Annotated in this window: 49 protein-coding genes and 1 pseudogene (1 of these 50 running past the window's edge); 27 read left to right on the forward strand and 23 right to left on the reverse strand. The window is 67.8% G+C overall.

The window, feature by feature from the left end:
* Positions 1 to 161 precede the first annotated feature (161 nt).
* Both G3I17_RS33315 and G3I17_RS33320 read right to left on the reverse strand, forming a co-directional pair.
* Positions 162 to 1,820, reverse strand: coding sequence for a phospho-sugar mutase (locus G3I17_RS33315; RefSeq protein WP_343238502.1), 1,659 nt, complete (start codon positions 1,818 to 1,820; stop codon positions 162 to 164).
* A 78-nt stretch (positions 1,821 to 1,898) separates the two neighbouring features.
* Positions 1,899 to 2,360, reverse strand: a complete 462-nt coding sequence (locus G3I17_RS33320; RefSeq protein WP_164602143.1) for a gamma-glutamylcyclotransferase — start codon at positions 2,358 to 2,360, stop codon at positions 1,899 to 1,901.
* A 31-nt stretch (positions 2,361 to 2,391) separates the two neighbouring features.
* Here G3I17_RS33320 and G3I17_RS33325 point away from each other — a divergent pair, with 31 nt between their 5' ends.
* From G3I17_RS33325 to G3I17_RS33335, 3 genes are all read left to right on the forward strand, one after another.
* On the forward strand, positions 2,392 to 3,771 hold the full coding sequence (locus tag G3I17_RS33325) for an NAD(P)H-quinone dehydrogenase (RefSeq protein ID WP_164602145.1): 1,380 nt from the start codon (positions 2,392 to 2,394) through the stop codon (positions 3,769 to 3,771).
* Positions 3,768 to 4,028, forward strand: coding sequence for a muconolactone Delta-isomerase family protein (locus tag G3I17_RS33330; protein ID WP_164602147.1), 261 nt, complete (start codon positions 3,768 to 3,770; stop codon positions 4,026 to 4,028). Before G3I17_RS33325 ends, G3I17_RS33330 begins: the two co-directional genes overlap by 4 nt.
* Before the next feature lie 64 nt (positions 4,029 to 4,092).
* Positions 4,093 to 4,467: a helix-turn-helix transcriptional regulator gene (locus G3I17_RS33335; RefSeq protein ID WP_164602149.1), complete on the forward strand. Its 375-nt coding sequence runs from the start codon at positions 4,093 to 4,095 to the stop codon at positions 4,465 to 4,467.
* A gap of 10 nt (positions 4,468 to 4,477) precedes the next feature.
* Here the strand turns inward: G3I17_RS33335 and G3I17_RS33340 are convergent, their stop codons facing one another.
* The 9 genes from G3I17_RS33340 to G3I17_RS33380 form a co-directional block, all read right to left on the reverse strand.
* Positions 4,478 to 5,152 (reverse strand): DUF6390 family protein, encoded by a 675-nt coding sequence (locus G3I17_RS33340; RefSeq protein WP_203591114.1) that lies wholly within the window; start codon positions 5,150 to 5,152, stop codon positions 4,478 to 4,480.
* 3 nt (positions 5,153 to 5,155) lie between these two features.
* Positions 5,156 to 5,371 (reverse strand): HypC/HybG/HupF family hydrogenase formation chaperone, encoded by a 216-nt coding sequence (locus tag G3I17_RS33345; RefSeq protein WP_133978198.1) that lies wholly within the window; start codon positions 5,369 to 5,371, stop codon positions 5,156 to 5,158.
* A gap of 107 nt (positions 5,372 to 5,478) precedes the next feature.
* Positions 5,479 to 5,955, reverse strand: a complete 477-nt coding sequence (locus G3I17_RS33350) for a hydrogenase maturation protease (protein ID WP_164602154.1) — start codon at positions 5,953 to 5,955, stop codon at positions 5,479 to 5,481.
* Complete coding sequence (locus G3I17_RS33355; protein ID WP_164602157.1) at positions 5,952 to 7,262, reverse strand: hypothetical protein; 1,311 nt, start codon at positions 7,260 to 7,262, stop codon at positions 5,952 to 5,954. The genes G3I17_RS33350 and G3I17_RS33355 overlap by 4 nt, the downstream gene beginning before the upstream one ends.
* Positions 7,259 to 7,906: a DUF6084 family protein gene (locus G3I17_RS33360; RefSeq protein ID WP_164602159.1), complete on the reverse strand. Its 648-nt coding sequence runs from the start codon at positions 7,904 to 7,906 to the stop codon at positions 7,259 to 7,261. The genes G3I17_RS33355 and G3I17_RS33360 overlap by 4 nt, the downstream gene beginning before the upstream one ends.
* Positions 7,899 to 8,516, reverse strand: coding sequence for a DUF5947 family protein (locus tag G3I17_RS33365; protein ID WP_203591115.1), 618 nt, complete (start codon positions 8,514 to 8,516; stop codon positions 7,899 to 7,901). The genes G3I17_RS33360 and G3I17_RS33365 overlap by 8 nt, the downstream gene beginning before the upstream one ends.
* Positions 8,517 to 8,599: 83 nt before the next feature.
* Positions 8,600 to 9,448, reverse strand: coding sequence for a NifU family protein (locus G3I17_RS33370; protein WP_164602161.1), 849 nt, complete (start codon positions 9,446 to 9,448; stop codon positions 8,600 to 8,602).
* A 1-nt stretch (position 9,449) separates the two neighbouring features.
* Positions 9,450 to 11,189 (reverse strand): nickel-dependent hydrogenase large subunit, encoded by a 1,740-nt coding sequence (locus G3I17_RS33375; protein WP_239063175.1) that lies wholly within the window; start codon positions 11,187 to 11,189, stop codon positions 9,450 to 9,452.
* A 68-nt stretch (positions 11,190 to 11,257) separates the two neighbouring features.
* Positions 11,258 to 12,334: a hydrogenase expression protein HypE gene (locus G3I17_RS33380; RefSeq protein WP_203591116.1), complete on the reverse strand. Its 1,077-nt coding sequence runs from the start codon at positions 12,332 to 12,334 to the stop codon at positions 11,258 to 11,260.
* Positions 12,335 to 12,603: 269 nt separating this feature from the next.
* Between G3I17_RS33380 and G3I17_RS33385 the strand changes: the two genes are divergently transcribed.
* The 5 genes from G3I17_RS33385 (at position 12,604) to hypE (ending at position 18,043) form a co-directional block, all read left to right on the forward strand.
* Positions 12,604 to 13,110, forward strand: a complete 507-nt coding sequence (locus G3I17_RS33385) for a helix-turn-helix transcriptional regulator (RefSeq protein WP_164602165.1) — start codon at positions 12,604 to 12,606, stop codon at positions 13,108 to 13,110.
* A gap of 143 nt (positions 13,111 to 13,253) precedes the next feature.
* A complete protein-coding gene (hypF, locus tag G3I17_RS33390; RefSeq protein WP_343238511.1) occupies positions 13,254 to 15,518 on the forward strand; it encodes a carbamoyltransferase HypF in 2,265 nt (754 codons plus the stop codon).
* Between the two features lie 17 nt (positions 15,519 to 15,535).
* Positions 15,536 to 15,847: a HypC/HybG/HupF family hydrogenase formation chaperone gene (locus G3I17_RS33395; protein ID WP_164602167.1), complete on the forward strand. Its 312-nt coding sequence runs from the start codon at positions 15,536 to 15,538 to the stop codon at positions 15,845 to 15,847.
* Positions 15,844 to 16,968 (forward strand): hydrogenase formation protein HypD, encoded by a 1,125-nt coding sequence (gene hypD, locus G3I17_RS33400; RefSeq protein ID WP_164602169.1) that lies wholly within the window; start codon positions 15,844 to 15,846, stop codon positions 16,966 to 16,968. Before G3I17_RS33395 ends, hypD begins: the two co-directional genes overlap by 4 nt.
* A gap of 7 nt (positions 16,969 to 16,975) precedes the next feature.
* Entirely contained in the window at positions 16,976 to 18,043 is a 1,068-nt protein-coding gene (gene hypE, locus G3I17_RS33405) for a hydrogenase expression/formation protein HypE (RefSeq protein ID WP_203591138.1), read from the forward strand.
* Here the strand turns inward: hypE and G3I17_RS33410 are convergent.
* Positions 18,026 to 18,592: a hypothetical protein gene (locus G3I17_RS33410; RefSeq protein ID WP_164602174.1), complete on the reverse strand. Its 567-nt coding sequence runs from the start codon at positions 18,590 to 18,592 to the stop codon at positions 18,026 to 18,028. The genes hypE and G3I17_RS33410 overlap by 18 nt on opposite strands.
* 325 nt (positions 18,593 to 18,917) lie before the next feature.
* Between G3I17_RS33410 and G3I17_RS33415 the strand changes: the two genes are divergently transcribed.
* From G3I17_RS33415 to G3I17_RS33425, 3 genes are all read left to right on the forward strand, one after another.
* Positions 18,918 to 23,036, forward strand: coding sequence for a S8 family serine peptidase (locus G3I17_RS33415; protein WP_164602176.1), 4,119 nt, complete (start codon positions 18,918 to 18,920; stop codon positions 23,034 to 23,036).
* Between the two features lie 335 nt (positions 23,037 to 23,371).
* Positions 23,372 to 24,448 (forward strand): glycosyltransferase 87 family protein, encoded by a 1,077-nt coding sequence (locus G3I17_RS33420; protein ID WP_203591117.1) that lies wholly within the window; start codon positions 23,372 to 23,374, stop codon positions 24,446 to 24,448.
* 26 nt (positions 24,449 to 24,474) lie between these two features.
* Entirely contained in the window at positions 24,475 to 25,680 is a 1,206-nt protein-coding gene (locus G3I17_RS33425) for a glycosyltransferase 87 family protein (RefSeq protein ID WP_164602180.1), read from the forward strand.
* Between the two features lies 1 nt (position 25,681).
* Here G3I17_RS33425 and hypB read toward each other — a convergent pair whose 3' ends face one another.
* From hypB to G3I17_RS33445, 4 genes are all read right to left on the reverse strand, one after another.
* Entirely contained in the window at positions 25,682 to 26,497 is an 816-nt protein-coding gene (hypB, locus tag G3I17_RS33430) for a hydrogenase nickel incorporation protein HypB (protein WP_164602182.1), read from the reverse strand.
* Position 26,498: 1 nt separating this feature from the next.
* Positions 26,499 to 26,846 carry a hydrogenase maturation nickel metallochaperone HypA gene (locus G3I17_RS33435; RefSeq protein WP_343238512.1) on the reverse strand — a complete coding sequence of 116 codons (348 nt, stop codon included), beginning with the start codon at positions 26,844 to 26,846 and terminating at the stop codon, positions 26,499 to 26,501.
* Positions 26,847 to 27,026: 180 nt separating this feature from the next.
* Positions 27,027 to 27,869, reverse strand: coding sequence for a hypothetical protein (locus G3I17_RS33440; RefSeq protein ID WP_164602187.1), 843 nt, complete (start codon positions 27,867 to 27,869; stop codon positions 27,027 to 27,029).
* An 82-nt stretch (positions 27,870 to 27,951) separates the two neighbouring features.
* Positions 27,952 to 28,449, reverse strand: coding sequence for a helix-turn-helix domain-containing protein (locus tag G3I17_RS33445; RefSeq protein ID WP_343238503.1), 498 nt, complete (start codon positions 28,447 to 28,449; stop codon positions 27,952 to 27,954).
* Positions 28,450 to 28,600: 151 nt separating this feature from the next.
* Between G3I17_RS33445 and G3I17_RS33450 the strand changes: the two genes are divergently transcribed.
* From G3I17_RS33450 to G3I17_RS33460, 3 genes are all read left to right on the forward strand, one after another.
* Positions 28,601 to 30,211, forward strand: a complete 1,611-nt coding sequence (locus tag G3I17_RS33450) for an N-acetylmuramoyl-L-alanine amidase (RefSeq protein WP_164602191.1) — start codon at positions 28,601 to 28,603, stop codon at positions 30,209 to 30,211.
* Positions 30,208 to 31,422 carry a SpoIID/LytB domain-containing protein gene (locus G3I17_RS33455; protein WP_203591119.1) on the forward strand — a complete coding sequence of 405 codons (1,215 nt, stop codon included), beginning with the start codon at positions 30,208 to 30,210 and terminating at the stop codon, positions 31,420 to 31,422. Before G3I17_RS33450 ends, G3I17_RS33455 begins: the two co-directional genes overlap by 4 nt.
* 87 nt (positions 31,423 to 31,509) lie before the next feature.
* Positions 31,510 to 32,691: a glycoside hydrolase family 76 protein gene (locus tag G3I17_RS33460; protein WP_164602193.1), complete on the forward strand. Its 1,182-nt coding sequence runs from the start codon at positions 31,510 to 31,512 to the stop codon at positions 32,689 to 32,691.
* A 3-nt stretch (positions 32,692 to 32,694) separates the two neighbouring features.
* Here the strand turns inward: G3I17_RS33460 and G3I17_RS33465 are convergent, their stop codons facing one another.
* The 3 genes from G3I17_RS33465 to G3I17_RS33475 all read right to left on the reverse strand — a co-directional run bounded on the left by G3I17_RS33465 (position 32,695) and on the right by G3I17_RS33475 (position 36,720).
* Positions 32,695 to 33,573 carry a peptidylprolyl isomerase gene (locus tag G3I17_RS33465; protein ID WP_164602195.1) on the reverse strand — a complete coding sequence of 293 codons (879 nt, stop codon included), beginning with the start codon at positions 33,571 to 33,573 and terminating at the stop codon, positions 32,695 to 32,697.
* Positions 33,574 to 33,645: 72 nt separating this feature from the next.
* On the reverse strand, positions 33,646 to 35,397 hold the full coding sequence (locus G3I17_RS33470; protein WP_343238513.1) for a biotin carboxylase N-terminal domain-containing protein: 1,752 nt from the start codon (positions 35,395 to 35,397) through the stop codon (positions 33,646 to 33,648).
* Positions 35,398 to 35,562: 165 nt separating this feature from the next.
* Positions 35,563 to 36,720, reverse strand: a complete 1,158-nt coding sequence (locus G3I17_RS33475) for a serine hydrolase domain-containing protein (RefSeq protein ID WP_203591120.1) — start codon at positions 36,718 to 36,720, stop codon at positions 35,563 to 35,565.
* 108 nt (positions 36,721 to 36,828) lie between these two features.
* Here G3I17_RS33475 and G3I17_RS33480 point away from each other — a divergent pair, with 108 nt between their 5' ends.
* Complete coding sequence (locus G3I17_RS33480; protein ID WP_164602202.1) at positions 36,829 to 37,485, forward strand: response regulator transcription factor; 657 nt, start codon at positions 36,829 to 36,831, stop codon at positions 37,483 to 37,485.
* Complete coding sequence (locus tag G3I17_RS33485; protein WP_203591121.1) at positions 37,482 to 38,642, forward strand: ATP-binding protein; 1,161 nt, start codon at positions 37,482 to 37,484, stop codon at positions 38,640 to 38,642. Before G3I17_RS33480 ends, G3I17_RS33485 begins: the two co-directional genes overlap by 4 nt.
* Here the strand turns inward: G3I17_RS33485 and G3I17_RS33490 are convergent.
* Positions 38,639 to 39,088, reverse strand: coding sequence for an Lrp/AsnC family transcriptional regulator (locus G3I17_RS33490; RefSeq protein WP_343238514.1), 450 nt, complete (start codon positions 39,086 to 39,088; stop codon positions 38,639 to 38,641). The two genes, G3I17_RS33485 and G3I17_RS33490, sit on opposite strands and share 4 nt — an antisense overlap.
* Positions 39,089 to 39,147: 59 nt before the next feature.
* Here G3I17_RS33490 and G3I17_RS33495 point away from each other — a divergent pair, with 59 nt between their 5' ends.
* From G3I17_RS33495 to G3I17_RS33505, 3 genes are read left to right on the forward strand one after another with little or no spacing between them, the layout of a single operon-like run.
* The gene (locus G3I17_RS33495; RefSeq protein WP_164602206.1) at positions 39,148 to 40,110 is read left to right on the forward strand and encodes an SMP-30/gluconolactonase/LRE family protein; all 963 of its coding nucleotides are present in this window, start codon (positions 39,148 to 39,150) and stop codon (positions 40,108 to 40,110) included.
* 30 nt (positions 40,111 to 40,140) lie between these two features.
* On the forward strand, positions 40,141 to 41,067 hold the full coding sequence (locus tag G3I17_RS33500) for an SMP-30/gluconolactonase/LRE family protein (protein WP_164602208.1): 927 nt from the start codon (positions 40,141 to 40,143) through the stop codon (positions 41,065 to 41,067).
* Positions 41,060 to 43,420 carry an XRE family transcriptional regulator gene (locus tag G3I17_RS33505; RefSeq protein ID WP_164602210.1) on the forward strand — a complete coding sequence of 787 codons (2,361 nt, stop codon included), beginning with the start codon at positions 41,060 to 41,062 and terminating at the stop codon, positions 43,418 to 43,420. Before G3I17_RS33500 ends, G3I17_RS33505 begins: the two co-directional genes overlap by 8 nt.
* On the opposite strand, the gene G3I17_RS33510 is transcribed toward G3I17_RS33505, so the two are convergent.
* Together G3I17_RS33510 and G3I17_RS33515 are read right to left on the reverse strand one after the other, a co-directional pair.
* Entirely contained in the window at positions 43,404 to 44,843 is a 1,440-nt protein-coding gene (locus tag G3I17_RS33510; RefSeq protein WP_164602212.1) for an Nramp family divalent metal transporter, read from the reverse strand. The genes G3I17_RS33505 and G3I17_RS33510 overlap by 17 nt on opposite strands.
* Before the next feature lie 185 nt (positions 44,844 to 45,028).
* Positions 45,029 to 47,191, reverse strand: a complete 2,163-nt coding sequence (locus tag G3I17_RS33515; protein WP_343238504.1) for an efflux RND transporter permease subunit — start codon at positions 47,189 to 47,191, stop codon at positions 45,029 to 45,031.
* Positions 47,192 to 47,363: 172 nt separating this feature from the next.
* Here G3I17_RS33515 and G3I17_RS33520 point away from each other — a divergent pair, with 172 nt between their 5' ends.
* The 8 genes and pseudogenes from G3I17_RS33520 (at position 47,364) to G3I17_RS33550 (ending at position 57,485) form a co-directional block, all read left to right on the forward strand.
* Positions 47,364 to 48,746 carry an MFS transporter gene (locus G3I17_RS33520; protein ID WP_164602214.1) on the forward strand — a complete coding sequence of 461 codons (1,383 nt, stop codon included), beginning with the start codon at positions 47,364 to 47,366 and terminating at the stop codon, positions 48,744 to 48,746.
* Positions 48,743 to 50,851 (forward strand): molybdopterin oxidoreductase family protein, encoded by a 2,109-nt coding sequence (locus tag G3I17_RS33525; RefSeq protein ID WP_164602216.1) that lies wholly within the window; start codon positions 48,743 to 48,745, stop codon positions 50,849 to 50,851. Before G3I17_RS33520 ends, G3I17_RS33525 begins: the two co-directional genes overlap by 4 nt.
* Positions 50,848 to 52,116 (forward strand): annotated as a pseudogene (locus G3I17_RS41270) (FAD-dependent oxidoreductase); the annotation flags it as partial. The gene G3I17_RS33525 and the pseudogene G3I17_RS41270, both read left to right, overlap by 4 nt.
* 60 nt (positions 52,117 to 52,176) lie before the next feature.
* On the forward strand, positions 52,177 to 54,759 hold the full coding sequence (gene nirB / locus G3I17_RS33530) for a nitrite reductase large subunit NirB (protein ID WP_239063183.1): 2,583 nt from the start codon (positions 52,177 to 52,179) through the stop codon (positions 54,757 to 54,759).
* Positions 54,756 to 55,088, forward strand: a complete 333-nt coding sequence (nirD, locus tag G3I17_RS33535) for a nitrite reductase small subunit NirD (protein ID WP_164602220.1) — start codon at positions 54,756 to 54,758, stop codon at positions 55,086 to 55,088. Before nirB ends, nirD begins: the two co-directional genes overlap by 4 nt.
* Complete coding sequence (locus G3I17_RS33540) at positions 55,081 to 56,205, forward strand: uroporphyrinogen-III synthase (RefSeq protein ID WP_343238505.1); 1,125 nt, start codon at positions 55,081 to 55,083, stop codon at positions 56,203 to 56,205. Before nirD ends, G3I17_RS33540 begins: the two co-directional genes overlap by 8 nt.
* A complete protein-coding gene (locus G3I17_RS33545) occupies positions 56,202 to 57,020 on the forward strand; it encodes a sirohydrochlorin chelatase (RefSeq protein ID WP_164602222.1) in 819 nt (272 codons plus the stop codon). Before G3I17_RS33540 ends, G3I17_RS33545 begins: the two co-directional genes overlap by 4 nt.
* 42 nt (positions 57,021 to 57,062) lie before the next feature.
* Positions 57,063 to 57,485, forward strand: coding sequence for a hypothetical protein (locus G3I17_RS33550; RefSeq protein WP_164602224.1), 423 nt, complete (start codon positions 57,063 to 57,065; stop codon positions 57,483 to 57,485).
* Here the strand turns inward: G3I17_RS33550 and G3I17_RS33555 are convergent.
* On the reverse strand, positions 57,482 to 57,671 hold the 3' end of the coding sequence (locus G3I17_RS33555; RefSeq protein ID WP_164602226.1) for a dihydrofolate reductase family protein. It continues 371 nt past the right edge of the window; 190 of the gene's 561 nt are visible here — the last part of the coding sequence; its start codon lies off the right edge, out of view — the gene reads right to left on this strand; its stop codon occupies positions 57,482 to 57,484. The genes G3I17_RS33550 and G3I17_RS33555 overlap by 4 nt on opposite strands.

Raw genomic sequence — 57,671 nt, forward strand, 5'->3', positions numbered from 1 at the left:
ACGTCGCCCAAGAACTCAACGCCCGACCACGCAAAACACTCGACTGGGACACCCCAGCCGAGCGCTTGCGTGATCTACTCACCACCTAGAAACCAAGGCGGTGTTGCAACGACCCCTTGAAACCGCCTACTTCGAGGGCCCTCAGTCAGTTGTTCGCTTGATCAGATGCCTGCTGCGGTGGCCAGGTCTGCTTTGATCGCGGCGAGCTCGGTGGTTGCCTGGAGGCGGGCCGCGGGGACGTCGTCGCCGGTGACCGGGATGACGACCTCGAGGTAGCACTTGATTTTGGGTTCGGTGCCGGAGGGGCGGACTACTACCCGGGCGCCTGCCGAGAGGGTGTAGCGGAGGCCGTCGGTGGGGGGCAGGGACTCTGAGCCTTCGCTCAGGTCGTCCACCCGATCTACTGAGTGGCCGCCGAGGGTCGTGGGTGGGGTGGCGCGGAGGCGGTCCATGGCTGCGGTGATCAGGGTCAGGTCTTCTACCCGGACAGCCAATTGGTCGGTGGCGTGCAGGCCGTAGGTCTTGGCCAGGTCGTCGAGGAGGTCCAGCAGCGTGCGGCCCTCAGCCTTGGCGCCGGCGGCCAGCTGGAGGACGCGGACCAGCGTCGAGATGCCGTCCTTGTCCTTCACCGCGCCCGGATCCACGCAGTACCCGAGCGCCTCCTCGTACCCGAAGACCAGCTCCGGCACCCGCCCGATCCACTTGAACCCGGTCAGCGTGTCGACGTACCCGACCCCGTACGCCGCCGCGATCTTCCCCAGCAGCGACGACGACACGATCGAGCAGGCCGCCACCCCGGCCGGCCGCGACGACAGCAGGAACTCGCCGAGCAGCGACCCCAGCTCATCCCCGCGCAACATCCGCCAGCCACCATCCGCCGTAGGATCCGGTACTGCGACAGCGCACCGGTCCGCATCCGGATCGTTGGCGACAGCGAGATCCGCACCGACCGACCGCGCCAGCTCCAGCGCGGCGTCGATCGCGCCAGGCTCCTCCGGGTTCGGGAACGACACCGTCGGGAAGTCCGGATCCGGATCCGCCTGCGACGCCACCACAGCCGGTACTGCGAACCCCGCGCGCTCGACCGCAGCCTCGGCCAGCAGCCGCCCGACCCCGTGCAGCGGCGTGTAGGCGACGTTCAGCTCACGAGGAGCATCAGCCGGTACCAGCGTGGCGATCCGGTCGAGATAGGCGTCCAGCAGGTCGTCACCCGCGGTCTGCCAGTCATCCCCGCGCGGTACGGACGCCAGCGGCCCAACCGCATCGATGGCCGCGGCGATCTCGCTGTCGGCCGGCGGCACGATCTGCGACCCGTCCCCGAGATAGACCTTGTACCCGTTGTCCTGCGGCGGATTGTGCGAGGCGGTGACCACCACGCCGGCAACCGCTTTCAGGTGCCGGATCCCGAAGGCCACCACCGGCGTCGGCGTCGGCCGGTCCAGCAGCACCGCGTCCAGCCCGGCGCCCTGGATCACGGCGGCGGTGTCCTCGGCGAACACGTCCGACTTGTGCCGAGCGTCGTACCCGATCAGTACCGGCCCGTCGGTCAGCCCGTTGGCCTTCAGGTACGCCGCCAGCCCGGCCGCGGCGCGGATCACGACGACCCGGTTCATCCGGTTCGATCCGGCTCCGACGGCGCCACGCAGGCCCGCAGTACCGAATTCGAGGGTGCCGGCGAACCGGTCGGCCAGCTCGGCGTCGGCCGAGGCGCCCGCGGCCAGCAACTCCTGGAGCTCGGCGCGCGTGTCGGGATCAGGGTCCTCGGCGAGCCAGGCCTGGGCAGCGGTACGGATCAGAACGGCATCGTTGACGGTCACCACCGCACTTTAACTGCCCACGCTGCTGCTTACGTCCGAAGAAGTGGCGGTGACGTCCCTCGACATCTTCGGACGTAAGGGTCAGTGGCCGGAGGACTGGCAGGGGCGGGCGCGGAGGTCTGCGACGTAGTCGTCCGGCGCGCCGGCGGCCTCGGCTGCCTCGGCGAGGATGCCCAGGTAGCGCGCGGAGGGCAGGCCGCCCTCATAGGCGTTCAGGACGTACATCCAGGCCAGCTGCTCGCCGTCCAGGGTCTGTACCCGGACCTGGATCTTGCGGTAGACGCCCTGGTCGATGAACTCCCACTCGTCCAGCCGCTCGATATCCTGCGGGCTGACGTCGTACAGGGCGACGAAAACCTGGTTCGTCGGGTCGCTGGGGTCCTCGACGACGGTCGCCATCGAGCCTTCCCAGCCGAGTTCCTCACCCCCGAAGGTGAGGCGCCAGCCGACGATCCACCCGGTCCCGCGCAGGGGGGAGTACGGGCAGCGCTCGGACATCAAGTTCGGGTCCAGATTCGATGCAAACGCGGCGTACAGGGTCACGAGATCACAGGATACGGAACAATGGCGTCTCGTGGCGCGAGTTGTGATCATCGGTGGCGGTCCAGGCGGGTACGAAGCGGCTAGTGCAGCCGCCCAACTAGGGGCGGAGGTGACGGTCGTCGACTCCGACGGGATCGGTGGTTCCGCTGTGCTCACCGACTGTGTCCCGAGCAAGACCCTGATCGCCACGGCGGAGGTGATGACGGAGGTCGAGGAGGCGGGCCAGCTCGGGGTACGGCTCGAGGACGGCGACGACGATCCGGCGAACTCCGTGCGTGTCGACCTGTCCGTCGTCAACAAGCGCGTCAAGGCGCTGGCGACGGCCCAGTCGGAGGGGATCAGCCGCCGGCTGGCCGACGACAAGATCCGGGTGATCAGCGGCCGCGGCCGCATCGAGGGCCCGGAGACCGTGGTGGTCGGCGACGAGCGGCTGGACGCCGACGTCGTCCTGATCGCCACTGGCGCAAGGCCGCGCATCCTCAAGGGCTCCGAGCCCGACGGCGAGCGGATCCTGACCTGGGAGCAGGTCTACGAGCTCAATGAGCTGCCCGAGCGCCTGATCGTGGTCGGGTCCGGTGTCACCGGCGCCGAATTCGCCAGCGCGTACGACGCGCTTGGCAGCGACGTGGTGCTCGTCTCCTCCCGGGACCGGGTGCTGCCGGGCGAGGACAAGGACGCCGCCGAGGTCCTGGAAGAGGTCTTCCGGCGGCGCGGGATGACCGTTCTGGGCAAGTCCCGCGCCGAGTCGGTGAAGCGGCAGGGCGACGGTGTCGTGGTCACGCTGACCGACGGCCGGACCGTCGAGGGCTCGCACGCGCTGCTCGCGGTCGGATCGCTGCCGAACACCGAGGACATGGGCCTCGTCGAGTCGGGCGTGTCGCTGGGCGACGGCGGCTTCGTCACGGTCGACCGGGTGTCCCGGACGAGCGCGCGAGGCGTGTATGCCGCCGGCGACTGTACCGGCGTGCTGATGCTCGCCTCGGTGGCGGCCATGCAGGGCCGGATCGCGATGTCCCACGCGCTGGGCGACGCGGTGGCCCCGCTGAACCAGTCGACCGTCTCCTCGAACGTCTTCACCGCTCCCGAGATCGCCACCGTCGGCCTCACCCAGGCGGTACTGGACGCCGGCGGCAGTACTGCGATGGTCGTCAAGGTGCCGCTCGCGGACAACGCGCGGGCCAAGATGCAGGGTGTCCGCGACGGTTTCGTGAAGCTCTTCTGCCTGCCGAACACGGGCATCATCGTCGGCGGCGTGGTCGTGGCGCCGCGAGCGAGCGAGCTGATCCACCCGATCGCGCTGGCCGTCGCCGCGCGCCTGACGGTCGACCAGATGGCCCAGTCGTTCACCGTCTACCCCTCGGTCTCCGGCTCGATCGCCGAGGCCGCTCGCCGGTTGCACCTGCGCTCATGAAGTTTCTCGTGCTGTGGCAGATGGAGCTGAGCCTGCTCTCGCCCGAGATGGCGAGGGCGGTCGGCGCCATGCCGGAGTACGGCGAACGCCTGCAGCGCGAGGGCAAAGTGCTGGCGCGCTACCACGTGGTCGGCTCGCACGGCGGCGCGTGGATCTACGAGGTCGATTCGCACGAGGAGTTCGAGCGATTGCTCGGCCGGGCGCCGGTCTTCAACTTCGCCCGGTACACCGTGCACGCGCTCGCCGAGATGACCTGAATTCTTCCCCTGTCCGTGATTGACGGACTTCCGGACCGGGAGGATCGTGGCGAGGGGAGGCCCCATGTTCATCGACCAAGGCGATCTGGCCATCGATCGGCATTTGATCCTCACGCACCGGCTGCGTGCCCGCCGGGTCGAGCTCGGCCTCACCCAGAAACAGGTGGTCAGCCGCCTGGCCCGCCGGGGGATCCGGACGACGAACAAGACCCTCAGCAGCTTCGAGCACGGCGCCGGCGTGGACGTCGTCCGCCTCCCGGAGCTCGCCGTCGCCCTCGACTGCACAGTCACCTACCTCCTCGGCCTCACCGAGGACCCCACCCAATGGACCCCGGACCAGCCGACCCCACTCCTGCGCCCCAGCTCCGCCACCCCGGTGACGGGCAACTGGATCCTCGGCCCCGACGTACCAACGCGCGTGGCCACCCACCACAGTTGACCGCCCTTGGTTAAACGTGGGTGAGCCGGTTGTTGGTGAGGTTCAGGTGGTACGCCGAATAGTGGCGGAGGGCGGTGACTCGGCGGAGGTCGATGCGGTCGCAGATCCATTGCCAGTGCAGGGTGACCCAGTCGCCCGGGGAGAGCGGGCCGAGTAGGTCGAGGCCGTCGGTGCCGCGGATCACTGTTTCCTTGCGGAGTGTGCCGAGGGAGAGGGCGCGGCCGTCCCAGGTAAGGGGCCGGGACTCGACCAGGACGTGGGTGCCCACGTCGGCGATCACCCGGCCCCAGCGGATCCGGCATTGGTCCAGGACGTGCAGGGCTTGCTTGCCAGTGCGTTCGTCACCGAGCAGATCGGCCCAGGGGTAGCAGCAGAAGACCTGGTAGCTGTGGTGTGGCATGCCGTGCGCGTTCAGCCGCGGGCCGACATCGTCGAGCAGGGCGTTGCCGAGCCAGTATGCCTCCACGACGCGGTGGTCGAGTGGGTCTTTCAGACCGGCCGTCGCGGCGATCATCTCCAGATACGGCCAGGCGCCTTCGAACTGGCGGGCACGCTCGCGCAACCCGTCATCCACCTCGCCGCTGGATCCGTAGGCCAGCAAGGAGTCGCAGTCAGCCGGACCGCAGTACCCGAGCAGGTTGGGCGCCAGCGCATACCGGACGAAGAGGATCGGTCCGGAGATCATCAATCACTCACCGCCGAAGAAGGCGAGCGCGTCGGCGGCGCGTTCGGGTGACATCCGTTCGAGCGCGAAACCGCTGTGGATCAAGATGTACTCGCCCGGCACGAACGGTCCGTCGAGCAGTGCCAGGTTGATCTCGCGCACGACCCCGGCGACCTCGACCTGTCCGAGGTCGAGGCCTGGCGTCGTAGCGACGATGCGGCCCGGGATGCCGAGACACACAGGCGCCTACATGGCCCTGATGCGCAGATACCGGCGGAGGTCGGGCAGCCCGAAGTACACGAACCCGATCACGACCAGCAGCACGATTGCGATGATGACCCAGCGCATCACGATGTCCCTTCTCTGACTCTCTGTCCGACGACCAGGTCGGTCACCAGTCGAGCCGCGGTCTGCACCGCGTCCTGCACTGCCGGGGTGAGCCCGATGCCGGTGCCGATGTCGGCGGGCTCGCAGCCGACCACCACCACCTTCCCCAAGGTCCCACCAAGTCGCGGCACAAGCGAGAGCACGGCGTCCGGCCCGAGATCGTGGGCGTCCATGCTGACTTCTGGCCCGGGTTCGGGGTCGGGTTCGGCCTCCACCACATAGACGGTCCCCGGCGGACCGCCGCGCTGGACGGCGTCGACCAGTACTACGAGCTCGTACGGCTCGAGCAGCTGGTAGGCGAGGTGGATGCCACGGATGCCGAAATCCTGAACCTCGACGTGGTCCGGCCAGGACTGCTTGGCCAGCTCGGCGATCACCGAGACCCCGAAGGCGTCATCGCTGCAGAACATGTTGCCCAGCCCGGCGACGAGGATCATCCCGCACCCACCAGTGGTTCGATCTCGTCGGGACTGAAGTAGAGGTAGCGCCCGTGCGACCGCTGCACCTCACCCTCCTCGCCATCCAGCGCGACGGCGAGATGCGTCTCGCCATCCACATCGGACAACACGGCGACCACCGTCCCGATCCGGTCCGCGAGGAACATGTCCTGCGCATCGGCCCGCCGTACCCCGGGCCGCAACCGAACCCGTACTCCGTTGCCAACGGCAACCCCGCCGACCACCACGGTGTCCGACTCGGGGTCCACGGTCGCGTCGTTGCCCGGATCCCACCAGGGCGCATCGGACGGAGCCGGCTCGGGCGCGGTCACCTTGCGCAGATAGCGAACCGTGCCGTGCAGCCGATCCAGGATCTCCTGCGGCATCGAGTCGACCCGCTCGAGCATCGCGGCCGCGCGCGGATCGGTTCCGCGGACCTCGCGCTTCTCCGCCTCCGTCAAGGTCATCGTCCGGAGGCTGAGGATCTCGTCGATCTCCGTGGCATCGAACAGATCTCCCTGCGATTCCGCCGCGATCTCCGGGTGGTCGTAAAGAATGATCGGTGACGAGAGCAACAGATCGCCGGCCAACACCGGAAAGATCCCGACGTTCTCGCACGCGGCGACGTAGCCAGTCGCCCACTCGGGCGGCTCGAGCAAAGAGATGAACCGGGCACCGGCAACGGCAACCAGTAGGTGGTGGGCGATGAGAGCATGGCGCAGCGCGGAGGAGCGGACGGCCTCGGGCCGTCCGGCAGCCGTGCTCCCGGCATCCGCCGAACTGGTGTTCTGCAGGTGAAGACGGAGCCGAACCACGCCGTACGGTCCTGGCAGTGTCTCCGCACTCAAGCTCAGCCCGCCGCTCAACGTCTCCCGCGTCCGCCGCAGGAATCCGTTGCCCGCAGCCTCCAATTCGGTGCCGCCGGCAACTTCGAAAGTGCGCTCGCAGGGCAGTTCGTCGAGGTTCACGGTCAGGTCGACGTGTTGCTCGACCGCCTCGTCCCAGGGCACGTACGACGCGTCCTCCGTCTGCAGCGAGTCGACCTCGACCCCGGAAGCATTCAGAACGTCACGCCGCTGCGCCTGCAGGAAGCGGATCCGCACGGTCAGTTCGGCCGCGCCGCCGTCGAGCAGACACTCGGTCTGTGACCAGGTCCGCTCCGACGGATCGGCGTACCCGGGCGGCATCAGCACCCCGAACTGCCACCGTACCTGGTTCTTGCTGTTCGATGCCCGATAGGGATACAGCACATACCCCTCGAACAACAGCGCGTCCGCCACGCCCTGGATGCTGTCGAAGGAACTCATTCGACCTCCTCCTTCGACGACAGCTCCTTCAGTAGCCGCTCGATCGCGTCGTCCCAACCAGGTAAGGCCTCCCGCGCCCGGTAGTCATAGAGCTTGTCGAACGTCTCCCGCCGCAATTTCAACCACGCTGCGCCGGGGAAGTGCTGATCCATCGCCTCCCGCCACACCGGCACGGGCAGCGCGAACGAGGTCTCCTTCTGCCACGCAACCGGAGTCACCGACAGTGTCCCCGCGCGCCCCGTGAAGATCGTCCCGTTGAACAGCAGTAGCAACGGCACCCCGCCTTCGCGGACCGCATAGAGGTACTTGTTCGCGGCGACGTCGAAGTCGTAGCTGCACGGAAGCGCCAGGTCCACGTCCGTCGAGCCCGTGAACCCCGGCACCATCTGCGCGACGAAGGCCAGTTGCAACGGCTTCAGCGTCTCACCCCACCGGGCCCGATCACCGAAGAGATCGGCCAACGCGTCGCCCTCCTCATCGGAGTACCGCCGGCGGATCGGCTCGATCCTGATCTGGCACCGCAGGGCCAGCGCGTGCACCGGCGTACCGGTCGTCTCGGTGATGTGCAGGTGCAGCAAGACGGTCGGCGTCGCGGCGTACCGATCGGCATCTGCGCCCGTGCAGGTGAAGTCGAGGTCAGCCACGGCAGCGCTCCTTCACCCCGGCGAAGAACGAGTCGATCCGTCCCCAGACCTCCTCGCCGCCCGCAAAGCCTTCCCAGTACTGCCGAACGAGGCCGACGAGTTCATAGCAGGAGTCGATCGGCACCAGATAGCACTCGAAGCCGTCGTCGAGGCGCCGGAGCAGCACCGCCTCGACATCCGGAATCAGCTTGCCCAGCAGCGGATCGGCCGCCACCACCTCGTCCCAGCTGGCCAGATCGAGCAGCGACTCGGTCGGGCCGCCCGGGCTCGGGTAGAACGCGACGTTCTTGTCCTGGTCGGTCTGATGAAAGAGGAATGCCAGGTTCACCGGGATCCCGAGCGACTCCCACTGCGCCGCCGACATCGAGAAGCCCCGATTGAACCTGTACTCCTCCGGTACCGCGCGATAGTGCCCGCGCGACGCGGCCTCAGCGTTGAACAGCAGGTAACACGGACGGCAGGTGCAGAGCAGTCGATGATCCGGTACGTCCGCGATGTGCGGGTGTTGCGGCCCGATCGGTACGGCGCACATCTCGCACTGCTCGCCGGGCGCCAACTGCTGCCGCACCCCACCCGTGAAGCCGCGCAGGACTGCCACCGGATCGACCACCGCTCCTGAGCCAGCGCCGGGTCCGGGCGCCCGGCTCGGGAGCGGCTTGTCCCGGGCTAGCGCGCGCAAGTTCGAGGAGGTCCTCACGCGGGTTGCCTTCTCGGGACGGCGACCTTCCAGCCGGTGTCGTCGGGGAGCAGTGGCAAGGCCTCCAGCGCCGGAGCCCCGACGGGTGCGAGCGCACGGCCGGCCAGGCGTACGTCGTACACGGCAGTGCAGCGCGGGCAGGTGAGCTGGTCGCCCGTCAGTTCGCCATGCTGCAGCGCGGATGAGCAAGTCGGGCAGTTGTTGCGATAGGCAAAGAACGTGCCCGCGAGATTCGCCACCAACATCTCCAGATCGGCAACGACCAGCTTCTGCATCTGCCCCGGAGCCGTCACGAGGTCGAGCTTGTGCCAGCCCTCGCTGGTCTCCTTCGGGCGGAACGGCTCGATCGTCAGCAGGTTCTGCTTCTTGGCCGCGACCATGCCCTCCACATCGACGGCGACTGCCTCGGGAGCGGCGTCGAGAACGGCGTTCTCCACCGTCAGACGCACTGTCGCCGTCGACCCGGGACAGCCTTCGCAGCTTCCCTGCAGGCGGAGGTGCACGATGCCTTCGTCATCGATACCGAGGTAGTCGATGCCGCCGGCATGTGACCCGAGGTACGGGCGGACGCTGTCCAGCGCCGCCTGGATCCGGGTCGCCACGTCATCGGGATGCAGGTCGTGCAGCAACAGCATCCCGGCGACGAGGTCGTCTTCGAGGACGCCTCTGACCTGGTGCTCGTCGAGGCGGGCGAGCAGTTGTTCCAGACCCGCGCCGTGCAGAGACAACACGGCGCGGACCAGCTCTTCGACCTTGTCCGTCACTTCCGGTTCGGCCCGCCGCTGAACTTCGTCCAGCAACACATCGATCCGTTCGCTCAAGGCGGCGACGTCATGGCGGTCCATCTCAGTAGGGCTTGACCGCGAGGGTGGGTGAGTGCAGGTGGGTCTTCTCTTTCCCGTTGCCGACGAACATGTGGACCCCACAGGGCAGGCACGGGTCGAAGCTGCGGACCGCGCGCATGATGTCGATACCCTTGAACCGATCCGGTGGGTTCTCCTCGAAGATCGGCGTGTTCTGGACGGCGTCCTCGTACGGGCCGGGGGTGCCGTAGGTGTCCCGGACGCTCCCGTTCCACGGCGTCGGCGGGTACGGGTGGTAGTTCGCGATCTTGCCGTCGCGGATCACCATGTGGTGCGAGAGCACACCCCGGACGGCCTCGGTGAAGCCGCAGGAGATGGCGTTGTCCGGCACCTTGAACGGCGTCCACGTCTCGGTCCGGCCGGCCCTGACCTCGGCCATCGCCTTCTCGCAGAAGTGCAGCGCCAGCGCCGCGGCGTACGCCTGGAAGTAGGTCCGCGCGCGGTTGCGCTCGAGCGCGTTGCTCCACTGCGGGATCTTCCACTCGTACTCCGTGGCCGGCTTCAGTGCCGTCCGTGGGAGCTGGATCTTCACGCTGTGGCCGGTCGCCTGGACATAGTCGGTGTTGACCAGGCCGGACAGCGCCGTCGACCAGAGCCGCGCGATGGGGCCGCCGCCGGTGTCGAGCGCGAGGTGGTCCTTGCCGTCGAACCAGCGCGGCGACATCGTCCAGCTGTAGGCGTTCGCGAAGTCGCGCTTCTGCGGTTTCGGGATGGTGTGCTGGTTCCACGGGTGCCGGACGTCGATCGGGTTGCCCAGCGGGTCCTTGTCGACGAACTTCTCGTGGCTGCCGTCGGCCCAGTCGTCGTAGAACGAGCTGCCGAGCAGGATCCGCAGGCCGAGGTTGATGTCGACCAGGTTGTTGGTGACCAGCTTGCCGTCCACCACGACGCCGGGGGTGACGAACATCCGCTTGCCCCAGGCATCCATGGTCTTGTAGTTGAAGTCGCAGATCGCCGGGTCCTGCAGACTGCCCCAGCAGCCGAGCAGGATGCGCCGCTCGCCGACGTGCTCGTAGCCCGGCAGCGCCTCGTAGAAGAAGTCGAACAGGTCGTCGTGCAGCGGTACGACCTTCTTCATGAACTCGATGTAGCGCATCAGCCGGGTCAGGTAGTCGGTGAAGAGCTGGATCGTCGCGACCGTGCCGACCCCACCGGGATACAGCGTCGACGGGTGGACGTGCCGGCCCTCCATCAGGCAGAACATCTCCCGCGTGTACCGGCTGACGTGCAGCGCCTCGCGGTAGAAGTCGCCCTCGAGCGGGTTGAGCGAGCGCATGATGTCGCCGATGGTCTTGTACCCGTGGTCGCCCGCGTGCGGCGCCTCGGTCCGGTTCGCCAGCTCGAGCACACCCGGGTTGGTCTCCTTGACCATCCGCTCGCAGTAGTCCACCCCGACCAGGTTCTCCTGGAAGATGTTGTGGTCGAACATGTACTCCGCGGCTTCGCCGAGGTTCACGATCCACTCGCCGAGATGCGGCGGCGCGACGCCGTACGCCATGTTCTGCGCGTAGACCGAGCAGGTGGCGTGGTTGTCACCACAGATGCCGCAGATCCGGCTGGTGATGAAGTGCGCGTCGCGCGGGTCCTTGCCCTTCATGAAGATGCTGTAGCCGCGGAAGATCGACGAAGTGCTGTGGCACTCCTCGACGGTCTTGTTCTTGAAGTTGACCTTGGCGTAGATGCCGAGGCTGCCGACGATCCTGGTGATCGGGTCCCAGGCCATCTCGACGACGTCGGAGTCCTTGCCGGCGTCGGGTTCCAGGTGCTGGCCGAGCTTCGGTTCCGTTGTGGTCATGGCTGGATTACCTTCTCGTAGCCGGTGGTCAGGGTCGAGCCCTTATGCCGCCACTTGGGTTCTTTGTTCGCGGTGTTCTGGGTGATCTTGCGCAGCCGCCGGATGACGGTGCCGTAGACCGTGCTCGCTGCGACGGAGACCTTGCTGCCCGGCGGTTCGTCCATGAACGGCATGAACTTGTCCGGGAACCCCGGCATCGTGCAGGCGATACAGATACCGCCCACGTTCGGGCAGCCGCCGACGCCGTTGATCCAGCCGCGTTTAGGCACGTTGCAGTTGACCACCGGACCCCAGCAGCCGAGTTTCACCAGGCACTTGGGGGAGCCGTACTCCTTGGCGAAGTCGCCCTGTTCGTAGTACCCGGCGCGGTCGCAGCCCTCGTGCACGGTCGCGCCGAACAGCCATTGCGGTCGCAGTTCGGCGTCGAGCGGGATCATCGGGGCCTGGCCGGCCACCTGGTAGAGCAGGTAGACGAGCGTCTCGGACAGGTTGTCGGGGTGGATCGGGCAGCCCGGCACGCAGACGATCGGCAGTCCGGCCTTCGACTTCCAGCTCCAGCCGAGATAGTCCGGCACTCCCATCGCGCCGGTCGGATTCCCTGCCATCGCGTGGATCCCGCCGTAGGCCGCGCAGGTGCCGACGGCAACGACAGCGGTTGCCTTGGGCGCCAACCGGTCGAGCCACTCCGACGTCTTCATCGGTTGCCCGGTCGCCGGATTGTTGCCGAAGCCGGCCCAGTACCCCTCGGACTTGATCGCCTCGTTCGGGATAGATCCCTCCACCACCAGGACGAAGGGTTCGAGTTCACCGCGGTCGGCTTTGTGCCACCACTCGATGAAGTTGTCGGCGCCGGTCTCCGGGCCGCACTCGAAGTCGATCAGCGGCCAGTGCACCGCGATCTTCGGCAGTCCCGGCAACGCGCCCAGGACGATCTCCTCGATACTCGGCTGGGTCGCTGCCGTCAGGGCGACGGAGTCGCCGTCGCAGCTCAGTCCGCCGTTCATCCAGAGGATGTGGACCACGCCCTCGTCGGCGGTTTCCTGCGCCTGTTCCGGTTCCAGAGTCATCGACATCGTCCGAGCGCCTCCTTCGGAAGGCTGGGGATCCTTCTTCGGACGGTACGTCCGGAATCCGCACTCGAACAGACACTTGTGTCGGGTATTAATGGGGCTTTCTGGAAATCCGGGATTCGGGGATTCCCGGACCTTCTTTGTGGCTTAGGTAAGCCTAAGCTACAAGTAATGGATTGGTCTACTGAGTCGTGTCATCGACGCCTGTCTTGTGGACGGCTACCGTTGCCATAACGCTAGAAGGCCGACGCATTCTGAGAGCCTGTGCCGAGATGTCCGACGATCCCCTGCCGGGCGGCGCCGACAGCGGCCTGTTCATCTCGCCGGTGGTCGTCGTCACCCACACCTTCCCGGCCCGGCCGGGCGCGCTTCCGGACGCCGAACTGTTCGTCCGCGAAGCGCTGGAGCCGGTCGAGCTCGAGCCGGTGGAGAGCCGGGCGCTGTACAACGCGATCACCAGCGCGCTGCTCGCCGCGGCCGGCCCTGCGGAGGGCGTATTCGACGTGACCGTGCGGCTCTTCCCTGACGGGGTGGAGGTCGAGGTCCTGCACGGCGCCGCGAGCCGGGGACTCGGGACTGCGACGCGCGTGGGCGAGGAGCCGTTCGCCGACTGGCTCACCGCAGTACTGCGTCGCCAGGGGCTGTCGCAGCAAGCCGCCGCGCAGCGGATCGGCGTCTCGGTCCGGACCGTCAGCCGCTGGCTCAGTGGCGTCACCGAACCGCGCTTGCGCGACCTTCGCCGGGTGCACGCGATCTTCGGGTCACCGCCGGGCGATTGAATTCCATTGTTTCCGGTCCGGTATTTCCGGACTCTGGTGGAGCGTGCCGCGCGGGGCTACTGTGCGAAGAGTCCGTTCATGACCGAATTCGCCATCGCGATCGGCCCGTACGTCGCCGTACCTGACCAAACAATCCACTGGTGGTGGGTGTCACGGCCGTTCCGGTTTCCCGTGTGCGCGCCCGGATCACGGTATCCGGGGTGGTTCAGGGCGTCGGCTTCCGGCCGTTCGTCTACGCCCTCGCGCGGGAGCTGGGACTGTCGGGTCAGGTCTGCAACGACGCTTCCGGGGTGATCGCCGAGGTCGAGGGTTCGCGCGACGCGGTGGCGGCGTTCGGCGTACGGGTCGGGACAGATGCTCCGCCACTGGCCGTGGTGGCGTCCGTGGATCACGAGGAGATGCCGGCACGGGGTGGCACCGCCTTTGTCATCCAGGACTCCACGGCCGGGGCGGGCCGCACCCTCGTCTCGCCGGATGTTGCCACTTGCAACGATTGCCTGGCGGAGTTCGCCGATCCGGCCGACCGGCGGTATCGGCATCCGTTCATCACGTGCACGAACTGCGGACCGCGCTTCACGATCATCACCGGACTGCCCTACGACCGCCCGGCTACCACCATGGCCGGCTTTCCCCTCTGCCCCGACTGCTCGGACGAGTACGCCGACCCCGGTGACCGGCGCTTCCATGCGCAGCCGATCGCCTGTCCGTCGTGCGGGCCGCGGCTGACTTTCACCCAGCCCGGCGCTCGTTCCTCGTACGACGAGGACGCGTTGGCGGCTGCTCATCAGTTGCTGGTGGCGGGCGCGATCCTCGCCGTCAAAGGGATCGGCGGGTTCCACCTGGTCTGCGATGCGTCGGATGCCGACGCGGTCGCGACCTTGCGCAAACGGAAGGATCGGGGTGACAAACCGTTCGCCGTGATGGCGGCCGACCTGGCTACAGCGCGGTGCATCGCTGAGGTGTCCGCGGAGGAAGAGGCGTTGCTGACCGGCTACCAGCGGCCGATCGTGCTCCTTCGGCGGTCGGCGTGCCCGGCGGTCTCCTCGGTCGTTGCGCCGGGCAATCCGGAGCTCGGGGTGATGTTGCCGTACACGCCCCTGCACCGGTTGCTGTTCGACCAGCCCGGGCCGACGGTCCTGGTGATGACGAGCGGCAACGTGTCGGGCGAGCCGATCGTGGTGGACGACTCGGATGCCTTGGTGCGACTCGCCCCGCTGGCCGATGCCTGGCTCGGCCACGACCGCCCGATCCACGTCCCGTGCGACGACTCGGTGGTACGCGTCGTCGATGGTGCGGAGTTGCCGGTACGCCGGTCGCGCGGCTATGCGCCGTACCCGATCAACCTGGCGACACCGGTCCGGCCCGCGCTCGCCGTCGGCGGTGACCTGAAGAACACCTTCTGCTTGGGCGACGGCCGCTATGCCTGGCTGTCCGGGCACATCGGCGACATGGACGATCTGGCCACGCTCGACGCCTTCGCCAAGGCTGAGGAGCACTTGGAACTGCTCACCGGTGTACGCCCAGAGGTGCTCGTCGTCGACAAGCACCCGGCGTACCGGTCCCGCCAATGGGCGGAACTCCACGCGGCCGGGCGCCCGGTCATCGACGTACAGCATCACCACGCCCACCTCGCCTCGGTGCTGGCCGAGCACTCGTATGAAGGCCCGCCCGTCATCGGCTTCGCCTTCGACGGCACCGGCTACGGCGACGACGGCGCCATCTGGGGCGGCGAAGTCCTGCTCACCAGCTATGAGTCCTTCGAGCGTTTCACTCACCTCGCCTACGTCCCCCTTCCTGGCGGCGACGCCGGCGTACAGAATCCCTGCCGAATGGCCTTGGCTCATCTGTTCGCAGCCGGCATCCCCTGGGACGCCAGGCTTCCCGCTGTACAAGCGTGTTCCGACGGGGAATTGGCGCTGCTCGAAGCCCAGCTGGCCCGCAACCTGGCCTGTGCGCCCACCTCTAGCATGGGCAGGTTTTTCGATGCGGTCTCGTCTCTCGCGGGCGTCTGCCACCGGGCCGGCTACGAGGCACAAGCCGCCATCGAGCTCGAGGGGGTCGCCGCCGGAGACGGAGGTGCTTACGGCTTCGAGTTCGAAGAGCCAGGGGAGCTGCTGCGCGCCGTAGTGCGGGATGTGCTGGACGGCGTCGGTGCGGAAGTGATCAGCCTGCGCTTTCACCTCGGGCTGGCTGACCTGATGGTGCGGACGGCGCAGCGGATCAGGGACGAGCGGGGGATCAACACCGTCGCGTTGTCCGGCGGGGTGTTCGTGAACAAGTTGTTGCTGGAGGCAAGTGGTCGGGGATTGGCGGCGGCCGGCTTCGTCGTGTTGCGGCATCGGCGGGTTCCGCCGACGGATGCCGGTATCGCACTTGGGCAACTGGCCGTCGCGGCCCGTCTCCCGTAACGGAAGGAGTACTAGCTATGTGTCTAGCGGTCCCGGGACGAGTGGTGGAGATCCGCGACGAGGACGACACCCGGATGGGCAAGGTCGACTTCGGTGGCGTGATCAAGGACGTCTGCCTGGCGTATCTGCCGGACCTGCAGGTGGGGGAGTACACCATCGTGCACGTCGGGTTCGCCTTGCAGCGTCTGGACGAGGAATCGGCCCAGCAGTCGCTCGAGCTGTACCGATCGCTCGGCGCGCTGGAGGAGGAGTTCGGTGATCACTGGGGGATCGCGGCCCAGCAGGCTGGGGAGCGGCGCCCGCCGGGAACAGAGGAGACGATGTCATGAAGTATCTAGCCGAGTTCAGCGATCCTGAGCTCGCCCGGAAGCTGGTCGACCAGATCCACGCGACCGTCACCCAGCCCTGGGCGATGATGGAGGTCTGCGGTGGGCAGACGCACACGATCGTCCGGCACGGTATCGACCAGTTGCTGCCGGACGGCGTCGAGATGATCCACGGCCCGGGCTGCCCGGTCTGCGTGACGCCCCTGGAGATCATCGACAAGGCACTCGAGATCGCCTCCCAGCCGGGCGTGATCTTCTGCTCGTTCGGCGACATGCTGCGGGTGCCGGGCAGCGAGCGGGACCTGTTCCGGATCAAGAGCGAGGGCGGTGACGTCCGGGTCGTCTACTCGCCGCTGGACGCGCTCAAGATCGCCAAGGACAACCCGGATCGCCAGGTCGTCTTCTTCGGCATCGGCTTCGAGACGACCGCGCCGCCGAACGCGATGACGGTGTACCAGGCCAAGCGGCAGAACATCGCGAACTTCAGCCTGCTCGTCTCGCACGTCAAGGTCCCACCGGCGATCGCGGCGATCATGGAGTCGCCCAACTGCCGGGTCCAGGCGTTCCTCGCGGCCGGCCACGTGTGCAGCGTGATGGGGGTCTCGGAGTATCCCGAGCTCGCGGCGAGGTACAAGGTGCCGATCGTCGTCACCGGGTTCGAGCCACTCGACATCCTGGCCGGCATCCTGCGCACCGTCACCCAGCTGGAGCGCGGCGAGCACTTCGTCGAGAACGCCTACCGGCGAGCTGTCACCGACGAGGGCAACACCGTCGCGCAGGAGATGCTCGCCGACGTCTTCGAGACGACCGACCGCGCCTGGCGGGGAATCGGCACCATCCCGCAGAGCGGCTGGCAGCTGTCCCCGAAATATCGCGAGTACGACGCGGAGTACCGGTTCTCGGTCCGCGACATCAAGACCGAGGAGTCGAAGATCTGCCGCAGCGGCGAGGTCCTCCAGGGCCACATCAAGCCGCACGAGTGCTCTGCGTTCGGCACACTCTGTACTCCGCGCAACCCGCTCGGCGCGACGATGGTGTCCAGTGAGGGCGCCTGCGCCGCGTACTACCTGTACCGCCGCCTCGACACGCCCGCTGCTGCCGGAGCGGTGAGTTCTGTTGGCTGAGCAGGTGATGTTGCCGGATCCGACGGTCCCGAACTTCGACGGGTGGAGCTGCCCGCTCCCGTTGCGGGATCACCAGACGATCGTGATGGGCCACGGTGGTGGCGGCCAGATGTCGGGCGAGCTGATCGAGCACCTCTTCGTGCCGGCGTTCTCGAATCCGTTACTGGCGGGGTTGACGGATTCGGCCGTGGTCACGCTGGGCGGCGCGCGGATCGCCTTCTCGACCGACTCGTTCGTCGTCCAGCCACTGTTCTTCCCCGGTGGCAGTATCGGCGACCTCGCCGTCAACGGCACGGTCAACGACCTCGCGATGTCCGGCGCGCAACCGGCGTACCTGTCCTGCGGGTTCATCCTCGAGGAAGGCGTCGAGCTGTCGGTCGTCGGCCGGATCGCTGAGGACCTCGGCCGGGCGGCCGAGCAAGCCGGTGTGACGATCGCGACCGGCGACACCAAGGTGGTCGACTCCGGCCACGGCGATGGCGTCTACATCAACACTGCCGGGATCGGGCTGGTTCGCGAGGGCGTCGACATCCGTCCGCAGCGCGCGGCAGTGGGCGATGTGGTGATCGTCAGCGGCATGATCGGCGTCCACGGCATCGCGATCATGAGCGTGCGCGAGGGCATCTCGTTCGGCACCGAGGTGATCAGCGACTGCGCCCCGCTCAACGGGCTCGTCGGCGCGATGCTGGACGCAGTACTGGATGTCCATGTACTACGAGATCCGACCCGCGGTGGAGTCGCGACGTCACTCAACGAGATCGCCAAGGCGGCCGGCGTCGGCATCGAGCTGGTCGAGAGCGACCTCCCGATCCCCGAGGCGGTCGCCAACGCCTGCTCGTTCCTCGGCCTCGACCCGCTGTACGTCGCCAACGAGGGCAAACTGCTCGCCATCGTCGCGCCCGCGGATGCCGACGCGGTACTGGCCGCGATGCGCGCCCACCCCCTCGGCGCGGACGCCACCGTCATCGGCGCTTGCGTAGCCACCCACCCGGGCATGGTCACCACCCGGACCACCTTCGGCGCCACCCGCGTCGTCGACACCCCGATCGGAGAACAACTACCCAGGATCTGCTGACCAGTCCGCTGTGGTGGGCAGCTGAAGGTCGGCCCGCATGGCAACCCGGATGGCCGTCAAGGGCTCCCACACCTTGCCGAGGATCTCGCGAGTGGCCTCGGTGGTGTCGGTGCTGGGATCGTGCGTGCCGTCCTCCCGGTGTTTGAGGATCGCGTAGGCGTCGGAGAGACGTCTCGAGATCTGCTGGGCAAGGACGAGAACGGGTGCACTGACGATCATCTGCGCCTCGGCGTACGCCGTCTGGAATGCCTGCCGGGTCCGCGGCAGTTCGACCGACTCGGCGGCTCGCTCGGTTCCGTTCTCGTCCGCGTAGGACCAGGCACGCAGAGCGCGGTGATAGTCCCGCGCGGCTGCGTTGAAGGTGATGTAGCCCTCGCGCAGCTCCAGCCGGCGCACCCTCAACTCGTCCCGGTCGGCCTGCTCGAGCCGCTCGGCCCGGGCCCGGTCGAACTCCCGGCGTTTCGATCGTTCGGAGATCAGCGGGGTCAGGGTCGAGGCGGCCAACGTGCCCAGTACGCCGACCCCGGCGATCGCCAGTGAGCTGTCCAACGCTGTCTCCTCAAGGGCGGGGATGGTGCCTGAGAAACCTACCGTCCGAGGACAGGGGTAAACATGCGTTTCGCAAGAGCCGGGGATGAATACTCCGGGTAGTCGGCGGCGGTGGGGGCCGCGGCGCGTCGTGGTGGGGAAAATCGGCGGCCGGGCGGCACGGGCCCGAACGGCGTGTACGGACCGTGGCCGTTGCTTGCGGCAACCAAGTATCGGGTGCCGGGAACTGGTCCGGCGGACTGCTTCCGTGACGGCGGCGGACGGTCGTACAGTCCGGAGAGTTGACTTGCGGTGGTCGGGGGGCCGCCTTGCTGGAGGGGCTTGGATGAAACGTCGGCTTTTGCATGGTTCTGCGCTCGTTGCCTTGACCACCTTGATCGCCGCGCCGCTGATGTCGGCGCCGGTTCAGGCCGCCACCAGTGCGGATCCACCAGGCCCGCCGGGGGTGCCGCCCACCACTCAGGTGGAGACGGCAACCGATGCTGCCGTGGCGAAACTCGATCCGAAACTGGAGACCCGGGTCAAGAAGGGGGAGACCCAGCAGATCTCGGTCTTCGCGACCGTCAAGGGTGACTCCACCAAGGCCCGCGCGCTGCTCGACAACGTCCGCGTCGCACAGTCCGGTGGTACCGGCATCGTTGCCGGTTCGATCGGCGTCCAGGCGCTGGCCAAGCTCGCGTCCGCACCGGGCGTCGTCTCGGTCCAGCCGGTCGAGTTCGGCAAGACCGGATCGCCGCTCGGTGACCCGGACCCGCAGCTGCACCAGGCGCCGACCAAGGCCGAGTCGCAGGCCGCGGTCGCCAAGATCAAGGCCACCGAGGTCCCGTACTCCGAAGCACCGCCGCCGCGCGCGTCGAACTTCGAGAAGCTCAAGAACCAGAACATGTCCGACGCCAAGTCGCACAACTTCACCGGCGCCTGGAAGGACGGCTTCACCGGCACCGGTATCACCGTCGGTGTCCTCGACGGCGGTACCGACTTCGGCCACCCGGACCTGCTGAACACCTGGCAGACCTGGTCCGGCCAGACCGGCGCCAAGGCCGGCTGGAACGGCTGGCCCAAGGCTTTCGACCCGTACGGAACGCAGCAGTGGCTGTTCGCACCGGACCAGATCGACCAGGGCCTGTCCTGGTACGTGAAGACCGACGCCGCCACCTGCACGCCGGCGGCCGGCAATTGCGCGGTGAACTTCGCCACCAAGACCGGCCCGTCGCGCAACTTCGCGGCGCCCACCGGCACGGTCGAGCACAGCTACGACTTCCCGGCCGCATGGAGCAAGTCGGGCAAGGTCCGGCTCGGCAGCCACCCGGACGACCACCTGCTCCAGCTGTACGGCGAGCGCCCGGCGTTCCTGCTGACCGACCCGCACACGGCCGGTGTCTACGACACGATCTACGCCGACCTGGACGACGACCACTCGTTCGCGGACGAGAAGCCGGTCAGCAAGGCCAGCCCGGCGTCGTACCGGGACATGAACGGTGACGGTTACACCGACATCTCCGGTGGACTCCTGTACTACGTCTCCGACGGCGCGACGCCGCTCCCGGGCGGGCTCGACGCGTTCGGCGGCGAGGGTGCTCCGTTCGGTCCGGGCGAGGTCGTTGCCTGGACGGGTGACTTCGACCCGTCGATCGAGGGCCACGGCACGCTGACCGCGTCGAACATCGTCGGCCAGGCCGTTGCCAACGGCAAGGCGCCGACCTTCAAGGACGTGGCCGGCGGGCAGTACGCGGGCGCTGTACTGGGTGGTGCTCCGAACGCCAAGCTGGCTCCGTTCGGTGACATCTACCTCGGCTTCGCCTTCTCCACCCAGTTCGGCTACTTCCTGTCGTCGCGGCAGGGCGTGGACGTCACCTCGAACTCCTACGGGCAGTCCTCGGTCGACAACGACGGCTGGGACTCGGCGAGCCAGGAAGCCGACGTGATCCACAACGGCTTCAAGACAACGCCGCTGTTCTCCACCGGTAACGGCGCACCCGGATTCGGTACCACCGGATCGGCCGCTCCCACCGCGGGGATCGAGGTCGGCGCGTCGACGCAGTTCGGCGGCACCGGCTGGGACTCGATCCTGCGGACCAAGCAGATCAGCGACAACGACGTGATGGTCTGGTCGAACCGCGGCTTCGGCGCGAACGCGACCAACGGTGTCGATGTGGTTGCCGACGGCGCCTATGCCCCCGGTGACGCGACGCTGAACACCGTGCTCGATGGCAAGAACGCCTGGACCACCTGGGGTGGTACGAGCCGGTCGACACCAGTTGCCGCCGGTGCGACCGCACTGATCTACCAGGCTTACAAGGCGCAGCACTCGGGCGCCGTACCGGCCGGGTTCTACAAGACGGCGAAGGATTTGCTCAAGGGTTCCTCGCAGGATCTCGGGTACGACTCCAACATCCAGGGCTCCGGCTCGATCGACGCCGGCAAGGCGGTCCGCAGCGCAGTCGGTACCCGCGCCTCGGTCAGCCCGACGCAGTGGCGGGTCGGCGACTACCGCGGTACGGAGTACCCGGTGTTCGCGAACGTCATCTCTCCCGGTGCCACGGACACGCAGAAGTTCGCGGTCAGCGGCCCGGGCGTCTGGGACGTCAGTGACCGGCAGTTGGTCCGTACCGCGAACGACACGTTCTCGCTGAGCAGCAAGGATCTGAAGCAGGAGAGCACCGGCAACTTCAATGCGCCGGACTACCTGGTCGACCTGACCAGCAAGGTGAAACAGCACAAGGACGCCGATCTGATGGTGGTCAAGCTGGAGTACCCGCGGGAGCAGTTCGACGCCAACAAGGACTACACCGAGGACCAGGCGTGGCGGTTGCTCACCTACAACTGGACCGACGTGAACGGCGACGGCAAGCTCTGGAAGGATGCCGACGGCAACGGGGTGGTCAACCACACCGACAAGACGACGAGCTCCAACATCGACGGTTTCTTCGACCTCGACTTCGCCAAGTCGGAGATCGAGCAGGGTGAGTACGGCCGGTTCATGTACCACCGGGCCGGCGCGAACGCCTTGCAGTCGTGGGTGCGCGATCCGTACTCCCGGATGGCCAACGGTCTCTTCCTCGGTCTGCAGCACTCGACCAAGAACGCGAAGATCCCGGTGACGGACTTCAAGATCTCGATCGACTGGTACAAGAACACCGACTGGAACTGGATCACCACTTCGAAGAACTCCAAGGGTGGTTCCGTCACAGCGACGATCAAGGTGCCGCCGGCGACGCCGTACGGGATGTACTCCGGTGCGGTCGTGCTGACGCGCGGCAGCGACTCGATGGTCGTGCCGGTGTCGGTGGCGGTCGCCGCGAAGGCGACGCAGGACGCGACCGGCAAGATCGTCGGCACGACGACCTTCGGTGGCTCGGACGTCGCCGAGGCGCAGAAGAACTACACGTACAACAACGGTTCGGTCTTCGGCGCCAACGACTGGGGCTGGCGAGCTGAATCCGGTGACTGGCGATTCTTCTACCTCGACGTACCGAAGACACCGGCCGACGGTTCCAAGCTGCTGGCCAACACGACGTGGGAGGGCACCGGTCCATACACCGATCTCGACACGTTGATCATGGGCCGGTCGGAGAACCACTTCCAGCTCTTCCCCGACTCGGTGTTCGGTGCGCCGTACACGCTGGACACGGTCGGGAAGAGTCCGAACACCAACATCAGGGCGGGTGTCTGGCGGTTCGACACTGCGACCGGCGGGCCGGCGGACTTCGTGACCGCTCCGGCTCAGGAAGGCCTGCAGACCGTGGCGGTCCACCAGGTCGGCTGGCAGGGCGACGCGTTCAACACGCCCTTCAAGGTGCAGCTGGGCTCTGCCTCAGTGTCTCCGTCGGCGGTTTCTGTTGCTGCTACCGGTGACAGTGGAGGCTTCGACGTCAAGTTCGAGTCGAGCGTCGCACTGGACGGCCTGAAGGCGGCCGCGTTCGGGCTCAGCCAGCCGAGCACGACCACCGAGGTCGCCCACCAGGACGACCCCAACGATCCGTCGACGGCGAGCGTGAAGAAGAACATCACGCTGAACCACGCCTCGCGGCTGAGCGTCACGACCGCCCTGGACTCCAACGACCTCGACCTGTTCGTGGTCCGCGACGCCAACAACGACGGCGTCTTCGCACCCTCGGAGATCGTCGCCTCCTCCACCTCAGGCACCGCCAACGAGTCGGTAGACCTGATCAGCCCACCCGACGGCAACTACCAGATCTGGGTCCACGGCTTCGCGGTCGCAGGCACCCCGTCCTTCACCCTGAACGCCAACGCAGTCCAGGGCAACGACCTGACAGTCACCGGCATCCCCAGCGGCCCATTGCCCGCCGGCACCCCAGTGACCCTCCACCTCACCTATAACAAGGCCATGACGGCCGGCCAGGACTACAGCGGCGAGCTGCTCCTCGGCCCGTCCTCAGCCCCCTCGGCCCTGTCAGTCCCCATCACCATCAAGAGAAACTAGTACTCCCGCAGTAACCACAACCGCCCATCCCAGGTCTCCCTGGGATGGGCGGTTGCCTTTCCCGCCCAACCCCTCCGCCGCAGCTCCGCCCACCGACGGCGCCGCCGCCCCGCTCCTGGTGGCCACCTTGTGCACGACCTGAGCATCTGGTGCCCCCGAAAACACTCAGGCGATGCACAAGGTGCACCGGTAGGTTCGTCGCAACGGTGCGCAGATCCTCATGTGGGGTGGCTGGGGAGGAGGTGGCTGGGCGTGTCAGGATTCCTGGCATGCGGGTCAGGGTTTTGTGGGGGTTGGCGGTTGGGGTTTGTGTTGTTGCCAGTGTGGTGTTGCCGATGCTTTGGCAGCATTCGCTGGTTGATTTGAAGGTTTATCGGTTGGGTGGGGAGACGCTGGTCGAGCAGGCGTCTGCGTTGTACGACGCTCGCCTTGCTGGGCTTCCGTTCACTTATCCGCCGTTTGCTGCGGTGGTGATGGTGCCGTTTGCGCTGATGCCTTGGCCGGTTGCTGTGTCCGTCTGGACGCTTGGCACCTTCGTCAGCTTGATCGTCGTCTGGCGGATCTCGGCTGGGTGGGAGATGGCTTCGCCGGTGTTGTTGGCGGTGGTTGCCGGGTCGCTCGTGCTGGAGCCGGTGCGGGAGACGTTGGGGTTCGGGCAGGTCAATCTGATGTTGTGTGCGTTGGTCCTGTATGACGTACTGGGGCCGCCGACCCGCCCCGCAAGGGGGATCTGGGTTGGGCTGGCGGCGGGGGTGAAGTTGACGCCATTGGTGTTCTTCGGGCTGCTGGTGGTGACGAGGCAGTGGAAGGCGCTCGCCTACGCATCCGGGTCGTTTGCGGTCACGGTGCTCGTGGGGTTCGTGGTGACGCCGCGCGGTGCGACGGAGTACTGGACTTCGTTGGTGGCGGAGACGACTCGTATCGGTGGGCTCGCGTTCTCCAGCAATCAGTCGTGGAATGCCTTCCTGATCAGGCTTACCGGGGATCTGGATGGCGGCGGCCTGGTCTGGCTCGTCCTCGTCGCGGTGACGGTTGGCGGCGGACTATGGCTTACGTGGAAGCTTTGGTTTAAGGGTGAGCGGTTGGCGGCGGTGTCGGTGACCGCGCTCATCGGACTGCTGTGTTCGCCGGTTTCGTGGAGTCATCACTGGGTTTGGGCGATCCCGCTCGGGGTCGCGGTCATCGCCAGGCTCACCAGGAAGTACAAGATCGCCTTCGCCATCCTGTGGTTCGGGGTGTTCACGGTCGCGCCGATCTGGTGGCCGCCGAATCATGACAATCGCGAGCTGGACTGGAGCTTCGGCGAGCAGTTCACCGGGAACGCCTACTTGATCGCGGCCCTGGTCGCGGTGATGATCCTGGTCCGCGACCAACTGAGATCCAATCGCCGGAGAGGCATAGGCCGGAGATGACCTGATCGCCTGCCACTCTGGATCGGGTGATCACGGGGATCCTGGGGGACCCGGCCAAGCGCCGTTGGTGGCTGGCTGTCGGTGTCTGCATAGTTGTGGCTTCAATCATGCCGTTCGTGTGGGATCACACCGGCGCTGATCTGAAGGTCTACCGGCTCGGCGGTGCCGCGCTGCTGTCAGATCCTTCAAGTCTTTATACAAGCCGTTTGCGGTACATCTCGATGCCGTTCACCTACCCGATCTTCGGCGGCGTGGTGATGGCCCCGGTCTCGCTGCTGCCTTGGCCGCTCGCGTACGGCGCCTCGATCGCCGCCTCCCTCGTCGCGCTGGTGGCGATCTGGCGAATGAGCCTGAAGCAGTTCTTCAAAAGGCGCCTGCACCCGGCCGTGCTGATCGCGGTCAGCGCCGCGTCCCTGCTGATCGAGCCGGTCCGCGAGACGCTCTCCTACGGCCAGATCAACCTGATCCTCTGCGCCGTGATCCTGTACGACGTACTGGGCCCGAAAACCCGCACGGGTAGGGGCATCTGGCTGGGACTGGCGGCCGGCATCAAGCTGACCCCGTTGGTCTTCCTCGGCCTCCTGCTCGTCACCCGCCAGTGGAAGGCACTCGCCTACGCGTCGGCCACGTTCCTGGGCACCGTGCTGATCGGGTTCCTGATCAGCCCGCGGACGGCGTACGAGTACTGGGCGCATCTCATCTCCGACACGAGCCGCATCGGTGGTCTCGCCTACTCGGGCAACCAGTCGTGGAACGGGTTCCTGGCCCGCGTCTCGGGTGATCTGGACGGTGGCGGCCGGCTGTGGCAGGTCGTAGTACTGGTGACCGTGATCGCCGGCCTCTGGTTGAGCCGCCTTCTCTGGCGTCGGGGCGAGCAACTGGCGGCGGTGTCCACCACCGCGGTGATCGGGCTGCTTTGCTCGCCGGTCTCCTGGAGTCACCATTGGGTGTGGGTGCTCCCGCTCGGCGTTTCCTTGCTGACGGCCACCAAACTCGGCCGGCGCTATCCGTTGCCGACGGCATTGACCTGGTTCGCGCTCTTCGCGCTCGCCCCGATCTGGTGGCCGCCACGAGGAGACAATCAGGAACTCAGCTGGAATTCCGTCCAGATACTGGCGGGCAACTCCTACGTCTGGCTCTCGCTGACCGCTGCCCTCCTGCTCGCGCTTGGCCGCGGCCGTCGCGAAAAGGTGCCAGCAGCAGCGGAGCTCGAGCAGGACGCGGCCAGGTAGCTCAGAGGCGCGAGAGCCAGTCGTACCAGGCGTCCATACCGGTGCCCTTGGTCGCGGACACCTGCAGGATCTGCGCGTCGGGCTTGATCTGCGCGATCAGCCGCAGGCACAGCTCGACATCGAAGTCGACGTACGGGAGCAGGTCGATCTTGTTCAGCAGGACGAGGTCGGCGGTGCGGAACATATACGGGTACTTCGCGGGCTTGTCGGCTCCTTCGGTGACCGAGATGATCACCACCCGCGCCGCCTCGCCGAGATCGAAGAGCGCCGGGCAGACGAGGTTGCCGACGTTCTCGACGAACACGAGCGACCCGTCGGGCGGTGCGAGCTCGGCCAGCCCGGAGGACATCATCTGCGCGTCCAGATGACAGCCGGCGCCGGTGTTGATCTGTACGACCTTGGTGCCGGTCGCGCGAATGCGCTCGGCGTCGTACAGGGTCTCCTGATCGCCCTCGATCACCAGCGACCGGCGGCGCGAACCGATCGCGCGGATGGTGTGCTCGAGCAGCGTCGTCTTGCCGGAGCCCGGCGAGCTCATCAGGTTGATCGCGGCGATGCCACGCTCCTGCAGGCGATGCCGGTTGGCCGCCGCGAGCCCGTCGTTCTTGGCCAGGATCTCCTGCTCCAGCAACACAGTCCTGGTCTGAGTGGCGTCAGCCGTCAGCACGACCTCCTCCGAATGCCCATGCCCGTGTCCGTGACCATGCTCATCGCCGTGACCGTGCCCATGACCGGTGGAGTCGTGATCGTGATCGTGGACGACGGTCAGCCGCGTCCCGCCGTCGCCGGGCTGCCCGCATCCGCAGGTGCTGCACATGTCATCGCACCTCCACCGAGATGATTCTCAGTTGCTGGCCGCTGAGAATGTCGAGATCCGCACTGCCACACGGGCACAGCATGATGGGCTCGTCGAGGGCGAACTCCTCACCGCACTTTCGACAGTACGCCCGCCCCGGCGGCTCGTCGATGTCCAGCCGGGCATCCTGCAACCCGGTCCCGTCGGCCACGATCTCGAAGCAGAACCGCACCGAGTCGGCCACCAGCCCCGACAGCTTGCCGATCTCCAGGCGCACCGCCGCGATCGGTCCGTCGCCGACCTTCTCGACGATCGCATCGACCACGCTCTCCGTAATGGCGAGCTCATGCACCCTCCCGACGCTAAACACCCCCCGGAACCGCCGCAAGCCGACAGCCAACTATTCGTCCCAAGCGACCTTGTGCACCACGTGAGCATCCCGGAGCCACCGGAACGCTCAGCTGGTGCACAAAGTGGTCGGTGGGAGGGGAAAGAGAAACCACCGGAGGCCTGGGGCGTCCGGTGGTTGGGTTGGGGTGGTGCTGGCGGGTTAGAAGTCGCCGCCGAAGTCCCAGCCGCCGCCGTCTCCGCCGCCGCTGAAGTCGCCGTCGCCGGAGAAGTCGCCTGAGCCGCCGTCTCCGCCGCCATCGCCTCCGCCGTCACCGCCGCCGTCGTTCTGGCCGGCGTCGTAGCCGGCTGCGTAGTCGCCGTAGCCGCCGCCGGCGAACATGCCGCCGAGCATGGTGCCGATGAACATGCCGGTCATCACGCCGCCGAGGCCGCCGAACATGCCCTGGGCGTAGGGGGAGTAGGCCGGGCCGGCCTCCCAGTACGGGACGCGCTGCGGGCCGACCATGACCTTGCGGACGTCGGGCTCGGCTCCTGCGCGGACCCGCTCGGCGTCAGCCGCACAGGCCGGCACCTCGCGCGGCGCGCCACCGACCGGCGACCACGTCACGTCGACGACCGACGGGCCGTGCTGCGGGTTGAAGAAGCAGGACGGGCGGCGCTGCGGCAGCGGCTCGCCGTTGACCCGGGAGCGGACGCAGGCCATCGCGTACCGGCCGTCCTCGAGGATCTCGATCACGTGCTTGATCTGCTCGGCCTCGGTGACCGCGCCGACCGCCTGCTTGGCCGACTCGTACGAGTCCAGGGCGCGCTGGTAGTCCTGCCGGGCGCCGTCGCCGAGGTCCTTGCCGACCATGTCCAGGTCAAGGTCCTGCAGCTCTTCGCCGAACTTGGTGATGTCCTCGTCGGCGGTCCGCTTCACCGACTCCAGCTCGCCAGCGGTGATCTCGTGCTGCTTGCGGTTCTGCAGCTGCGTTCGCTGGTACGAGCGATACGCCAGGACGGCGACCACGATGATCGCGATCACAAGAATGGTGGTGAACATGTCGGGCCTTCCTCGACGAGTGTTGCGTCGAGCCTACCGGGCGGTCGAATCCGACCGAAATCTCCTGAGAATCTGCTGAAAATCAACGCGTTCGAGGGTCCTCGTACCGCCTGCGCATAGCTTCCGGGGCAGCCGGTCCGGCGGTGAAGACGAAGCCGGGCCCGTCGATCCGCCGCCCGCTCGACCGGTCCACCACGACCGGCTCGACCTCGTCGCCGGTGCCGGCGTCGACCAGGATCATCGTCCGTTCCTCAGGCGCCAGCCGCTCGTTGCCCCACGCCGCCAGGGTGACGATCACCGGCCGCAGCGACCGCCCGAGCTCGGTCAGCACGTACTCGTACCGCGGTGGCTTCTCCTGGTACTGCGTACGTTCCAGCAGCCCGTCGTCGACCAGCGTCTTCAACCGTGTGGTCAGCATGCTGGACGAGATCCGCAGGTCGCGCTGGAACTCGTCGAACCGGGTGTAGCCGTCGAAGGCGTCGTGCAGGATCAGCAGCGTCCACCACTCTCCTACGTGCCGCACGGTCGTCGACAGCGGGCAGGACAGGTCTTCGGCCCGGAACCGGCCCACACCACTCACCGCCGCCTCCCAGGACCGAGCGACTTCGATAGTCGCTTCGATTTCAGCAGTAATCATACCGACGCCACGCAGGGTGACGAAAATGCCGGGCAGGCGGTCACGCAGTGCGCATAATCGATTACTGCTGTCCCGTCTAGCAGAAGGCTGTCCGATGAGCAAGACCTTCTCGGCACGACTGGCGCTGACCGCGGTGACAGGCCTCGCCCTGTTCGTACCGCTCGCGCCCGCACCCAGCCAGGCCACTGACCACTACACCCCCGGCCGGCAGCCGACCGCCGACCCGGACTACGTCGAGCTTCCCTTGCAGCAGAGCGGGAAGTACTCGATCGCCGAGGCCCAGCAGACCAAACCCTTCGGCCTGGTCGGCGTCACCTGGCCCTATCGCACGAGCTCCGCCCAGGTGCAGCTCAAGGTCCGCGTCCAGCGCGACGCCCAGTGGTCCGACTGGGAGGCGTTGCCGGTCGAGGACGACCACGGTCCGGCGACCGCGACCACCGAGGGCAACGAGCGCTCCGGCACCGAGCCGTATTGGGTCGGCAACGCCACGGGCATCCAGACCTCGCTGACGACGACAGACGGTACGACCGTCACGGACGCCAAGGTCGTGCTGATCAACCCCGGCGTACGAGCGACCGACGCCGAGCCGCCGACGACGCCGACGGCCCCGGACCCGATCGAAGCGGACGGCTTCAAGGCGCCGTACCCGATGCCGGCCATGGTGAGCCGACACGCCTGGGGTGCCGATGAGCGGCTCCGGGCGCACAACGGCAAGTCCTGCGTGAAGCCGAAGTACACGGGCACCGTGCAGGCGGCCTTCGTCCATCACACCGCCGATCGCAACGACTACACCCGCACGCAGGTGCCGGCGATGGTCCGCAGCATGTACGCGTACCACGTGAAGAGCCGTGGCTGGTGCGATCTGGGCTACAACTTCCTCGTCGACCGCTTCGGCCGTGCCTTCGAGGGCCGGTACGGCGGTGCGCAGTTCCCCGTGCTTGGGGCGCACACCGGGTCGTACAACGCCAGCTCGTTCGGCGTCTCGCTGATCGGCAACTTCGACACCGTCGTACCGCCGAAGGCGATGCTGGAGATGACGGCCCGGATCATCGCCTGGAAGCTGGACGCCAACTACCGGTCGCCGTTGACAACGGTCGTGCTGGGCGGCAGCAAGCTGCACACAGTCTCCGGCCATCGCGACACCAAGGCGACCGCGTGCCCGGGCAAGAACCTCTACTCCAAACTTCCTTGGCTGAAGCAACGAGTCAATGTCTTGATGGGCAAGAGCGTGTACACCGAGATCTACCGGCTGGCCAAGGGCCTCGGCGGATTCCGGGTGACCGGGCAACCATTCTGGGGTGAGCACCGGACGAAGGCCGGCCGGGCCACCTACTTCGGCCGGCGCGACATCTACTGGTCGCCGCCCAGCAGCGCGCACTCGGTCATGGGCCTGTTCCGGACCCGCTATCGCCAGCTCGGCCCCGACGGAATGATGGGTCTGCCGACGACCGAGTACCGGGTCGGCAAGGTCTCCGGCAGCATGGTGCAGAACTTCCAGAAGGGCGGCCTGTACTGGTCGAAGCGCACCGGGATGCGCCCGGTCGCCGGGCTGATCTACCGCAAGTACACGGCGCTCGGTGCCGAACACTCGCGCCTCGGTCTGCCGATCACGGACCTATACCAGGTGAAGGGCGGCCTGCGGCAGCAGTTCCAGCGCGGAAAGCTCACCTACCACAACCGCCAGCACAAGGTGTACATCTCATGAAGCGTTTGCTTGTTGCCGCGGTCATCGGTTCGACGTTGCTCAGCGCAACTGCTCAGGCAGTACCTCCGCCCGAACCCGAGGCAGTCCAGTCGATCACCGGACGCGGCTTCGGTCACGGCCGTGGCATGTCGCAGTACGGTGCTCAGGGCGCGGCGCTGGCCGGCCGGTCCGCCAAGTCGATCCTGGACTTCTACTACCCCGGTACGACCGTGGGCAAGGCGACCGGGACCATCCGGATCCGGATCTCCGCCGACACCACCGACGGCATTCGCGTTGCCGCGGTCAACAAGTTGCGGCTGCGCGACCTGAAGACCGGCAAGGTCACCACGTTGCCTACGGCATCGACCCGGAACCAGTGGTCGATCGACCCGGCCGGCGAACACGGCGCCAAGGTCAGCTCGTACAACACCAAGACGAAGAAGTGGACGCTCTGGAAGACGCTGACCGGGATGGGGCAGTTCGAAGGCCCGACGGTCATCTCGCTCATCCTGCCGAGTGGGGCCGTCGTCCGTTATCGCGGCGTCGTCAGGCCCGCCGATCTGTCCGGCGCCCACTTCGACACCGTCAACGTGCTCTCACTGGAGCTCTACCTGCGTGGCGTCGTCCCGCGGGAGGCGGTCACTACCTGGCGACCGGCCGCGCTCCAGGTGCAGTCCGTCGCCGCGCGCACCTACTCCGTCTTCCATCGGAGCCGGGCCACCAAGCGGGCCTACGATCTGTGTGACACCACCTCCTGCCAGGTCTATGGCGGCTACGACTCCGAGGCCAAGTCGGCCACCGCGGCGATCACTGCGACGGCCGGTCAGATCAGGCTGTACAAGGGCAAGCCGATCATGGCGGAGTTCTCGTCCTCGAACGGAGGAGCCACCGCCAACGGCCCGGTGGCCTACCAGTTGATGAAAGCCGACAGTTGGGACGCCTACCCAGGCAACAAGAACCCGAATGTCACCTGGACGGTGACCAGGACCAGCGCGCAACTCCAAGCGGCGTTCGGCGTCGGCACCCTGCGCAGTGTGCGGGTGCGGACCCGGACCGGTATCGGCCCGTCCGGCGGCCGGGTGGCCACGGTCGCGGCGGTCGGCTCGAAGGGGAGTGTCGTGCTCACTGGCGATCAGGTCCGGCTGCGGCTGCACCTGCGGTCCGCGTGGTTCGCCTTCGCCGGTGTCCAGCCGGTCGCGCTTGGTATGCCAACTGACGGCCAGCCGGGCTGATGACGCCGAAGCATTGACGCCGAATCCCTTGGCCAGCTACAACGTGACATCGATGTCAATCGCTGCCGCCCCAGGAGGAGCAGGTCGATGCGCAGAAAATTTGGTATACCAACTCAACGGATCGCCGGTGGCTTGCTCGCGGTCGGGATGCTGGCCGCGCTGCACACGCCGGCCGCGGATGCGAAGGCCGACGGCGTGACCGGCGGCACCCACTCGCCGGCGGCCCGCGCCCAGGCGTCGTACCAGGCCCTGAACAAGTACTTCGACACCGGACAGCAAGGGCTGCTGCTGGAGGAGTACCCGAACGAACAGCAGAACCCGTACTCCTACATCTGGCCGTACTCGCAGGCCGCCGTCGCCGCCGAGAACCTGGCCGGTATCCCCGGCTCCGGACGCAAGGCCGACCAGGAGGCCCAGCGCCGGCTGGACGCGTACCAGCCCTACTGGAACGCAACGACCACGCCCAAGGGGTACGACTCGTACCTGCGACCGCCGCTCGGCCAGGGTGGCGACAAGTTCTACGACGACAACGAGTGGATCGGGCTGAACCTGATCCAGCACTACCAGCGGACTGGTGACCGCTCGTCGCTCGCGCGGGCGAAGGAGATCTTCGCGCTCGTCATCCACGGCTGGGACACCGACCCGGCACACCCGTGCGCGGGCGGTACCTTCTGGACCCAGGCGCCGTGGAGCCAGGACCGCAACACCATCTCCAACGGCCCGGGTGCCGAGCTCGGCGCCCACCTGTACCTGCTCACGCGCGACAAGTCGTACCTGACCTGGGCGAAGAAGATGTACACCTGGGCGCAGGACTGCATGCTCGCCCCGAACGGCCTGTACTGGGACCACATCGATCTGGCCGGTAACGTCGAGAAGACCCAGTGGAGCTACAACCAGGGCGTCATGCTCGGCGCCGGAGCTTTGTTGTACAAGGCAACGCATGACAAGCAGTACCTGACGGACGCCAAGGCGCTCGCGAAGGTGTCACTGGCCTTCTACGGCGCCGAGGACCGGCTGTGGAAGCAGCCGACCAGGTTCAACGCGATCTACTTCAAGAACCTGCTGATCCTCGACTCCGTGTCCCACGACCGCGGCTACACCAAGGTCATCCAGGCCTACTCCGACCGGGCATGGAAAGAGACCCGCGATCCTGCCACGGGCCTCTTCCACTTCGCTGACGGGCCGGTCCAGTTGCTGGAGCAGTCCGGCATGGTCCAGATCGACGCCTTGCTGGCCTGGCCGCGCAGCAAGTACGACGAACTGGCGTAGTACCTAGCTGGCCGCGGTGGCGGTCTTGATCTTGACCTCGGTGGCGGGCTTACCGTCGGTAGGCCCGCCCTCGGGGATCACGCCGGCCTTGGCGACCTTGTCGATCGTCTCCAGGCTCGCCTTGTCGAGGGTGCCGAAGGCCGTGTACGACGGCGGCAGCTCGGCGTTGCCGTAGACGATGAAGAACTGGCTGCCGTTGGTGTTGGGGCCCGAGTTCGCCATCGCGAGGATGCCGCGGCCGTACTTGAGCTCGGGGTACACCTCGTCCTTGAAGCTGTAGCCGGGGCCGCCGCTACCGGTACCGGTCGGGTCGCCGCACTGCAGCACCTGCAGCCCGTCGCCGACGGTGAGCCGGTGGCAGATGGTGTTGTCGAAGTACTTCTGGCCGACCAGGCTGAGGAAGCTCTTCACCGTGCAGGGCGCCAGCGCGCTGTCCAGGGTCAGGTGCAGGTCGCCGACCGAAGTGGCCAGCGTGGCGGGCTTGGTGCCGCTGGCCTTGACCTTGCCGTTGGCCGGAGCGTCGACCTTCTTGCTGGCCGCCTCGGCGGCCTTGGTGTAGCTGCAGTCCACCTCCGCCGCGAGCGGCTTCGCCCGCTTCGGCGCTGCCGCGATCGCGGTCGGGATGGATACCGGCTTGTTCTCCGCGCCGGTCGGTGCCGACGGGGTGTCTCCGGTCGACGGGGTGCTGCCCGCCGCCGGGGTGTCGTTGCCGGAGTTCTGGGCGACCGCCACCACGACGCCGCCGATCACCACGACCACCGCGACGATCGCGCCGATCGTGACCCCCAGCATCCGCCGCTGCTTGGCCCGTTCAGCCTGCCGCTCGGCCTGACGCTGCGCCTTGCGCTGGGCCAGCTGATGTTCGTGGGTCTTCCTGGACATGCAGAGTTCTCCTCACACCTCGCGGCAATCCTGCAGGGAAGCTACCGGTAAATGCTGAGAAACGGCTGTGTTTCAGTCCTTGATTTCGCAAATAGCCGCACCGGCCGCCACCGTCGCACCGACCTCGGCCGACAGCCCGGTGATCGTACCGGCTTTGTGGGCGTTCAGCGGCTGCTCCATCTTCATCGCCTCCAGGACGACGATCAGGTCGCCCTCGGCGACCGTGGCGCCTTCCTCGACGGCGATCTTGACGATGGTGCCCTGCATCGGCGAGGTGAGCGCGTCGCCCGAGGCGGCCGCGCCCTTGCCGCTGCCACCCGCGCGTCGGGACGGCTTCTTCTTCGTACTACCGGCTGAAACCGCCGAAGCGCCCAGCCCGGCGGGCAGTACGACCTCGAGCCGCTTGCCGCCGACCTCGACCGTGACCCTCTCCCGCTCGGCGGGCTCGGCCACGTCGGCGGCCCCGTCGTACGGCGGGATCTTGTTGTCGAACTCGGTCTCGATCCAGCGGGTGTGCACCTTGAAGCCATCGTCACCGACGAACGCCGGGTCGCTCACCACGGCGGCGTGGAACGGTACGGCGCTCGGCATTCCCTCGACCACGAACTCCTTCAGCGCGCGGCGGGACCGCTCGAGCGCCTGGGTCCGGTCGCGGCCGGACACGATCAGCTTCGCCACCAGCGAGTCGAACGCCCCGGGCACTGTCTCGCCCTGGTCGTAGCCGCCGTCGAGCCGGATCCCCGGACCGGACGGCGCGTGCCACTTGGTCAGCGTGCCCGGCGCGGGCAGGAAGCCACGGCCCGGGTCCTCGGCGTTGATCCGGAACTCGATCGAGTGGCCGGAGATCTCGGGGTCGCCGTAGCCGAGCTCTTCGCCATCAGCGATCCGGAACATCTCCCGGACCAGGTCGATCCCGGTCACCTCTTCGCTGACCGGGTGCTCGACCTGCAGCCGCGTGTTCACCTCGAGGAAGGAGATCAGGCCGTCCTGGCCGATCAGGAACTCACACGTCCCGGCGCCGACGTACCCGGCCTCGCGCAGGATCGCCTTCGAGGACGTGTAGAGCGTCTCCAGCTGCTCGGCCGAGATGAACGGCGCGGGCGCCTCCTCGACGAGCTTCTGGTACCGGCGCTGCAGCGAGCAGTCCCGGGTGGAGATCACCACGACGTTGCCATGGGCATCGGCCAGGCACTGCGTCTCGACGTGCCGCGGCTTGTCCAGGTAGCGCTCGACGAAGCACTCGCCACGACCGAAGGCGCTGACCGCCTCGCGGGTCGCGGACTCGAACAGCTCCGGGATCTCCTCGATCGTGCGAGCGACCTTCATACCGCGACCGCCGCCGCCGTACGCCGCCTTGATCGCGATCGGCAGCCCGTACTCCGTTGCGAAGGCCACCACCTCGTCAGCGCCGGCGACGGGGTTCGGCGTACCGGGGACCTGGGGCGCGCCGACCTTCTCGGCGATGTGCCGGGCCTTCACCTTGTCGCCGAGCGAGTCGATCGCCGACGGCGGCGGGCCGATCCAGATCAGCCCGGCGTCGATCACGGCCTGCGCGAACTCCGCGTTCTCGGCCAGGAAGCCGTAGCCCGGGTGCACCGCATCCGCGCCGGAGCGGGCCGCGATGTCGAGGATCTTGGCGATGTTCAGATAGGAGTCGGCCGGTGTCGCGCCGTTCAGCGAGTACGCCTCGTCCGCGAGCCGGACGAACAGGGCGTCGCGGTCGGGTTCGGCGTACACGGCGACGCTGCCCAGCCCCGCGTCGGCGGCGGCACGGACGACCCGGACGGCGATCTCGCCCCGGTTCGCAACCAGTACCTTGGTGATGCGCTTGCTGTCAGACACAGCTGAACTCCCTTCGGCCAGCCTGAGTCTAGGGGCACAAGTACCTTCCGCGGCCAGGCCGACGATCAGGGCGTTGATCACACCTGCCGGGCAGGCTCCGGTCGCGTCCGGGGCTGAGAGCGCACAGCCGGATGACGCCTGATCGCGCTAAAGGGCGGTGATGATCCGGTGGGCGAGGGTCACGATGGGGCGTGCCGCCTCGCCGTAGTTGGACAGGACGACCGCGTTCCAGCCGAGGTCGGGATAGGTCTCGACTGACGTCGACGCACTCGGTGAGCCACCGCCGTGCCCGACTACCGACCGGCCGTTGACCAGTCCGACGAGTGGTCCGTAACCCTGGAACATCGTCGGTGGCGTCGTCGTGGGGGGCGGGGGAGGAGGCGGCGGCCCGAGAGGCGGCGGCAACGGCAGCTTGCCGCTCACGGTGAGCTGGGTGAAGGCCGGGTCGAGCAGTTTCGCCCCCGACAAGGCGTTCGCGAAACGGTCGAGGTCGGCGCAGGTGGCGAAGGCGTCCCCGGACGGCGTACCGACGTACAGCAGGTCTTTGGCGATGTCGACCCGTTCGCCGGAGGGCTGGAGCGTGTACGGGCGGGCGATGCGTGGGTCGGCGAGCCGTTGCGGCCTGGTGTAGAAACCTGTGCCGACCATGCCGGCCCGGCGGAAGACGTGCTCGCTGACGTAGTCGTAGTAGGACTGCCCGGATGCCTGGGCGACGATCGCGCCGAGCAGGTGATACCCGGAGTTGCTGTAGTTCCAGCTCACGCCTGGTACGGCGATGAGGGCGGACTGACGGATGAATTCGGTGATGCCGTCCATCACAGCGTCCCTGCTGGTCCAGGTGGCGGCCTTCTCCCAGAACCCGGGAGTCTGGTGGTAGTCGCCAAGCCCGGAGGTGTGGGTGAGCAGGTGATGGATGCTGACCTTGCCGGCGATTGCAGCGGGGAACCCGGCCAGGTACTCGCCGACGGTCGCACCGTAGGCCACCTTGCGCTGCTGGGCCAACTGGGCAATGGCGACCGCGGTGAACAGCTTGGTCACCGAGGCGAGCGCGAACCGGGTCCCCGGCCCGTTCGGCACCGAACGCTGTTTGTCTGCCTTGCCGTAGGACCGGGCCAGCACGGGACGGCCGCGATGGGTCAGCAACACGCTGCCCGAGAATGCGTCCGCCGCCGCCTGAGCAGCAACGAACCGGTCGAATGCGCCACCGGGCAACAGGTCGTCGGGCACCCGGTCGCCGGCAGCATCGGCGTACGACGGCAGTCCGGTGGCGAGCACTGCGGTCGTCCCACCGAGCAAGCTCAGCATTGATCGTCGAGTAGTTGTCATGGTCAACATTTCTACCGAGGTCCGCGGATCGGCAGCCGATCGCTCGACCATCGGAAATCCATCGGCCGGAGCGGGGATACTGGGCCGATGCGGGTACTGCTGGTCGAGGACGAGGAACCACTGGCCGGTTACATCGCGGTCGGCCTGCGCAAGCACGGCTTCGCCGTCGACATCGCGTACGACGGCCGGACCGCGCTGGACAAGTGCGAGGTCACGCCGTACGACGTGGTCGTCCTGGATCGGGATCTGCCCGTTCTCCACGGCGACGCTGTCTGCCGCCAACTGGCGCAGGACGGCGTCAGCCGGGTGCTGATGCTGACGGCGTCCGGCGCGGTGGAAGACCGCGTCGAGGGGCTGACGCTGGGCGCCGACGACTACCTCGGCAAGCCGTTCGCGTTCTCCGAACTGGTGGCGCGCGTGCAGGCGCTGGCCCGGCGCAGCGCACCGGCCCGTCCGCCGGTACTACGGCACGCCGGCGTGGTGCTCGACCCGGCGCGGCGCACGGTCGAGCGCGACGGACGGCTGCTGCAGCTCACGCCCAAGGAGTTCGGCGTCCTGGAGCAATTGCTGGCTGCCGCCGGCGATGTGGTCAGCGCCGAGACGCTGCTGGACAAGGTGTGGGACGAGCATGCCGACCCGTTCACCAACGCGGTCAGGATCACGGTCGGCACGCTGCGCCGCAAGCTCGGAGACCCGCCGCTGCTGGAGACCATCACCGGCGCCGGCTATCGGGTCTCCAGATGACCCGCGGGCAGGTGCGACCGACGAAGCACGTCGGGCTGACCGCTCGTGCCCGGCTCACGTTGCTGTCCACTGTTCTCGTTCTCGGGGCCGGGGTCGCGCTGACCGCGCTGACCTACGTGCTGATGCGCGGCAATCTCAGGGTGGTGCAGGTCTTCCACCCGGCAGGTGGCGTCGGCCCGCCTCCTCCGCCCCTCGAGGAGTTGTTCCCCGACATCAGCCGGCAGTTGCGCTCGGCGGCGTTGTCGGAGCTGCTGACGCAGGCCTCGGTCGCGCTCGTGGTGGTGACGGTGCTGGCGGCCGTACTGGGCTGGCTGGTGTCCGGGCGGCTGCTGCGGCCGATCCGCGAGATCTCGGCGACGGCGCAGCGTTCATCGGCCGAGAACCTGTCTGAACGCGTGCCGGTCGCCGCTCCCAAGGACGAGATCACCGGGCTGGCCGGCACCGTCAACACCATGCTGGATCGCATCCAGCGCGGGGTCGCCGAGCGGGACCGGGTGCTCGACAGCCAGCGGTTGTTCACCGCCAACGCGGCGCACGAGCTGCGGACTCCGCTGACCACCATGCGTACCGCCGTCGACGTCACTCTGGACGGCGAGCCCACGCGAGCGGAGCTGATTGCGATGGCGGAGGACATCCAGACGGCGATCAGCCGGAGCCAGCGCACCCTCGACGGGCTGCTGGCGCTCGCGCAAAGTCAGGCCGGCCCCGGCGACCAGCGCCTGCTCGACCTCGCCGCCATCGTGGCGGGCGTCCTGGACGAGACCGCCGTACGACGCCTCGCAGTCCATACGGCTCTCGAGCCTGCCCCGGTCCGGGCCGACCCGGTCCTGGTTGAACGGATGATCGCGAACCTGGTCGACAACGCCGTCCGTCACAACCGTCCCGATGGAGACCTCACGGTGGCCACCGTGACGCACGCAGGACAGTCGGTCCTCCGGATCGCCAACACCGGCCGTCCCATTCCGCCGGACGAGGCGGCCGGGCTGCTCGAACCCTTCGTCCGTGGCAACGGCACCCGGACGGGCGGCGACGGCGGCGCCGGCCTGGGCCTCTCGATCGTGCGTGCGATCGTCGCGGTCCACCACGGCGATCTGGCGATCTCCCCGCAGCGAGCCGGCGGACTGGAGATCACTGTCCGCCTTCCTAGTCCTTCCTAGTCCTTCTTGACCGTCGGTGGGCGCTCGAAGAAGGACTCCAGCACGACGACTGTCTGAGTGCTGGTCACGCCGTCCACTTGGTGGAGCGCGCGCAGGGTCTGCTGGAGCGCCTCGGTGCTGTTGGTGCGCACTTTGACCAGCACGGAAGCAGGCCCGGCGATGATGTGCGCCTCCTCCACGGCGGCGATGTCCTTCAGGGCTGCCAGCGTCGGCGCGTCGCCCATCCAGACGTCCGTGTCGAGCAGGACGTAGGCCAGTACGCCGCTGCCGAGCGCCGCCGGATCCACCTCGATCGTCGTCCGCCGGATGACGCCGGCCGCCCTCAACTTGCGAACCCGCTCGTGTGCCGCCCCCGCCGACAAGCCGACGGCCTGGCCGAGGGCGGCGTACGACTGGGTGGCGTCCTCCTGCAATCGGGCGAGCAGCTCCCGATCTGTCTGGTCTATTGTCATGGCCACCGAATCTCATCTGGTTGTTAGCTGATATTAAAGATATCATCCAGATTGTGACGATCACGCTGACTGACACTCCCGCTCGATCGCGAGCCGAGCTGGTGACGCTGGACGAGCGCTTCGCGCTGGTCGCGCGCGGGGACGAGTACGTAGAGCGCCTGTACGACGGTGGCCGCTGGCTGGAAGGCCCTGTCTATGTCCCCGCCTGGCGCAGCCTGGTCTTCAGCGACATCCCCAACGACCGGATGCTCCGTTGGGACGAGCTGTCCGGCGCGGTCTCGATCTTCCGCCAGCCCGCCGGCTACACCAACGGCAACACCCTCGATGCCCAGGGCCGGCTGATCAGCTGCGAGCAGGGCAATCGCCGGGTCACCCGGACCGAGGCTGACGGCTCGCTGACCGTTCTTGCCTCGCACTTCGACGGTCTGCGGCTGAACAGCCCGAACGATGTGGTGGTGCGGCGGGACGGCTCGATCTGGTTCACCGATCCGCCGTACGGGATCACCTCGAACTACGAGGGCCATGCCGCCGAGCAGGAGATCCCGACCTGCAACGTCTACCGGATCTCGCCCGAAGGGGCGCTGACCGTCGTCGCCGACGACTTCGCCCGGCCCAACGGGCTCGCCTTCTCCCTGGACGAGTCGCAGCTGTACGTCGTGGACACGCCCGCCAAGCACATCCGCCGGTTCGAGGTGAAGGACGACCGGCTGATCGGGGGAGAGGTCTTCGTGCCGTGCGAGGCGGGCACGTTCGCCAGACCGGGGCGGTGGGGTGGGGCCGTGTGTGACGGCATCCGGCTGGACGCTTTCGGCCGCGTCTGGGCCGCGACCCACGAAGGCGTGCACTGCTTCGACCCTGACGGGACTCTGATCGGCAGGCTACTTTTCCCCGAGGTGGTGTCGAATATCTGCTTCGGCGGCCTGAAGCGCAACCGGTTGTTCGTCACCGCAACGACCTCGGTCTACTCCTGGCTACTGACGACGGACGGAGCGCCACAGGCTTACGATCGCGGGTGACAACGCACGCCGTACCAGAGGAGCGCCCGGATGCCCTTGCTCGAGCCGTTGGCCGGTACCGTCCCTGCCGAATGGGTGCGGATGGACGATCGCTTCGCCGGGATCCGGGGCGACTCGCACCTGGAGCGGTTGTGGACCGGCGGGCGCTGGCTGGAGGGGCCGGTCTACTCGGCCGCCGGGCGGTACGTGCTGTGGAGCGACATCCCGAGCGACCGGATCCTGCGCTGGGACGAGACGTCGTACCAGGTGTCGGTGTTCCGCGAGCCGGCCGGGAACTCCAACGGGCACACGCTCGACGAGCAGGGCCGGCTGGTCAGCTGCGAGCACGGCAACCGGCGCGTGACGCGCACCGAGCACGACGGATCGGTCCGGGTACTTGCCGACGGCTACAACGGCGGCCGGCTGAACAGCCCGAACGACGTGGTGGTCGGCGCGGACGGCGCGGTGTGGTTCACCGATCCGGCGTACGGGATCGACAGCGACTACGAAGGACACCAGGGCGAGATCGAGGTTGGTGGGTGTCACGTCTATCGCCTGAGCCCCGATGGCGCGCTGACCGTCGTCGCCGATGACTTCAACCGACCGAACGGCCTGGCCTTCTCGAACGACGGCAGCCTGCTCTACATCACCGACACCGAGGAAGCGACCATCCGCGTCCTCACCGTCGACGGCGGCAAGCTGACCGGTGGCGACCTGTTCGCCGAGTGCGGCAACGGCGCCTTCGACGGCATCCGGCTGGACAGCGAAGGCCGGGTCTGGGGCGCGGCGGCCGACGGCGTGCACGTCTACCACCCGGACGGCACCCTGCTCGGCAAGCTCCTCGTCCCCGAAACCGTCTCCAACCTCTGCTTCGGCGGTCCCAAACGCAACCGCCTCTTCCTCACCGCCACCACCTCGCTCTACTCCCTCTTCACCACGGTCAACGGCGGCCGCCAACCGTACGACCAAAGTGCCTGACCTGGGGCCGGTACTGCGTGGCTTCCGTAAGGCGGCCGGCTTGTCGCAGGAACGCCTCGCGGCGAAGTCCGGCGTCAGCGTCGAGTCGATCAAGGCGCTGGAGGCGGGCCGCCGCCGCCATCCCCGGACGGCCACGCTGAAATTCCTGAGCGACGGCCTCGACCTGACCGACGACCAGCGGGCCGAGTTGGCCGCAGCTGGGTCGCGGCCTGCGTCGCGGGCCAAGGAGCTCCATCAGTTACCCGATGACCTGCTCGACTTCGCCGGGCGTGAGCAGCAGGTCGCCGAGATCGAGAAGGTGTTCCGGGCCCAGGAGCTGCGCCCGGGCGTCGTACTGACGTCCGCGGTCTCCGGGATGGGCGGCGTCGGCAAGACCGCGCTCGCCGTGCATGTTGCTCATCGGCTGGCCGACTGGTACCCGGACGGGCAGCTGTATCTGAACCTCCGTGGCTTCGGCCCGGGGCACCCGATGCCGGTCGAAGAAGCGTTGGACCAACTGATGGACAGCCTGGCAGTCTCGGCGCCGGAGGATCTGCACGACGTGGCCGAGGCTGCCTCCCGCTACCGGTCGGCCCTGGCCGGCCGACGGGTACTGGTCCTTCTCGACAACGCGGCCGATGCGGCACAGGTCGCGCCGTTGTTGCCGGGGGCATCGACCTGCGCGGTACTGATCACCAGCCGCCGAAACCTGAGCGCGCTTCCCGGGGTCACCCAGGTGGCCTTGGACGTACTACTGGACCAGGACGCCCTCGAGTTGCTGTCCCTCGTCGTCGGTGGTGGTCGGGTCGCCGCCGATCCGGCCGGCGCGCTCTCGATCGTCCAGCTCTGCGGCGGCCTCCCGCTGGCCCTGCGGATCGTCGGCGCCCGGCTCGCGGACGAGCCGGCGTGGACTGTCGCCGACCTGGTTCAGCGGTTGGACAGCAGTCGCCGCCGGCTGGACGAGCTCTCGACCGCTGATCTCGATGTCCGGGCGAGTATCGAACTCTCATTGGCCGCGGCGGCCGAGCGCGATGCCGAGGCAGTGGCCACCTTCAGGTTGCTCGGACTGCACCAGGGCAACGAACTCGACGTCCGGGTCGCGGCAGCCCTGCTCGACCTGCCGGTTGCCGAGGTGGAGGACCGGCTGGAACGGCTGGTCGACCTGCACCTGCTCGATTCCCTGCTGCCCGGCCGATACCGGATGCACGATCTGATCCGGAGCTTCGTCCAGGAGACCACCGCCGAACTGACCGACGAACCGGCCCGTGAGGCAGCCCGCCTGCGGGTTCTTCGGCTGTATCTCGGGACGGTCTGGCAATGCCGGTCGCCGGAACCCCCGGGCTGGCTGGCGAAAGACTGGCGCGAGGCCAGTTGGACCGCGGCCGCGGAGCCCATCCCGCGGCACGAGGCCTATGCCTGGTTCGACGAGGAGTTCGTCGAGATCGTCGGTGCGGTCCGGCGGGCCGCCGGCGGAACGACCGCCGAGCGGGCCGTGGTCGGCAAGCTCGTCTTCGGGTGGCTGGAGTACCTCTGCCTGCGGCGCCGGTACTCCGACGGAGTGATGCTCGCAACGCTCGCACTCACCGCGGAGCGGACCGTCGGTGACCCGTTCGCGGCCGGCCTGCTGCCGTTCGATCTCGCCCAGTTTTGCGATGCGGCCGGTCTGTACCCGCAGGCGATCGAGTACATGGAGGCCGCGCTCGCGGCCCCGAAGCTGATCGAGTGCCAGGCCCAGTACCGGTACGGGCAGATCTACCTGGGCGATTTCCTGATGAAGGTCGGTCGCTACGACGAGGCGATCGCCTCGGCCGGCCGCGGGGTCGCGGATGCGTTGCGGCAGGGCGACGAGATCGGGGAAGCGGAGGGGCGGCTGATCCTCGGGACCGCGGCTGGAAAACAAGGGCGAACGGACGCGCAGGACCAGGACTTCCGCCGGGGCGTCGACGTGATGCGCCGGCTGGGCAGCAAGATCGAACTCCACTGGGCCCTCTGGACGGTCGGGGTCTCGTACCGGGAGGTCGGCCGGTACGACGAGTCGCTGACGTACTTCGCGGAGTGCCGGGCGGCAGCGGTCGCGAACGGCGACGAGTTCGGGATCGCGGAGGCGCTCGAACAGCTCGGCCGGACCGAGCTGGAACTCGGGAACCTCGACCTGGCCGAAGAACACCTGCTCGCCGCGCTCGAGACGATGCAGGGCACCTGGCAGTCCGAGGCTCGGGTCCGGGAACATCTCGGTCGCGTTCTCCAGGCGAAAGGCCGACCGGACGACGCCAGAGAACAGTGGGACTCCGCGCTCGGACTACTGATCCGGCACGGAGCCCCACAGACCGACGAGGTCGCTCAGCTGCTGGCCGGGCTCAGAAGTTCTTCTTGAGCTGGTCGATGATGGTGAAGACCGCCAGGAAACCGAAGGCCAGGAAGGAGAAGGCCAGTACGGCGGTGCGCAGGCGGCTGATCCGGATCGCTCGGGGCAGTGCGCGGGAGTTCATCCACCAGAGCAGGCCGGAGTACACGAACATCATCGTGCCGGCGGTACAGGCCGAGATGACCAGCAGGACGAGCGGCTGGGTCAGGCCGGCCAGCAGGACGAGGATGCCGAAGGCAACCAATCCCCAGACCAGCCAGAAGTACAGCTTGGACTCGGTGATCGGTGAGGTGCGCAGGTACCGCGCCTTGATCATGTCCGAGGCCAGGCGCGAGGTGTAGTCGACGATGCCGGCCGCCGCGGCGAACAGCGAGAACGCGCCGATCGCCCAGAACAGGTAGCCGAACCAGCCGCCCACCAGGGATTGCAGGGTGACGCCCTCGATCTTCAGGAAGCCGATCTTGTTCTCCACCGCCGGGTTCCCGAACAAGGTGGCGTGGGCGAGCATCGAGGTGAACACGATCGTCAGCACGGTGATCAGCACGAACGTCAGCGCCTGCTCGAGGTTGGTGAACTTCCACCAGCGCCGCCAGCGGGCCAGGTTCGCGGCGTCGGGCGGGAAGGTGAAGCCGTTGGCGTTCGGGTCGGCCGCCTTCTCGCCGGTGACGGGCGACGTCAGCCGCGGGACGTGCACCCCCATCCCGAAACCCTTGTCGCGGATCCAGTTGCTCTGGCACAGGTTCTGCCCGCCACCGGCTCCGGCGTACGCGATCGCGCCCATCATCAAGGCGAAACCGAGCGTGCTGACCGGGAACTCCGGGTGCGTCACCGCGTCGCCGAGCGCGCTGTAGGTCTTGCCCCGGATGGCGAAGATCAGGGCCAGTACGACGAGCAGCGCGACGGCCGCGATCTTGACGAAGATCAGTCGTTCCAGCATCACGTAGACGACCGGTGCCAGCGTCAGGATCAGTCCGATCAGCACCAGGATGCCGATCGCGATCCAGCGCGGATCACCCGCGCCGAACAGATAGGTGAGCATCGATGCCGAGCTCGTCGCCCAGCCCGGCCAGAGGTTCGCGAAGTACGTCATCAGCGCGAAGAACAGGCCCCAGTGCTTGCCGTACCGGTTGAAGCCGGTCAACGCTGTCTCGCCAGTGGCCAGCGTGTACCGCTCGATCTCCATGTTCAGGAACCACTGGACCGCGACGCCGACGACGGCGCCCCAGAGGAACACCAGCCCGACCTGCGACGAGATGTACGGCCAGAGGATGAACTCACCGGACGCGAGCCCGACGCCGGCCCCGACCATCCCGGGCCCGACGATCCGCCAGGTCTGGGTCGGCGGCTCGGGCAGATCGCGGACCTGCGGCGCGGGCAGGTTCTTGGTCGGCAGGTTGAACTTGTCGTGGTCCGTGGACGTGGTGTCCGCCATCGGCTCCTCACCTTCCCTCGACCCCCAACCGGACCATAACCAACACCCGCGCCACAGGCGACCCGACACTCGCCAGCCTGTGCCGACCGACAGGACATAGTCCCCGCTGGTCAGTGCACCTGAGCGTTGCCGGCCTTCCCGAGTACGGCGTTTCGGGGTGCACTACCTGTCGTTCGGGACCTGGCTTAGCCGGGCTGCTCGGCCTTCGCGAGTTTGCTTGGCCACCAGACTTTGCGGCCGAGGTCGTGGGCGAGGGCGGGGACGAGGAGGGAGCGGACGACTGTGGTGTCCAGGAGGACGCCGAAGCCGACCATGAAGGCGATCTGGGCCAGGAAGAGGATCGGTACTACGCCTAGGGCGGAGAAGGTGGCTGCCAGGACGACGCCGGCGGAGGTGATCACGCCGCCGGTGACGGCCAGGCCGGTCAGGATTCCTGGCCGGGTGCCCTGCTCGATCGACTCCTCGCGGACTCTGGTCATCAGGAAGATCGAGTAGTCGATGCCTAGGGCAACCAGGAAGACGAAGGCATAGAGCGGGATCGAGGCGTCTGCGCCGGGGAAGTCGAAGACGTGGTTGAAGAACAGTGCGCTGATCCCGAGCGTCGCGCCGAACGACAACACATTGCAGACGACCAGCAGGACGGCCGCGACGACTGAGCGCAGCAGCAGCATCAGGACGATGAAGATGACCGCGAGGATGGTCGGGATGATGACCTTCAGGTCCCGGTTGCTCGCGGTCATCACGTCCAGGTTGATCGCCGTGTTGCCGCCGACCAGGATGTCCGGGCTGACGGCGTCGAGCTCGGTCCGCAGGTGTTTGACGACCTTGGTCGCGTCGGGGGAGTCGGCCGCGACCTTGAGCGTCGCCTGGACGAGGACCTTCCCGTCGACAACCTTCGGCGGGAAGCCCGGGGCCACCGAGGCCGTAGCCGTCGCGATGCCGTCCACCTTCATGGCCGTCTGAACGACCTTGTCGGCCTGGTCGACCGGGGTCAGGATCTGCACCGGCGTACCGGCGCCGGCGTCGAAGTGTTTGGCGAGTTCTTCCTGGCCGGTGACGGATTCGACCTTGTTGAGGAACAGGTCCTCCTGGGAGATACCGTCGGCCTTGAAGGTGGGCAGGAAGGCGCCAAAGGCGATCAAAGCCAGCGCGCTGATCGCCCAGACCTTGCGCGGGCTGCGGCCGACGAGACCGGAGACGCGGCCCCACAGCTTGCGGCTGCCGACCTGATCCTTGGCGTGCACGTGGTCGAGGCGGGGGATGGCCGGCCAGAAGATGCGGCGGCCGAAGGCGAGCAGGATCGCGGGCAGGAAGGTCATCGCGGAGATCAGCGCGCCGGCGATGCCGATGGCGCCGACCGGGCCGAGGCCCTTCGTGCTGCCGAGCTGGGAGAGCAGCAGGCAGAGCAGCCCGAGGATGACGGTCGCGGCACTGGCCGCGATCGGCTCGACCGCCGCCCGCCAGGCGACGCGCATCGCCTGGTACTTGCTCTCGTAGTCGTGCAGTTCCTCCTTGTACCGGGAGACGAGCAGCAGCGAGTAGTCCGTCGCGGCGCCGACGACCAGGATGAAGAGGATGCCCTGACTCTGCCCGTTGAGCTCGATCACGTCGTTCTTGGCCAGCGGGTAGACCACCAACGCGGCCAGCGCGAGACCGAAGACAGCCGTCAGCAGTACTGCGATCGGTAGTACCGGGCTGCGGTAGACGATCAGCAGGATGACGAAGACGACCACCAGCGCGACGCCGAGCAGGATCCCGTCGATCCCACCGAAGGCGGTGACGAAGTCGGCGAACACGCCACCCGGACCGGTCACGTAGACCTGCAGCCCGGTCGGGGTCAGCGACTGCCTGATCTCGCCCCGCATCTCGTCGGCGACCGCGAACAGGGCGGTCTCGCCGTTCTTGACCACGTCGTCCAGGCGATCACCGTTCAGCTCGAGGGTGATCAGCAGCGCCTTCTTGTCCGCCGACGGGATGACCGTCTTGGCCGGCGCGGCGAGGTACTGGCCGATCGTCTTGCCGTCGCCGAGCCCGATCGACGGCACCTTGGCCAGGAAGGCGTTCGCCTTGGCCACGTCCTCGGGGGTGATCCCGCTGTCTCGCTCGATCAGGACGAAGTACGGCAGGGCCTTGGAGTCGACGAACTTGGCGGACTCGTTGTTGACCAGGGTGGACTCGGCCTGCTTCGGGAGGAAGTTGGCGTTGTCGTTCTCCTGGACCTCGCTCAGCTTGCCCACCGTCGGCCCGCCGAGCGACCCCAGCACCAGCCAGGCGATCAGTACCGCGGCCACGCCGGCCCGCCAGGTCCAGCGCCGGCTCGATCGCCGTCCGGTCTTCTCCTGCTCCACCAGATCCCCCTCCGTCGGTCCGCGCCTTCCGGAACAGTACCGACTTCTCTCACCAGCGACCGGGAGGTGTGCGGGAGCCGTTTCGACGGCGTAACAACGAGATGACCGCTCGGAAACACCCCGGTCATAGCGTCCTGAGCTAATCAGTGAGGCAGACGATCGGAGACGAACGATGACGCTCGAGACACGGCCGGAGGTCGTCACTCCCCGCGATCAGGCCAGCGCGGTGGGTACGGTCGAGGCGCCCCGGCGCGGGCGCTGGATCGACGTCTGGGACCCGGAGGACGGCGCGTTCTGGGCGGCGAAGGGCCGCCGGGTGGCGCGGCGCAACCTGTGGCCCTCGATCTTCGCGGAGTTCCTCGGCTTCTCGGTCTGGCAGTTGTGGAGCATCGTCGTCGTCTCGCTGCCGGCGGCCGGCTTCGGCTATACGACCGACCAGATGTTCTGGCTGGTCGCGCTGCCGAGCCTGGTCGGCGCCACGCTGCGGTTGCCCTACACCTTCGCGGTACCGAAGTTCGGCGGGCGGAACTGGACGATCGTGTCCGCGCTCCTGCTGCTGATCCCCGCCTCGGGCCTTGCCTACTTCGTCAGCCGGCCGGACACGCCGTTCTGGCTGATGGCGCTGGTCGCGGCCACCGCGGGCGCCGGCGGCGGCAACTTCGCCAGCAGCATGACCAACATCTCCTTCTTCTTCCCCGAGCGGGACAAGGGCTTCGCGCTCGGCCTGAACGCGGCCGGCGGCAACCTCGGCGTCGCCGTGGTCCAGTTCTTCGTACCGATCGTGATCGTCATCGGCGCCGGGCTGACGCTCAACCGCGCCGGGCTGATGTGGATCCCGCTGATCCTGCTGGCCGCCGTACTGGCCTGGCGGCTGATGGACAACCTGACCGCGGCCACCTCGTCCTTCAAGGCCTCGATCGCGGCGGCGAAGCGGCCGCACACCTGGGTCATCTCGTTCCTCTACATCGGCACCTTCGGCTCGTTCATCGGCTTCGGGGCGGCCTTCCCGCTGCTGATCAAGACGACCTTCCCCGAGATCACGGTCGCCCACATCGCCTTCCTCGGCGCGCTCGTCGGCTCGGTCTCGCGGCCGTTCGGCGGCAAGCTGTCCGACGTCGTCGGCGGCGCCTGGGTGACGGTCTGCGCGTTCGTGGTGATGGGGGCCGGCATCTTGTCGGCGATCGCCGCCCTCCATGCGGGCAGCTTCACCTGGTTCCTGCTCAGCTTCCTGGTCCTGTTCGTGGCCAGCGGGGCCGGCAACGGTTCGACGTACCGGATGATCCCGGCGGTGTTCCGGCAGACGACGCGGGATCTCGACGGCAAGCCGGAGCCGATCCGGGCCCGGCGCGAGGCGGCTGCCTGCATCGGGATCGCGTCGGCGGTCGGCGCGTACGGCGGATTCCTGGTCCCGCGCGGCTTCGCGATGTCGACCGGGCAATACGGGTCGCTCGTCCCGGCGCTCTACACCTTCTGCGGCTTCTACGTCGTCTGTCTCCTGGTCACCTACTTCTGCTACCTGCGTCGGGGTGGCCCGCTCAGCCAGGAGCGCGTGTGACCGCAGTCGCCACTCACTGCCCGTACTGCGCTCTGCAGTGCGCCATGACCCTGCACCCGGTCGAGAGGCCGGGTGCCGTCGAGGTGCGTCCGCGAGACTTCCCCACGAACCGTGGTGGGCTGTGCCGCAAGGGCTGGACGGCGGCCGAGGTGCTGACCGTGCCGGATCGGCTGACGACGCCGCTGGTACGGGACGCCTCGGGTGAACTGGTCCCGGTCAGCTGGGATTTCGCCTTGGATTTTGTTGCTTCACGCATCCGTTCTTTGCAAGGTGCTCATGGCAACGACTCGGTGGCGGTGTTCGGTGGTGGCGGGCTGACGAACGAGAAGGCGTATGCCCTGGGCAAGTTCGCTCGGGTCGTGTTGCGCACCCCGAACGTCGACTACAACGGACGGTTCTGTATGTCGTCGGCCGCCGCGGCGACGAACCGTGCCTTCGGCATCGATCGCGGATTGCCGTTTCCGTTGGCGGATCTGGGCGGTGCTGGAGCGATCTTGCTTGTCGGCAGCAACATTGCTGAGACGATGCCGCCTGCCGTCGCTCATCTGGCTGCTGCTCGCGAGGCCGGCGGGTTGATGGTGGTGGATCCGCGGCGTAGCGCCACTGCTTCGCTGGCAGGGATCCACTTGCAGGCGACGCCGGGGACCGACCTGGCATTGGTGCTCGCGGTCACGCATGTCGTACTGCAGGAGAATTTGGCCGACACCTCGTACCTGGCCTCGCGGACCGACGATCCGGATGGGCTGTTCCGGTCGACGGCGGGGTGGTGGCCCGAGCGCGCGGAGCGCGTTACCGGCGTACCGGCCGGGACTATTCGGCAGGCGGCACGGGTGTTGGCTGCTGCCGCGCCGGTTCACGGTGGGCCGGGTGCGTTCATCTTGACCGGGCGTGGGGCTGAGCAGCAGAGCAAGGGCACGGATACGGTCACGGCTTGTATCAACCTGGCGTTGGCGCTCGGGCTGCCTGGACGGGTTGGCAGTGGGTATGGCTGCATCACGGGTCAGGGCAACGGGCAGGGCGGTCGCGAGCACGGGCAGAAGGCCGATCAGCTGCCGGGGTACCGGAGTATTTCTGATCCTGCGGCCCGGGCCTATGTCGCTGGGGTTTGGGGAGTTTCACCCGACGAGTTGCCTGGGCCTGGGCGTAGTGCGGTCGAGTTGATCAATTCCCTCGGTACTACCGACGGCCCGCGCGCGTTGCTGGTGCACGGGAGCAATCTGCTCGTGTCGGCGCCGCGGCTGGCGTCTGTGCGGGAGCGGCTCTCGTCGCTCGACCTGCTGGTCGTGGCAGACGTCGTACCGTCCGAGACCGCGATGCTCGCCGATGTCGTCTTCCCGGTCACGCAGTGGGCCGAGGAGGAAGGCACGATGACCTCGCTCGAAGGTCGCGTACTGCGTCGCCGCGCGGCTGTCGCGCCGCCGGGGTTGGTGCGGAGCGACTTGGCTGTCTTCGGTGGGCTGGCGTCGCGGTTGCGTCCTGAGGTTGCCTTCGCCACGGATCCGGCGGCGGTCTATGAGGAGTTGCGGGTCGCGAGTGCGGGTGGGATCGCCGACTACGCGGGGATCAGCTGGGGGCGGTTGGACGCCGGCGAGGCGTTGTTCTGGCCTTGCCCTTCGGACGATCACGCTGGAACGCCGCGGCTGTTCGCGGATCGCTTCGGTACGCCGGATGGGCGCGCGCGGGTGATCGCCGTCGATCATCGCCCGGTCGCGGATGATCTGCGGGCTGAGGCGCCGCTCTATCTCGTCACCGGGCGGTTGCTGCAGCACTACCAGAGCGGGGCACAGACGCGACGCGTTGCGGAGCTGACGGAGGCCGAGCCGGAGGTGTTCGCGGAGATCCATCCGCGGGTGGCGGCGCAGCGCGGGATCGCGGACGGGCGACCGGTACGACTGCGGACCGCGCGCGGCTCGATGGTCCTGGTCGCCCGGGTGACTGATGACGTCCGGCCGGACACGATCTTCGTACCGTTCCACTTCGGCGGCGCGGGCGCGGTGAACGAGCTGACGAACGACGCCCTCGACCCAATCTCCCGAATGCCCGAATTCAAGGTCTGCGCAGTAGAACTGACCGCCGAGGCCCTCCCGCTCGCAGGATCAGCATGACCACCCGAGTAGTAATCATCGGCGCCGGCCTAGCAGGCACCCGCCTAGCCGCCGAACTACCCGACCACGAGGTAGTCCTACTCGGCAACGAGCCGCCCTACAACCGAACCCGCCTAACCGAATACATCGCCGGCCGCGCCACCGCCCCCGCCGACCCGTCCTCCGCGGAGCCGAGGGCGGTGATCGAGGTAGATCGTGTTGGGCGAGTTGTCGTCGACGATCTCGGGCGTCAGTTCGCGTATGACCACCTCGTCTTCGCGACCGGCGCCGACCCGATGGTTCCTGCCGGCGTCGACGGCTATCGAACCCTGCGTATGGCAACTGATGCTCTTGCGATTGTTGAGGCTGCTCAGCGGGTGCGGCGTGCGGTGGTACTCGGCGGAGGCGTGCTCGGGGTGGAGACGGCATGTGCGCTGCGGGAGCGTGGAGTTGCCGTCACGCTTGTTCATGACGGGGAGAGCCTGCTGGACAAGACGGTTCGGGCTACCGCGGGGCGGTCGATCACTCGGTCGGTTCGGGAGCTGGGGATCGAGGTTCTCCTCAATGCCGAGATCTCCGGTACCACGCTGCGGGATGGCGCCTTCAAGTCTCTGGAGCTGGCCGGTGGCCGGGCGGTGTTCGGCGAGTTGCTGGTGGTTGCCTGCGGGGTGAGTCCGCGGGTTGACCTGGCGCTCGCGTGCGGACTGGCTGTGGGGGCGACCGGCGGGATCGTGGTGGATCGGACCTTCGCCAGCCCGACGGACGGTCGGGTGCATGCGATCGGGGACTGCGCGGAGATCGACGGGCGTCGCACCGGGACGGTCGGGTCCGCGTGGGATCAGGCTGCTGCTCTGGCGAGCTACCTGCGCGACGGTACGCAGTACGAGCCGGTGCCGGAAGTGGTACGCCTGACCGCGGGCGGGCTCGACGTACTAGCGCTTGGTGAGCGGGACGCCGAGGGCGAGGTCGTGCGGCTGGACGACGGGCAGCGGTATGTCCGAGCGGTGCTGCGCGATGGCGTAGTACGGGCCGCGGTGGCCGTCAACGCTCCTGAAGTTGCGGCCGAGCTGGTGTTGTTCAGCGACCGGCAGACCCCGGTGGACGCCGGATCGTTGCTGGCGGCACCAGAGCGACCGAAGCCGAGGAATCTCACCGTCTGCCGCTGCAACGGCGTGACGAGGGCCGCGATCGAGACGGCGTGGCAGGGCGGTGCCGACAGTGTGGCCGGCATCGCGGCGAAGACCAGGGCGACGACCGGCTGTGGCAGCTGTACCGGTGCCGTCGGCAACCTGCTCGACCGGCTCCAGCGCGGCGAGAGTGAACCCGTCCCGACCAGAAGGGCGACCATGACTGAGCTCAAGAAGGCCCGGCACTTGGTGATCGTGGGTGGCGGCATGGTCGCGCACCGGCTGGTGGAAGCGTTGCGCTCACGCGACGCCGACCTCGCCTGGCGGATCACCGTGCTCGCCGAAGAACCGCGGATGCCGTACGACCGGGTCGCGCTCACGAGCTACTTCTCCGGCCGCGACCCGCAGGACCTCTCCCTCGGCGACCCGGACCTGTGGGACGACCCCGCGGTCACCCTGCGCAAGGGTGTCGCGGTCGCCTCGCTCGACACCGCGTCGAAGACAGTCCGCACCACGCGCGACGAGGTCATCGAGTACGACGAACTGGTGCTCGCCACCGGCTCGTACGCGTTCGTCCCGCCGATCAAGAACAGCGACGCGGCCGGTTGCTTCGTCTACCGGACCATCGACGACGTCGCCGCGCTCCGGGTCTACGTCGAACGGTTGCGGGCCGAGGGCAAGGAAGTCGACGGGGTCGTGGTCGGCGGCGGGCTGCTCGGCCTCGAGGCCGCCGGTGCGCTGCGCGCATTGGGCGCGGCGACGAAGGTCGTCGAGTTCGCCCCGCGGCTGATGGCGCTCCAGGTCGACGAGGGCGGCGGCAGCGCGCTAGCCCGGCTGATCCGCGACCTCGACATCGAGGTGCTGACCTCCACCCAGACCACCCGGGTCAAGACCACCTCCCAGGGTGCGGCGCGAGCCATGGCTGTTGCTGATGGCAAAGACCTTCCGGCCGATGTGGTGGTTTTCGCAACCGGCGTACGGCCGCGGGATGAGCTGGGTCGCGCTGCTGGGCTGGAGATCGGCGAACGCGGTGGCGTCATCGTCGACGACGGGTGCCGTACCTCGGTACCGGGGGTGTGGGCGATCGGCGAGGTCGCGTGCATCGAAGGCCGGGTTTGGGGTCTGATCGCGCCGGGCTACGCGATGGCCGAGATCGTCGCCGACCGGCTGCTCGATGGCGAGGCGACCTTCCCCGGCGCTGACACTTCGACCAAGCTCAAGCTGCTCGGCGTCGACGTCGCGAGCTTCGGCGACGCATTCGGTGCGACCGAGGGTGCGCTCGACATCGTGTACGCCGATCCGGTGGCGGGCGTGTACAAGAAGCTCGTCCTGTCCGATGACGCTCGCACGCTGCTCGGCGGCATCCTGGTCGGCGACGCCTCGGCGTACTCGGGTCTGCGGCCGATGGTCGGCCGCCAACTCGGCGCCGACCCCGCGTCGTACCTGCTGCCTGAGGGATCCGCGCCGACGCAGCTTGAGCTGCCGGACGATGCGCCGGTGTGCTCCTGCAACAACGTTGCCGCCGGCACCATCCGTTGCGCTGTCCGCGACGAAGGGTGCGGCGACCTGAAATCGCTGTGTGGCAAGACGAAAGCGGGCACCAGCTGCGGCTCGTGCCTGCCGATCGTGAAGAACCTGTTGAACGCCGAGTTGGCCGCGGCGGGTGTCGAGGTGAGCAAGGCGCTCTGCGAGCACTTCGCGTTGTCGCGGGCCGAGCTGTTCGACGTGGTACGGGTGACCGGGCTGCGGACGTTCAGCGAGATCGTCGAGCGGCACGGGTCCGGACGCGGTTGCGACATCTGCAAGCCGGTGGTCGCGTCGATCCTGTCCAGCCTCGACCCGGCCGGGCACGTTCTCGACGGCGAGCGCGCGACACTGCAGGACACCAACGACCACGTGATGGCCAATATCCAGAAGGACGGCACGTACTCCGTCGTCCCGCGGATCCCCGGCGGCGAGGTGACGCCCGAGGGGCTGATCGTGATCGGTGAGGTCGCGCGCGACTTCGGGCTGTACACGAAGATCACCGGTGGGCAGCGGGTCGATCTGTTCGGGGCGCGGATCGAGCAGTTGCCGGCGATCTGGAAGCGGTTGGTCGACGCCGGGTTCGAGTCGGGGCATGCCTATGGCAAGGCGTTGCGGACGGTGAAATCGTGTGTCGGCTCGACTTGGTGCCGGTACGGCGTCCAGGACTCCGTCGGGATGGCGATCGCGTTGGAGTTGCGCTATCGCGGGCTGCGGTCGCCGCACAAGCTCAAGCTCGGCGTCTCGGGGTGTGCGCGCGAGTGCGCCGAGGCGCGAGGCAAGGATGTCGGCATCATCGCCACCGAGAACGGCTGGAACCTGTATGTAGGAGGCAATGGTGGGATGACGCCCCGGCATGCACAACTGCTGGCCTCCGACCTTGGTGACGAACAGTTGCTGCAGGCAATCGACCGTTTCCTCATGTACTACATCCGCACCGGCGACCGGCTGCAGCGGACGGCCGTCTGGATCAACGAGATCGAAGGCGGCCTGGATCACGTCCGCGAAGTCGTGCTGAACGACAGCCTCGGCATCGCGGCCGACCTGGACGCGGCGATGACCGCGCACGTCGACTCCTACGTCGACGAGTGGCAGGCGACCTTGCAGGACCCGGAGAAGCTGGCCCGGTTCGTGTCGTTCGTGAACGCACCCGACCAGCCCGACGCCGACCTGCGCTATGTGGTCGAACGCAATCAACCGCGGCCGGCGACCCCGGCAGAACGCGGGCAACTGGAACCGGTCCTGCTCGCCGGTCCCCGATTGGAGGTACGCCGATGACCCTTTCGACGACAGCGGTGGTGGTGTGCGGGTACGACGCGCTGCTGCCGGAACGCGGTGTCGCCGCCCTGATCGGGGAGCGCCAGATCGCCCTGTTCCGTACCTACGACGGAGCGGTCTTCGCACTGGGCAACCAGGATCCGGTCAGCGGCGCGAACGTGATGGCGCGCGGCATCGTCGGCAGTCGCGGTGACGTGCCGACGGTGGCGTCGCCGATGTTCAAGCAGGTGTACGACCTGCGGACCGGGGTGTGCCTGGACGATCCCTCGCTGACCTTGACGGTCTATCCGGTGCGGGTCGTCGATGGACAGGTGATCGTCGGTGACTAGGCCGGGTCCGCTGAGCGGCTGCACGATCGCCGTCACCGCGCACCGCCGGGCGGATGACCTGATCGCGTCGTTCGAACGCCGGGGCGCGAAGGTGCTGCACGCGCCGACGCTGCAGATCGTGCCGGCCGCCGACGACCAGCCGTTGCTCGAGGCAACTCGGCGGGTGATCGCCAACCCGCCGGACGACGTGATCGTGACGACCGCGGTCGGGTTCCGCGGCTGGATCGAGGCGGCGGACACGGTCGGGCTGGCGGCCGATCTGCTGAGCACGCTGGAGCAGGCGCGGCTGCTCGCCCGTGGCCCGAAGGCGCGGGGTGCGATCCGGGCGGCCGGGTTGGTCGAGCACTGGTCGGCGCGCTCGGAGACGACGGCGGAGGTGGTCGAGTGGTTGCGCGACCAAGGGGTGGTCGGGCGCAAGATCGTCGTACAGCTGCATGGATTGTCTGATCCGGCGTTGCAGGACGCTTTGCGTTCCGTGGGCGCGTCGGTGCGGGGGCTGGAGGTGTATCGCTGGGGGCCGGCCCCCGATCCGGCCGCTGTCGAGCGAACGATCGGGCAGATCTGTGCCGGCGGGGTGGATGCCGTCGTGCACACGTCGGCGCCGGGCGCGCAGGCGCTGCTGGACGCGGCCGCGCTGAACGGCCAGTACGACGCCCTGGTGTCGGCGCTGCGAACCGGCCGCGTACTGAACGCCTGCGTAGGCCCGATCACCGCAGGCCCGTTCTTGACTCTCGGCCTGGACCCCCTGGTCCCGGACCGCTTCCGCCTGGGCGCCCTGATCCGCATAGTCACCGACCGTCTCACCGACGACAACGCCCGATCGATAGAAACCGCCTTCGGCCAACTGGTCATCCGAGGCGGCGCCGCAGTCCTGGATGGCGTTGTACTTCCGCTCGGTCCTGGTCCCCGAGCGGTCCTGGCTGCCCTGGTCGCTGCGGGCGGCGACGTAGTCTCCCGCCCCGACCTACTGGCGGTACTTCCCGGTGCGGAGGACGTTCACGCAGTAGAAGTCACCGTCAACCGTCTCCGTACCGCGGTCGGGCGCCCGGAGTTGGTCCGCACCGTCGTCCGCCGCGGCTACCGCCTGGCCGTCGAACCGGTAGGAGCGTCCACATGAGAGCGAGCCCCGGGCGGCACTCTTCGGCGTCGTTCGCACCCGACTCATCGCGCGACGGCGCGCAGCGCGGTGGTGCGTTCGGTGGTGCGGTGGATTTGGTGGCGGCGGCGCATGGGACTGCGGATCCTCGGGGTATTCGTGAGGTGCATGCATTGGTTCGTCTGATGGCGGAGCAGCGGCCCGGGGTGCCGATCTCGCTCGGCTTCGTCGACGTCGACCTGCCGGCGTTGCCTTCGCTGATCGACCGGGTTGTTGCTGATGGCAAGCAAGCAACGTCCTGCTCTCCCGCGTCAGGGGCGCCCAGCGCTGTGGTGGTGCCGTTGTTGTTGAGCAGTGGATATCACACGGCGGTGGATATCGCGCGCGAGGCGGATCGGCGGCCGTACCAGGTACAGGCTGCTGCGGCTTTGGGGCCGGATCCCGCGTTGGCCGACGTGCTGGTCGATCGGCTGCTGGATTGTGTCCGCCTGCGGGGGATCGATCGGGTGGTGCTCGCGGCGGCCGGGTCGTCGGATCGGCGGGCTCTGCTCGACTGCTCGGCGACCGCGGCGCTGTTGTCCGAACGGATCGACCGGCCGGTGGAGATCGGGTACGTCTCCGGCGCCGGTGAACGGCTCGGGCCGGTTCTCGCCCGTAGTACCGGGAAGGTCGCGGTCGCCACCTACTTGCTGGCGCCCGGGTTCTTCGCCGACCGCGTGCGGTGGATCGCAGCCGGCCGGCCCGTCAGCGCGCCGCTGGGCGCCGACCCGCGGATCGCGGCGCTGGCCCTGCATCGTTATGACGTTGCCAGGAAAATGTCGGTGGTGGCCGTCTAACCTTTGGCGCGTGGGGATCTTCGACAAACTCAGCCGCCGTACGTGTGGCAGGCGCGGCTGACTGAGCAGCAGACGTGGACCGGGCCGACGGACGCGGACAAGGTGGCGGCCGCGTTCGCCGAGCTCGACGCCGCCGGAGTGATCGCCCGGATGAACTTCACCTGCTGCCAGACCTGTGGCGTCGCCGAGATCGACGACGAACGCCCCACCGACCGCCCCTCCTCGGGCTACGTCTTCTTCCACCAGCAAGACAGCGAACGCCTGGCCGACAACGGCGCCCACCTGTACCTCGCCTACGGCGCCCTCGACCCGATCCGCGGCCAGGTCGCCGACCAGGACACCGAGATCGGCCGCCAGATCGAGCACGCCCTCCGCGCCCAGGACCTCCCGGTCACCTGGACCGGCTCCTCCGACCAACGCATCGCGATCGGCCCCCTCACCTGGCACCGCCGCCTGCCCGCCTAGCCTTCTATGGCGGGCCTGTAGGTGGCGATGATGACACCGGTGGTCGTGGTGACGGAGTCGGTGAGCTCCAACGCTCGGTGAGTGGTGAGGAGCCGCCGCCCGCTGCCCAGCACCAGGGGATGGATGAGCAGCTTGTACTCGTCGATCTGGTCCTGGATGGAGTCGATCAGCACACCGCTGCCAAGG

This window comes from Streptomyces sp. SID13031 (assembly GCF_010548305.1).
Lineage (GTDB): Bacteria > Actinomycetota > Actinomycetes > Propionibacteriales > Kribbellaceae > Kribbella.

Coding starts and splice junctions, on each gene's coding strand:
- G3I17_RS33420 (WP_203591117.1), top strand. CDS start 23,372: ATGCTTTGGCAGCATTCGCTGGTTGATTTGAAGGTTTATCGGTTGGGT.
- G3I17_RS33500 (WP_164602208.1), top strand. CDS start 40,141: ATGCCCTTGCTCGAGCCGTTGGCCGGTACCGTCCCTGCCGAATGGGTG.
- G3I17_RS33485 (WP_203591121.1), top strand. CDS start 37,482: ATGACCCGCGGGCAGGTGCGACCGACGAAGCACGTCGGGCTGACCGCT.
- G3I17_RS33545 (WP_164602222.1), top strand. CDS start 56,202: ATGAGAGCGAGCCCCGGGCGGCACTCTTCGGCGTCGTTCGCACCCGAC.
- hypB (WP_164602182.1), bottom strand. CDS start 26,497: ATGTGCAGCACCTGCGGATGCGGGCAGCCCGGCGACGGCGGGACGCGG.
- G3I17_RS33510 (WP_164602212.1), bottom strand. CDS start 44,843: ATGGCGGACACCACGTCCACGGACCACGACAAGTTCAACCTGCCGACC.
- G3I17_RS33415 (WP_164602176.1), top strand. CDS start 18,918: ATGAAACGTCGGCTTTTGCATGGTTCTGCGCTCGTTGCCTTGACCACC.
- G3I17_RS33460 (WP_164602193.1), top strand. CDS start 31,510: ATGCGCAGAAAATTTGGTATACCAACTCAACGGATCGCCGGTGGCTTG.
- G3I17_RS33335 (WP_164602149.1), top strand. CDS start 4,093: ATGTTCATCGACCAAGGCGATCTGGCCATCGATCGGCATTTGATCCTC.
- G3I17_RS33350 (WP_164602154.1), bottom strand. CDS start 5,955: ATGATCCTCGTCGCCGGGCTGGGCAACATGTTCTGCAGCGATGACGCC.
- G3I17_RS33395 (WP_164602167.1), top strand. CDS start 15,536: ATGTGTCTAGCGGTCCCGGGACGAGTGGTGGAGATCCGCGACGAGGAC.
- G3I17_RS33380 (WP_203591116.1), bottom strand. CDS start 12,334: ATGTCGATGACTCTGGAACCGGAACAGGCGCAGGAAACCGCCGACGAG.
- hypD (WP_164602169.1), top strand. CDS start 15,844: ATGAAGTATCTAGCCGAGTTCAGCGATCCTGAGCTCGCCCGGAAGCTG.
- G3I17_RS33340 (WP_203591114.1), bottom strand. CDS start 5,152: ATGATCTCCGGACCGATCCTCTTCGTCCGGTATGCGCTGGCGCCCAAC.
- G3I17_RS33370 (WP_164602161.1), bottom strand. CDS start 9,448: ATGGACCGCCATGACGTCGCCGCCTTGAGCGAACGGATCGATGTGTTG.
- G3I17_RS33385 (WP_164602165.1), top strand. CDS start 12,604: ATGTCCGACGATCCCCTGCCGGGCGGCGCCGACAGCGGCCTGTTCATC.
- G3I17_RS33330 (WP_164602147.1), top strand. CDS start 3,768: ATGAAGTTTCTCGTGCTGTGGCAGATGGAGCTGAGCCTGCTCTCGCCC.
- G3I17_RS33465 (WP_164602195.1), bottom strand. CDS start 33,573: ATGTCCAGGAAGACCCACGAACATCAGCTGGCCCAGCGCAAGGCGCAG.
- G3I17_RS33355 (WP_164602157.1), bottom strand. CDS start 7,262: ATGAGTTCCTTCGACAGCATCCAGGGCGTGGCGGACGCGCTGTTGTTC.
- G3I17_RS33480 (WP_164602202.1), top strand. CDS start 36,829: ATGCGGGTACTGCTGGTCGAGGACGAGGAACCACTGGCCGGTTACATC.
- G3I17_RS33520 (WP_164602214.1), top strand. CDS start 47,364: ATGACGCTCGAGACACGGCCGGAGGTCGTCACTCCCCGCGATCAGGCC.
- nirB (WP_239063183.1), top strand. CDS start 52,177: ATGACTGAGCTCAAGAAGGCCCGGCACTTGGTGATCGTGGGTGGCGGC.
- G3I17_RS33450 (WP_164602191.1), top strand. CDS start 28,601: ATGAGCAAGACCTTCTCGGCACGACTGGCGCTGACCGCGGTGACAGGC.
- hypE (WP_203591138.1), top strand. CDS start 16,976: ATGTTGCCGGATCCGACGGTCCCGAACTTCGACGGGTGGAGCTGCCCG.
- G3I17_RS33455 (WP_203591119.1), top strand. CDS start 30,208: ATGAAGCGTTTGCTTGTTGCCGCGGTCATCGGTTCGACGTTGCTCAGC.
- G3I17_RS33375 (WP_239063175.1), bottom strand. CDS start 11,189: ATGGCCTGGGACCCGATCACCAGGATCGTCGGCAGCCTCGGCATCTAC.
- nirD (WP_164602220.1), top strand. CDS start 54,756: ATGACCCTTTCGACGACAGCGGTGGTGGTGTGCGGGTACGACGCGCTG.
- G3I17_RS33440 (WP_164602187.1), bottom strand. CDS start 27,869: ATGTTCACCACCATTCTTGTGATCGCGATCATCGTGGTCGCCGTCCTG.
- G3I17_RS33475 (WP_203591120.1), bottom strand. CDS start 36,720: ATGCTGAGCTTGCTCGGTGGGACGACCGCAGTGCTCGCCACCGGACTG.